Source organism: Flavobacterium sp. 140616W15, from assembly GCF_003668995.1.
Taxonomy (GTDB): domain Bacteria; phylum Bacteroidota; class Bacteroidia; order Flavobacteriales; family Flavobacteriaceae; genus Flavobacterium.
The window spans coordinates 2,825,897-2,883,567 of sequence record NZ_CP033068.1 but is presented as its reverse complement, the minus strand read 5'-3'; the positions used below and the strand labels follow the sequence as shown (position 1 = coordinate 2,883,567).

General features: G+C 31.5%; 54 protein-coding genes (1 of these 54 cut by a window edge). 15 read left to right on the top strand and 39 right to left on the bottom strand.

Features of this window, described 5'->3' with window-relative positions; translation table 11 throughout:
• The first annotated feature begins 48 nt into the window (after positions 1 to 48).
• The gene (locus tag EAG11_RS12320; RefSeq protein WP_129539444.1) at positions 49 to 1,101 is read left to right on the top strand and encodes a hypothetical protein; all 1,053 of its coding nucleotides are present in this window, start codon (positions 49 to 51) and stop codon (positions 1,099 to 1,101) included.
• A gap of 17 nt (positions 1,102 to 1,118) precedes the next feature.
• A complete protein-coding gene (locus EAG11_RS12315; RefSeq protein ID WP_129539443.1) occupies positions 1,119 to 1,979 on the top strand; it encodes an SdiA-regulated domain-containing protein in 861 nt (286 codons plus the stop codon).
• On the opposite strand, the gene EAG11_RS12310 is transcribed toward EAG11_RS12315, so the two are convergent.
• A complete protein-coding gene (locus EAG11_RS12310; protein WP_129539442.1) occupies positions 1,980 to 5,714 on the bottom strand; it encodes a metallophosphoesterase in 3,735 nt (1,244 codons plus the stop codon). It abuts the gene before it with no gap.
• Positions 5,715 to 5,739: 25 nt separating this feature from the next.
• Here EAG11_RS12310 and EAG11_RS12305 point away from each other — a divergent pair, with 25 nt between their 5' ends.
• Both EAG11_RS12305 and EAG11_RS22855 read left to right on the top strand, forming a co-directional pair.
• On the top strand, positions 5,740 to 6,687 hold the full coding sequence (locus EAG11_RS12305) for an HD domain-containing protein (RefSeq protein WP_371414586.1): 948 nt from the start codon (positions 5,740 to 5,742) through the stop codon (positions 6,685 to 6,687).
• Positions 6,688 to 6,716: 29 nt separating this feature from the next.
• Positions 6,717 to 6,920 (top strand): Pycsar system effector family protein, encoded by a 204-nt coding sequence (locus EAG11_RS22855; protein ID WP_371414585.1) that lies wholly within the window; start codon positions 6,717 to 6,719, stop codon positions 6,918 to 6,920.
• A 2-nt stretch (positions 6,921 to 6,922) separates the two neighbouring features.
• Here the strand turns inward: EAG11_RS22855 and EAG11_RS12300 are convergent, their stop codons facing one another.
• From EAG11_RS12300 to EAG11_RS12170, 27 genes are all read right to left on the bottom strand, one after another.
• Positions 6,923 to 9,292, bottom strand: a complete 2,370-nt coding sequence (locus tag EAG11_RS12300; RefSeq protein ID WP_129539441.1) for a GAF domain-containing protein — start codon at positions 9,290 to 9,292, stop codon at positions 6,923 to 6,925.
• A 143-nt stretch (positions 9,293 to 9,435) separates the two neighbouring features.
• Positions 9,436 to 10,494, bottom strand: coding sequence for a nucleoid-associated protein (locus tag EAG11_RS12295; RefSeq protein WP_129539440.1), 1,059 nt, complete (start codon positions 10,492 to 10,494; stop codon positions 9,436 to 9,438).
• 61 nt (positions 10,495 to 10,555) lie between these two features.
• The gene (locus EAG11_RS12290; protein WP_129539439.1) at positions 10,556 to 10,915 is read right to left on the bottom strand and encodes a four helix bundle protein; all 360 of its coding nucleotides are present in this window, start codon (positions 10,913 to 10,915) and stop codon (positions 10,556 to 10,558) included.
• A gap of 123 nt (positions 10,916 to 11,038) precedes the next feature.
• Positions 11,039 to 11,578 carry a hypothetical protein gene (locus tag EAG11_RS12285; protein ID WP_129539438.1) on the bottom strand — a complete coding sequence of 180 codons (540 nt, stop codon included), beginning with the start codon at positions 11,576 to 11,578 and terminating at the stop codon, positions 11,039 to 11,041.
• A gap of 273 nt (positions 11,579 to 11,851) precedes the next feature.
• The gene (locus tag EAG11_RS12280) at positions 11,852 to 13,432 is read right to left on the bottom strand and encodes an MDR family MFS transporter (RefSeq protein ID WP_129539437.1); all 1,581 of its coding nucleotides are present in this window, start codon (positions 13,430 to 13,432) and stop codon (positions 11,852 to 11,854) included.
• Between the two features lie 83 nt (positions 13,433 to 13,515).
• Positions 13,516 to 14,595: an HlyD family secretion protein gene (locus EAG11_RS12275; RefSeq protein ID WP_129539436.1), complete on the bottom strand. Its 1,080-nt coding sequence runs from the start codon at positions 14,593 to 14,595 to the stop codon at positions 13,516 to 13,518.
• Positions 14,596 to 14,607: 12 nt separating this feature from the next.
• Positions 14,608 to 15,933, bottom strand: coding sequence for a TolC family protein (locus tag EAG11_RS12270; RefSeq protein ID WP_129539435.1), 1,326 nt, complete (start codon positions 15,931 to 15,933; stop codon positions 14,608 to 14,610).
• A complete protein-coding gene (locus EAG11_RS12265) occupies positions 15,923 to 16,552 on the bottom strand; it encodes a TetR/AcrR family transcriptional regulator (protein WP_129539434.1) in 630 nt (209 codons plus the stop codon). The genes EAG11_RS12270 and EAG11_RS12265 overlap by 11 nt, the downstream gene beginning before the upstream one ends.
• Positions 16,553 to 16,736: 184 nt before the next feature.
• On the bottom strand, positions 16,737 to 17,420 hold the full coding sequence (locus EAG11_RS12260) for a 2'-5' RNA ligase family protein (RefSeq protein WP_129539433.1): 684 nt from the start codon (positions 17,418 to 17,420) through the stop codon (positions 16,737 to 16,739).
• Between the two features lie 24 nt (positions 17,421 to 17,444).
• A complete protein-coding gene (trpA, locus tag EAG11_RS12255; protein WP_129539432.1) occupies positions 17,445 to 18,206 on the bottom strand; it encodes a tryptophan synthase subunit alpha in 762 nt (253 codons plus the stop codon).
• 172 nt (positions 18,207 to 18,378) lie between these two features.
• Positions 18,379 to 19,116, bottom strand: coding sequence for a carbon-nitrogen hydrolase family protein (locus EAG11_RS12250; protein ID WP_129539431.1), 738 nt, complete (start codon positions 19,114 to 19,116; stop codon positions 18,379 to 18,381).
• Positions 19,117 to 19,283: 167 nt separating this feature from the next.
• A complete protein-coding gene (trpB, locus tag EAG11_RS12245; protein WP_129539430.1) occupies positions 19,284 to 20,465 on the bottom strand; it encodes a tryptophan synthase subunit beta in 1,182 nt (393 codons plus the stop codon).
• 11 nt (positions 20,466 to 20,476) lie between these two features.
• Positions 20,477 to 21,109, bottom strand: a complete 633-nt coding sequence (locus EAG11_RS12240; RefSeq protein WP_129539429.1) for a phosphoribosylanthranilate isomerase — start codon at positions 21,107 to 21,109, stop codon at positions 20,477 to 20,479.
• Between the two features lie 120 nt (positions 21,110 to 21,229).
• On the bottom strand, positions 21,230 to 22,009 hold the full coding sequence (gene trpC, locus EAG11_RS12235; RefSeq protein ID WP_129539428.1) for an indole-3-glycerol phosphate synthase TrpC: 780 nt from the start codon (positions 22,007 to 22,009) through the stop codon (positions 21,230 to 21,232).
• Positions 22,010 to 22,069: 60 nt separating this feature from the next.
• Positions 22,070 to 22,438, bottom strand: coding sequence for a four helix bundle protein (locus EAG11_RS12230; protein ID WP_129539427.1), 369 nt, complete (start codon positions 22,436 to 22,438; stop codon positions 22,070 to 22,072).
• A 101-nt stretch (positions 22,439 to 22,539) separates the two neighbouring features.
• Complete coding sequence (gene trpD, locus EAG11_RS12225) at positions 22,540 to 23,532, bottom strand: anthranilate phosphoribosyltransferase (protein WP_129539426.1); 993 nt, start codon at positions 23,530 to 23,532, stop codon at positions 22,540 to 22,542.
• A 169-nt stretch (positions 23,533 to 23,701) separates the two neighbouring features.
• The gene (locus EAG11_RS12220; RefSeq protein ID WP_129539425.1) at positions 23,702 to 24,109 is read right to left on the bottom strand and encodes a GNAT family N-acetyltransferase; all 408 of its coding nucleotides are present in this window, start codon (positions 24,107 to 24,109) and stop codon (positions 23,702 to 23,704) included.
• An 82-nt stretch (positions 24,110 to 24,191) separates the two neighbouring features.
• The gene (locus EAG11_RS12215) at positions 24,192 to 24,749 is read right to left on the bottom strand and encodes an aminodeoxychorismate/anthranilate synthase component II (protein ID WP_129539424.1); all 558 of its coding nucleotides are present in this window, start codon (positions 24,747 to 24,749) and stop codon (positions 24,192 to 24,194) included.
• A gap of 101 nt (positions 24,750 to 24,850) precedes the next feature.
• On the bottom strand, positions 24,851 to 25,309 hold the full coding sequence (locus tag EAG11_RS12210; protein WP_129539423.1) for a hypothetical protein: 459 nt from the start codon (positions 25,307 to 25,309) through the stop codon (positions 24,851 to 24,853).
• 81 nt (positions 25,310 to 25,390) lie between these two features.
• The gene (locus EAG11_RS12205) at positions 25,391 to 26,791 is read right to left on the bottom strand and encodes an anthranilate synthase component I family protein (RefSeq protein WP_129539422.1); all 1,401 of its coding nucleotides are present in this window, start codon (positions 26,789 to 26,791) and stop codon (positions 25,391 to 25,393) included.
• Positions 26,792 to 27,093: 302 nt separating this feature from the next.
• On the bottom strand, positions 27,094 to 28,371 hold the full coding sequence (locus EAG11_RS12200) for a hypothetical protein (RefSeq protein WP_129539421.1): 1,278 nt from the start codon (positions 28,369 to 28,371) through the stop codon (positions 27,094 to 27,096).
• A gap of 258 nt (positions 28,372 to 28,629) precedes the next feature.
• Positions 28,630 to 29,196 (bottom strand): YceI family protein, encoded by a 567-nt coding sequence (locus EAG11_RS12195; protein WP_129539420.1) that lies wholly within the window; start codon positions 29,194 to 29,196, stop codon positions 28,630 to 28,632.
• Positions 29,197 to 29,228: 32 nt separating this feature from the next.
• The gene (locus EAG11_RS12190) at positions 29,229 to 29,861 is read right to left on the bottom strand and encodes an NAD(P)H-dependent oxidoreductase (RefSeq protein ID WP_129539419.1); all 633 of its coding nucleotides are present in this window, start codon (positions 29,859 to 29,861) and stop codon (positions 29,229 to 29,231) included.
• A 14-nt stretch (positions 29,862 to 29,875) separates the two neighbouring features.
• On the bottom strand, positions 29,876 to 30,337 hold the full coding sequence (locus EAG11_RS12185) for a MarR family winged helix-turn-helix transcriptional regulator (protein ID WP_129541095.1): 462 nt from the start codon (positions 30,335 to 30,337) through the stop codon (positions 29,876 to 29,878).
• 534 nt (positions 30,338 to 30,871) lie between these two features.
• Positions 30,872 to 31,288, bottom strand: coding sequence for a DUF6691 family protein (locus EAG11_RS12180; protein ID WP_129539418.1), 417 nt, complete (start codon positions 31,286 to 31,288; stop codon positions 30,872 to 30,874).
• Positions 31,289 to 31,298: 10 nt separating this feature from the next.
• A complete protein-coding gene (locus EAG11_RS12175; RefSeq protein WP_129539417.1) occupies positions 31,299 to 31,868 on the bottom strand; it encodes a YeeE/YedE family protein in 570 nt (189 codons plus the stop codon).
• 211 nt (positions 31,869 to 32,079) lie between these two features.
• Positions 32,080 to 33,495, bottom strand: coding sequence for a rhodanese-like domain-containing protein (locus EAG11_RS12170; protein WP_129539416.1), 1,416 nt, complete (start codon positions 33,493 to 33,495; stop codon positions 32,080 to 32,082).
• Between the two features lie 318 nt (positions 33,496 to 33,813).
• Between EAG11_RS12170 and EAG11_RS12165 the strand changes: the two genes are divergently transcribed.
• From EAG11_RS12165 to EAG11_RS12155, 3 genes are read left to right on the top strand one after another with little or no spacing between them, the layout of a single operon-like run.
• A complete protein-coding gene (locus EAG11_RS12165; protein ID WP_129541094.1) occupies positions 33,814 to 35,145 on the top strand; it encodes a cytochrome ubiquinol oxidase subunit I in 1,332 nt (443 codons plus the stop codon).
• Between the two features lie 2 nt (positions 35,146 to 35,147).
• A complete protein-coding gene (cydB, locus tag EAG11_RS12160) occupies positions 35,148 to 36,224 on the top strand; it encodes a cytochrome d ubiquinol oxidase subunit II (protein WP_129539415.1) in 1,077 nt (358 codons plus the stop codon).
• A gap of 48 nt (positions 36,225 to 36,272) precedes the next feature.
• Entirely contained in the window at positions 36,273 to 37,262 is a 990-nt protein-coding gene (locus EAG11_RS12155; RefSeq protein WP_129539414.1) for a DUF6438 domain-containing protein, read from the top strand.
• Between the two features lie 255 nt (positions 37,263 to 37,517).
• On the opposite strand, the gene EAG11_RS12150 is transcribed toward EAG11_RS12155, so the two are convergent.
• From EAG11_RS12150 to EAG11_RS12135, 4 genes are all read right to left on the bottom strand, one after another.
• Positions 37,518 to 37,934, bottom strand: a complete 417-nt coding sequence (locus tag EAG11_RS12150; protein WP_129539413.1) for a helix-turn-helix domain-containing protein — start codon at positions 37,932 to 37,934, stop codon at positions 37,518 to 37,520.
• Positions 37,935 to 38,213: 279 nt separating this feature from the next.
• Positions 38,214 to 39,251, bottom strand: coding sequence for an SMI1/KNR4 family protein (locus tag EAG11_RS12145; RefSeq protein ID WP_129539412.1), 1,038 nt, complete (start codon positions 39,249 to 39,251; stop codon positions 38,214 to 38,216).
• A 204-nt stretch (positions 39,252 to 39,455) separates the two neighbouring features.
• On the bottom strand, positions 39,456 to 40,241 hold the full coding sequence (locus EAG11_RS12140) for a sulfite exporter TauE/SafE family protein (protein ID WP_129539411.1): 786 nt from the start codon (positions 40,239 to 40,241) through the stop codon (positions 39,456 to 39,458).
• A 264-nt stretch (positions 40,242 to 40,505) separates the two neighbouring features.
• Complete coding sequence (locus EAG11_RS12135; RefSeq protein WP_129539410.1) at positions 40,506 to 41,132, bottom strand: Crp/Fnr family transcriptional regulator; 627 nt, start codon at positions 41,130 to 41,132, stop codon at positions 40,506 to 40,508.
• 473 nt (positions 41,133 to 41,605) lie between these two features.
• Between EAG11_RS12135 and EAG11_RS12130 the strand changes: the two genes are divergently transcribed.
• The 3 genes from EAG11_RS12130 (at position 41,606) to EAG11_RS12120 (ending at position 45,673) form a co-directional block, all read left to right on the top strand.
• Positions 41,606 to 41,917 carry a rhodanese-like domain-containing protein gene (locus tag EAG11_RS12130; protein WP_129539409.1) on the top strand — a complete coding sequence of 104 codons (312 nt, stop codon included), beginning with the start codon at positions 41,606 to 41,608 and terminating at the stop codon, positions 41,915 to 41,917.
• Between the two features lie 70 nt (positions 41,918 to 41,987).
• Entirely contained in the window at positions 41,988 to 43,568 is a 1,581-nt protein-coding gene (locus EAG11_RS12125; protein WP_129539408.1) for an NADP-dependent glyceraldehyde-3-phosphate dehydrogenase, read from the top strand.
• Positions 43,569 to 43,789: 221 nt separating this feature from the next.
• Complete coding sequence (locus EAG11_RS12120) at positions 43,790 to 45,673, top strand: M1 family metallopeptidase (RefSeq protein ID WP_129539407.1); 1,884 nt, start codon at positions 43,790 to 43,792, stop codon at positions 45,671 to 45,673.
• A 79-nt stretch (positions 45,674 to 45,752) separates the two neighbouring features.
• Here the strand turns inward: EAG11_RS12120 and yaaA are convergent, their stop codons facing one another.
• Positions 45,753 to 46,511, bottom strand: a complete 759-nt coding sequence (gene yaaA, locus EAG11_RS12115) for a peroxide stress protein YaaA (RefSeq protein WP_129539406.1) — start codon at positions 46,509 to 46,511, stop codon at positions 45,753 to 45,755.
• A 318-nt stretch (positions 46,512 to 46,829) separates the two neighbouring features.
• Between yaaA and EAG11_RS12110 the strand changes: the two genes are divergently transcribed.
• The 3 genes from EAG11_RS12110 to EAG11_RS12100 all read left to right on the top strand — a co-directional run bounded on the left by EAG11_RS12110 (position 46,830) and on the right by EAG11_RS12100 (position 50,309).
• Positions 46,830 to 48,254 carry a CCA tRNA nucleotidyltransferase gene (locus tag EAG11_RS12110; protein WP_129541093.1) on the top strand — a complete coding sequence of 475 codons (1,425 nt, stop codon included), beginning with the start codon at positions 46,830 to 46,832 and terminating at the stop codon, positions 48,252 to 48,254.
• Between the two features lie 182 nt (positions 48,255 to 48,436).
• Complete coding sequence (locus EAG11_RS12105) at positions 48,437 to 49,465, top strand: COX15/CtaA family protein (RefSeq protein ID WP_129539405.1); 1,029 nt, start codon at positions 48,437 to 48,439, stop codon at positions 49,463 to 49,465.
• Positions 49,466 to 49,532: 67 nt separating this feature from the next.
• Positions 49,533 to 50,309: a CDP-alcohol phosphatidyltransferase family protein gene (locus tag EAG11_RS12100; protein ID WP_129539404.1), complete on the top strand. Its 777-nt coding sequence runs from the start codon at positions 49,533 to 49,535 to the stop codon at positions 50,307 to 50,309.
• Positions 50,310 to 50,502: 193 nt separating this feature from the next.
• On the opposite strand, the gene EAG11_RS12095 is transcribed toward EAG11_RS12100, so the two are convergent.
• The 6 genes from EAG11_RS12095 to EAG11_RS12070 form a co-directional block, all read right to left on the bottom strand.
• Complete coding sequence (locus EAG11_RS12095) at positions 50,503 to 51,270, bottom strand: LytTR family DNA-binding domain-containing protein (protein WP_129539403.1); 768 nt, start codon at positions 51,268 to 51,270, stop codon at positions 50,503 to 50,505.
• Between the two features lie 96 nt (positions 51,271 to 51,366).
• A complete protein-coding gene (locus EAG11_RS12090; protein WP_129539402.1) occupies positions 51,367 to 51,726 on the bottom strand; it encodes a 2TM domain-containing protein in 360 nt (119 codons plus the stop codon).
• Between the two features lie 23 nt (positions 51,727 to 51,749).
• Positions 51,750 to 52,385, bottom strand: a complete 636-nt coding sequence (locus EAG11_RS22850; RefSeq protein ID WP_371414584.1) for a 2TM domain-containing protein — start codon at positions 52,383 to 52,385, stop codon at positions 51,750 to 51,752.
• A 2-nt stretch (positions 52,386 to 52,387) separates the two neighbouring features.
• On the bottom strand, positions 52,388 to 53,722 hold the full coding sequence (locus EAG11_RS12080; RefSeq protein WP_129539401.1) for a 2TM domain-containing protein: 1,335 nt from the start codon (positions 53,720 to 53,722) through the stop codon (positions 52,388 to 52,390).
• Between the two features lie 35 nt (positions 53,723 to 53,757).
• A complete protein-coding gene (locus EAG11_RS12075) occupies positions 53,758 to 54,378 on the bottom strand; it encodes a hypothetical protein (RefSeq protein WP_129539400.1) in 621 nt (206 codons plus the stop codon).
• Between the two features lie 312 nt (positions 54,379 to 54,690).
• Positions 54,691 to 56,898, bottom strand: coding sequence for a TonB-dependent receptor (locus tag EAG11_RS12070; RefSeq protein ID WP_129539399.1), 2,208 nt, complete (start codon positions 56,896 to 56,898; stop codon positions 54,691 to 54,693).
• A 138-nt stretch (positions 56,899 to 57,036) separates the two neighbouring features.
• Between EAG11_RS12070 and EAG11_RS12065 the strand changes: the two genes are divergently transcribed.
• The gene (locus EAG11_RS12065) at positions 57,037 to 57,495 is read left to right on the top strand and encodes a DinB family protein (RefSeq protein ID WP_129539398.1); all 459 of its coding nucleotides are present in this window, start codon (positions 57,037 to 57,039) and stop codon (positions 57,493 to 57,495) included.
• Positions 57,496 to 57,550: 55 nt separating this feature from the next.
• Positions 57,551 to 57,671 carry the 5' portion of a sugar O-acetyltransferase gene (locus EAG11_RS12060; protein WP_129539397.1) on the top strand. It continues 449 nt past the right edge of the window, so 121 of the gene's 570 nt are visible here — the first part of the coding sequence; the start codon lies at positions 57,551 to 57,553; its stop codon lies beyond the right edge, outside the window.

Genomic DNA, 57,671 nt, shown 5'->3' with positions numbered 1-57,671 from the left:
TACTGAATGGTTTATATTTAATATAAATTTGTATCAAATATATTTAAAATGAGTGAACCTTTGATGTTTTTTAAAAAGCCATCGTATCCATTAACAAATCCATTGTTAGATTACTTGGAGCGTTATGAACGAATCTCAAAAGTTTCGGTTTTTTATGATGATTTATTGCGTTTTTCAGGTGCTATAAATGTATATGATAAAAATGATAAAGACACCTTATGGATTCGAGTTTATTATAGTGAATTTGAAAGAAATGAAATTGATTTGAATCTGAAAAAAATCTATTCACTTTTGCATTCGGATGGTAACACTGATATTATTCAATTCTTGAATGTTGATGCAATTGATTATTGTACGTTTGGAAATTCTAAGCCTTTTAGAATAAAAGTTCGAAATATTTTAAATGACAATTATGTTCATTTTTATATTAAAAAGGCTGATGCTTCTCGAATTTATGGTCTTGAATTAGAGGAAATATTATCTCCTGATAAAATTAACTTTTTGGTATATAAGGATACTTTAATCGAAGAGCACATAATTGGTATTCCAGGGGATATTTTTATGAGTACGTTACTTAAAAATTGTACTGAAACGGAGAAATCTCAAATTGCTAAAGAATTTGTAAAGTTTAATGAACGCTGTATGATTAGGCTTTTGGGTGATATGCGAGCGTATAATTATGTAATTGTTCCGATTCACGATTTTGATCAGGTAGTATATAAAATTCGCCCAATCGATTTTGATCAGCAATGTTATGAGGGGAATTTTAAAGTGTACCGACCGCAGTTTTTTAAAGAAAATTACCCAATGATTGAATTGGTTAAGGATAAACTAGAAGATCGATCCATTGTGCAGTACAAAGATGAGGAACGTGCAATTTTAGCAAAACGTATTCATTCTGCTGATAACAGAATTAAAAAGTTATTGCACATTATGAGTGAGGACTCTATTTCGCCAGAAGCAAATTTAAATCAACTAAAAATGGAATTATATCGTTATACTAATGATTTGAATTTTAAAAACGCAAAATCAATGGGGCATGTTATGTCAGCGGCATTTGGTTTTATTACTAGAAATTTAAAAAACACAAATCTAATATAGAATCTTAAATTTATAATATGAAAAATTATATCGCTCTTATTGTTGCATTTATTTTGTTGGCTTGTCAGCAAGATTCCAGTGTATTGAAAACGTTATACCCATTACCTAAAAAACTTAAAGAAGTTTCTGGAATTACTTATTTCCCCGAAACGGGTATGCTTTGGGCATTAGAAGATAGTGGTAATGCTAATAAAATCTATGGGTTAAATGCTCAAGGCGAAATTGCTAAAACAATTACAATTGCAAATGCTACGAATATCGATTGGGAAGATATTACTAAGGATAAAGCAGGTAATTTATACATTGGCGATTTCGGAAACAATGATAATATCCGTAAAGATTTATGTATTTATAGAATTGATAAATCGGCTTTAGGGAAAGAAAATGCAGTTTCAAGCTATAAAATTTCATTTGCATATCCTGAACAAAAAGATTTCCCTCCTAAGAAAACACAAATGTTTTATGATGTTGAGGGATTCTTTGAGTTTAAAAATAATTTCTATTTATTTACAAAAAACAGAAGCAAGAATTTTGATGGTACGGCATCTATTTATAAAATACCAAATGCTGCAGGAACACAAAAAGCTACTTTAATAGGAACTTTTAAAACATGTAGTAATTACAATCATTGTGCAATTACTAGTGCTACAATTAGCCCAGATATGAAAAAAGTGGTTGTTTTATGTCACGATAAATTAGTCCTTTTTCAAGGATTTAAAGGAGATAATTTCCATAAAGGAACACAAACGGAGATTGATTTAGACCATTTTTCTCAAAAAGAAGCTGTTGCTTTTAAAGATAATAAGACATTGTTAATAGCCGATGAAAAGACAAAAAAAGTTGGAGGTAAGGTATATGAATTTACTTTTAAAAAATAATTAAAAACCAAATCCTATACCAAACGCAATTCTCGCTTCTTCGTCAACGCTTTTGAAATAAGTTAGTCTAGCAGTGATTACATCCAATCCGTTGAGCCATAAACCTCCGCCTACGGATTGGTGCCATTTGTTTGAGTTTTCTCCTGTTGCCCAAACGCGGCCATAATCAAATCCTCCAAGAATCCCGTAAGACATTGGTAAGATACTTTTTCTTATTTTTCCTAAACTCCATCGAACATCGCTACTTTGATAAAAAGATTGGTTTCCTAAGAAACGTTGATTTCTATACCCCCTTAAATCATAATCACCACCCAAAGTTGCTCCTTGGAAAAAATCGAAATTATTATTAAAGAGTATTTTTGATTTGATTATAGTTGCAAAAACAAACTTACCATTTGAATCAATTTTGTGATTGAAATTAATTTTGCTTTCTAATGATGGGAAATTTTGCTTGTTGTCATCCAGATTGATTTTCCAGTTTCCAGCTACTGAAAATCCAAATCCCATAGATGGGAATGATGGTAAATCGTAGTTCTCATAACTGTATTTTACTGTTGCTCCAGCGTATTGCTGACTTTTAAATACATCAGGATTAGCTACTCCTGGCGTATTTATGAATCTGCCTGAGGTTTCTTCGATTCTAATTTTTTCAAAAGATGTGGCAAAATTAAGCTCACTTCCATATTTACCTACTTTCTTAATAGATGGAGTTACTCTTATAGCACGCATACGCACACGGTTATAATTCATGCCTAAATCTTCATCATTGTTTACAGTCTCATTACCATAACCAAAATAATTTATCGTAAAATTTGGGCTGGTTAAAATTGATTGCACATCAAAATCCCATTTACCTAACACTTTAGGGAAATGTCCGTCGTAAATAAGTTCATATCCATTGGTTGCAAAAAAGTAATTGGCTTTTAAAATGTGTTTTTGTGTATACGGATTTTGATTGAATTTGTTTACTGTATAATTAGCAACGATACCTAATTTTGCACCATCGTCAGGATTATAACCACCATTTGGGAGGCCTGAGAAAGCGTTATATTTTGGTTTTTCATAGTCGTATAGATTCGTTTGGTAATCATCAGTAAGTGCTGTTTTGGTTTTAGAATCTATATCGTAAGTGTTATTTTTTGATTTGAAATCATAAATTTTCACTCTTTTTCCGTTGGAAACCATATAGGTGTCATTGTTTTGACCACCTATCAAGCGAATACTTATTCGAGAATTAAAGTCTCCTTTTACTTCAAAAACATCATCGTCATCTAATCCATAAACCCAAAGATTTTTGGTTTTGCCAGCTGTGAAATTTTTCGTGTAAATTAATTCTTCACCATTTTTCTTAATGCGATATACTTCTACATCAAGTTTGTTTTTTGCTTTATGTGTAATTATAAATTTATCTTTTTTATCAGTTCCAACTATTAAAACTGTTTTTTGTAGTACTCTATAATATTCGGTAGCATATTTTTGCAACTCCTTTTTTCTTAGTTTTAGTTTACGTTTAATATCCTTGATAGTTTCATCTTGCACTTCTTTTGGTAAATTATTAAAAGAAGCATCTATATCAGCATCGGTTAGATTTTCTTGTATAAATTTGGCTTGTTCTATCCAATCATTTTCATGAGCAGTTTTTAAGAAAGCAATATCTTGAGGATAAGGTTCACGATTAAACCATTTTACGTTTCTAATATCATCTTTAAAGGATTGCATATGACGAAGAGCTGGCATTTGCATTAAAAGAGAAAGTAATGCGCCATCGTATTTTGTAAAAGCTTGATCTCTATCTCTAGGAATTGGTTTGTAAATAATTTTATTTCCTTCGTTGTATTCACCCCAACGCCATTGGTCACTGTGTCTGTCCCAATCACCAATAAGCATGTCAAATAATCGGGCTTTTATGTATTCTTTTTCGTCAATGGTATATTTTTCATCTTTATGGAGATTTTTCATCACATCATCAGTACTGATTATATTCAGCGGTTTTCCAAAAGTTTTTAAACTTATTTGACTGCTAGATGGACGTTCTTCTACCATATATAATTCATCTCCGAAATTATAATTATATCCTTTAAGGATTTCTTGTTTAGGAATATAATATAAGACAGGGTTAGTGTGAGATAGTCCGATTTTGTCTGCTAAATTGCCGACAGCAAATGGTGTGTAAGGGTGAGAAGTTGTATAGAAGTCTAGTAAAAAGTTCTCGGCATAGGTATTATCAAATTGATCTTGTACAAATTGATCCTTAAAAGCTACAGATTGAAGAAATCGTGAAGCACTTTTTTTCAAAGCACGCATCACATATTCTTTACCGTCTTTATCTACAATTCGTAATGATTTTGATTGATGTCCTCCGCCTTCTCTTTTTGGTGTAATACCGCCAAAAAGAGTGTCTAAAGAAACTGTTTTGGCTTCAATAGGCATGCTGTAATATTTTCTGTAATGTTTACCGAATAAAAAATTATGGAAAATGCTTTTCTTAGTCATTTCACTTGAGTAGATAGATGCCTTTGTTATTGCATTAAACTTGGCTGGTAAGTTTTCATGATATACAGTGTCTTTTACTGTGATAATATTTTGATCAAATAACAGTTTTTCTTTTTTGTTTTCATTACTGTAAAAAGCAAGTCTGGCATCTCCGTTTTTATAAAGAGTTAATGAAGCATATCCATTGCCACCATATGAAAAATCATTTGGATATACTGCCTTTGCTGCTTCAGATTTTGAACCAGCACCACTTATAATTTGTTTTATATTATCCTTGTTGATGTATTGTAAATTATGATCATGACCAGAAATAACAATAACATTATCTTGGCTTTGTAAAAGGGTTTTTACTCTTTTTACAAACTGTGTGTAGACTTTGTTTTGTATGTCTTGTGGGCTTACTCCAGAAGTTTTACGAAGTAAATTTATTACTGAACCAATAACAGGTAGTGGAATTTTTTGCTCTAAAGGGAATAATTGCTTTTCTAAGGAAAATTGACCTCCATGTGTACCATTACTCATTAAAGGATGGTGGACAGCTATAAGAACAGTTTTTTCTCTATTCTTATTTAAAATACTTTCTAATTCTTCAAAGAATGCTTCACGGGTTTTAATATCGCAATTATCATTCATTGTAGGATTGTCGTCCCAGTCTTCTAGAAACCACTGACTGTCTATAACTATTAAAGTAGTTTGTTTGTTTATTTTTAACTGTTCGATGGCACAGCTTTTTTGTGGTAAGAATGCTTTTTTATTATTTAAGTATGTCGTTACAAATTTTGATTGACGTTCGATTCCTTCAATTCCGCTATACCAGTCATGATTACCCGGGATAAAAATTGTTTTACCGTTGAAACCTTTAGTTAATTCTAACTGATTTGTTAGTTTTTTTTCTGCAAGAGCAGTAGCATCTATGTCTTTTGGATTAGGAAATCCGTAAGGGTAAATGTTATCTCCTAAAAATAAAAGTGTCGAGTTTTTATCTGAACTTTGTAACCTTTTGTGCAAAAGTTCAAGAGTTTGTTGTGCTTGTTCTTCGTCGGCATTTCCTGCGTCTCCAACTAAATATAAAGTATGGGCAATTTTTGTAGTATCTAATGCGTTTTGTGAAATAGGATTTTCTACGTCTTTCCCAAACTGAGCATGATGTGTTGCACAAGATTGAGTCAAAAAGAAGCTTAAAATTCCAATTAAATATGTGTTAATCTTATTTGTAAAATGATTATCCGAAAACAATTTCATAATTTAGTCGTATAAAAATATGTTTATGAACCTATTAGAGCAGTCCGAAGATTTTGTTTATAACTTACTCAAAGATAAACTTTCTATTCTATATTCGTACCATAATTTTTGCCACACCACGAGTGTTGTAAATGCCGTTAAAGAGTTGTGTGCTAATGAAAATATTGAGAGTGACGACGAAGAAAAACTTTTGATTGCTGCATGGTTTCATGATACAGGGTATATAAAAGGTTATGAAAATCATGAGATAGAAAGTGTGCGAATTGTTACCGAATTTTTAAGTGATAAGAATAAGTCTCCTGATTATATAGAAAATATTTCTAAATTAATTGCAGCTACAGCAAAATTTCATGAGCCTCTGACGCATTTAGAAAAAATAATAAAAGATGCTGATTATATTCATCTTACAACTAGAGAATATGCTACCAGTTGTGAACTTTTAAGAACGGAATGGGAGAATACGGAGCATAAAATATTTTCGAATGAAGAGTGGGCGACAGTAAATTTAAATTTTTTAGAAAACATACATCGATTTTATACCGATTATGCTAAAGAAAAATGGCAGCCTTTAAAAGAAAAAAACTTAAAACGGATTCATAAAAAAATGGAGAAGCAAGAATCAAAAAACACCAACGAATTTGGTGAAGTTACCAAGAAAAAGAAAGATAAGATAGAAAAACCAGATCGAGGGATTGATACTCTTTTTAGAGTAACATTAGGAAATCATACGCGATTAAGTGGAATTGCTGATAGTAAAGCTAATATCTTGTTGTCTGTAAATGCGATAATTATTTCTATAGCACTTTCCACAATTATCCCAAAATTAGATAGTCCTAAGAACGCGCATTTAATTATTCCTACTTTTATAATGTTGATTTCTAGTGTTATTACTATTGTTTTTGCTATACTTTCGACTAGACCAAAAGTTACCACTGGAGTGTTTACACGCGAAGATATTGAAGCAAAAAAATAAATTTATTGTTCTTTGGAAATTTTTATAAAATGCCTTTACACGAGTATGAGTGGGCAATGAATGAAATGATGAAAGACAAAGATTACTTATATGGTACTATGATTAAAGATTTATATTTTTTAGGGATTGTACTCGAAAGAAAATATCGCTTGTTAAGGGTTGCTTACAATCTTTTTATGATTGGTATCATCATAACAGTACTGGCATTTATAATAGCATTTAGAAGTCTTTAAAACTAGTTTAATTCATCTAATAAATCCTGATATGTTATTTTTTTAGCTGTTAGCGTGTTGTTTACGACTTTTACTCGAATGGCTTTTAATCCGGATACACCTTGTAAATCTTCTACTTCAAATTGTTCTATTTGAGGATCTAGTATTTTCTTAAATTGTAAATATTTTATATATTTTAAATATTCGGCTTCTTCACTAGCATGTGAATATACGATTGTGATTTTTTCTTTTTCTGTGATGCGCTCTATAGAATTTTTGATATGAGCCTTATCGATACGTTTTTTTACAACTTCATATCGTGCATTGTAGGTTCCATCTACATCAAAACGTTTTTCATCCATTCTAAAACGGATAGAAATAGGGGAGCTAAATACTAAAATTAAAGATGTTACATCAAGCTCATACGGCAACGAAGCTTTAAGCTGATGGTGTGCTAATTCCATTTCGCATAATGTTTGTAATTGCCATAATCTTAAATTGTGGAGATACATTACATCAAATGGTTTTGTAGGCGCAATAGAGGCTCCTATGTATAAATTATGTTCTACACCATCTGTTTTAAAACGTTCGTAATAATGAGGATATATTTGTTGCGCTTCGATTTGATTTTTGTCAAGTATAACAGCTAGTTTTTTATTGATAATAGACATTGCATTATCAAATTTTTTTCTTTCCTGATAAAATAAACCTGTTTTTTCGTCTAAACCTTTAAAGTATTTTTGTTCTAGTTTTTCTGCTTCAGAATTACTTTTAGTATTTTTTAAAATAGGATGAATTTCCTCTTCGATGTAACGTTGTATATGTTGTTCTGAATCTGCTTTTAAAGGCGAATCAAGTTCTTCAAGAAGTGATTGTAATTCAAACTTACGTTGCTCTAAAAGAATTAAATTTGTATTTTCTTTTTGACTTGCAAAAATTTGCAATAACATCTTTAGCTGATTTTTTAGATCGGTTTTTACAGTTTCATTTCGATGTTCCGATGAGCCTTTAATATCAATTTGTCCGTATAATGGAAATACTTCTTTAAAGACAATTTCTTTAAAAATATAATCTTTCGTGTGATTGCTATTCTGAAAATATTTTTCGGATTCTTCTCTAAATTTCCAATAAACACTCGGATGGATTGTAGTATATTCTCTCTGAATTACTGCTTCTATCTGATGTTGCATGTCATTATTGTATCTCTCGATTGTGTCTACTAGATACGGTAGAACTAGATCTAATTTTTTTGCATTTATTGTGTTAAGTGCCCTTGGAGTTGCAGAAACCAATTCGACAACGCCTAATAATTTATTGTCTTTTATAACTGGAGCAAAAACACAACTGTTTATATTTTGACCACGTAAAAGTTCTCCAAGTTTTATATTCTCATTTTGTTCTATGAATTTTTCAACATTCGAAATTATCAGTGGTTCTTTGTGTTCTAGTAAGTTTTCAAAGGAGCAACCGAATACGGCATTTTTACAATCCATTTCATGGTTAAATGGGAGTAAGAAGCTGGATAATTCACTATCTTTTTCTAGCTGTGGAGGTTTTATAAATTTTTCCTGCTCTGGGTTGTAAATTAAAAAACCAACTTTAAGATTTGGAATTTTAAAAATAGATCTAAATATACTTTCAATATTTTTACTCTCAGTTGCTTTTTTTGTATCTGATTTTAATAAATTAGTTTTTAGATTAGAAATAGCATTTTCTGTAGTGGCATCAAATAAAATAATAATACCAAATCCTTTTAGAATCCAACTTTCAATAGGGAATTTTTCTTTCCATAAAGCAATATCATCATAATTGTCAATCAATAAATCGATATCTTCTTGTGTCAACTTTGGTGCATTTTCAGAAGGAATTATTTCCATGAAATCAGCATTATATAAAATACGGTAGTGATTTATGATTCCATTAGAATCTGGAATATCATAAAAAAAAGGTTTATTGAAATCTATGTTTTGTTTGTAGTAAGTACCAAGAATTAAACAACAATTAGCAATATAGAATTGTTGTTCGTCGAAATCACGAATGGATACATCAAAGTTTGTACCTGCATCTTTGAGTATTTTTTTAAATCTCTCGGTGTAATTAAATGTGAAGTTTTGAAACGGTATAGTAACAGCTTTAATTTCGTTATTTGTTAATGCTGTAGGGAATAAATCGGCTAATAAATGATTGATAATAGTTTCATGTTTTTTTATCACAGAAAAATCTTCAATCCCTGTTTGTAATTCAGGAATGCTCTCTACTTCCTTCAAAAGTGCTTTGGCATAATTAGAGCGATAATCAATATCTGATTGTGCAATTTTCTCTAAAGCTTCAATAAGTTTATGAAATGATATTAGAGTTTTAAAAGGGCTTTCGTCGAATAAATGATATTTCATGGCACTATTATTTATTAGTATACAAAATTACTAATATACGCAATTTAAGCCTTGCTTTTCAGGGTTTATTTTATAAAAAAAGCCTCAACTGATGTAGTTGAGGCCCTGATTTTAAGTAAAATTGAAATTGAAAAGAATAAATACTAGCTTTTCTCTTCTTTATTGAAATAAACTAAATAGTAATACATTTGTTTTTCTTCATCCCAACCTTTTTCTACAAATTTTTCAGCACTTTCTGGATTAATAAAATCCATCTTTATTTGTATATGAGTATCTAGGTTGATAACGTTTTTGATTGATTTTCTTGCATCAGAAACTGCAGCGTTGGCAATAGGGAAAGTAGTAACATCTTCGATACTGTATTTTTCACCTTTATCAACTTTGTAGTTTTTAAATTCAGGAATTAAATCAGGATTATCTAATACTTCATTAAGGAAGTTCGTTTCTTCAAACTGGTCGTTCTTTGCAAAATAATTCACAGAACGGTTCATAAACATTACCTCTTCTTTTTTGTCTTCTGCTGGTAATACTACATCTTTAGCGAAGCTCTGACAGAATTTTAAGTATTTTTTTGTAATGAAGTTTTCATCTTCAAATGCATCAACTGATAAGAAATGCTCTAACCAGTAACGAGCATCGTAACGGTTGCTATCAACAGTTAGAATTTTATACCCTTCTTCTTTTTTATAATTAAAAATCAAACATCCCTTATCTAGTTTGTTAAGGTTGATTCCTTGTTGTAAAATCATTTCAAGGTTGCTGTCTTTTTCTTCAAATTGTAAAAAGTCAGCTTGTAATTCGCTTTTAAAAATACCAATTGCATCAACAACATTATTATCGATACTTAAATTGGTTAAATATGTTACATAAACCTCTCCGTTTTTAATATGTGGGTGGTTTGACTGCTCATATAAATGTGTCGTAATTCTTTTTGAAACTTCCTGTAAATTCCCTGGATTGTCAAAAATCTCAGTAGCATATTTAAACATGTCGTTATAATCCAAATCGACTTCGTGTGCAAACTGGTAATAGTTTTCTTCTTTCTCTCTAAAAGGCTTGAAAAAGTATTCTTTTATCAAAGGAACGATTTCGTCATTTAAATTAAATGGCTGATCTGATAAAAAAATTGCTTCGTTTCTGCTCTTGTTTCCTACGCGGTGAATCGCAAGCGTGTCGATGTGGGTGTTGAAAAGGTTTATCATATGTTTTTAAGGTGCTTATTTTTGAGGTTCAGAGTTGCAAAGGTTCAAAGGAACAAAGGTTTTAGCTTCGTTGTTTTATTTTTCGGATAAAAGCACTTAACATTCGCTCTATTTCTCTGCTCTCTTCATTTATTTTATTAAACTGAACTTCGTTTATGTATTTTAGATTGAAAGAAATTTCAAGCTGAGTCTGCATTTCGAATAATGATGAAATAGAAATGTTTAAAAAACGTAAATAATCATTATTTCCATCTCTATCGTATCCCTCAGCGATGTTGCTTGGTATTGATATTGAACTTCTACGAATTTGTGAAGTTAGGCTATATATTTCTTCTTTGGGAAATGAATTTGTTAGTTGATAGATTTCGGTAACTAAAGTCATTGATTTTTGCCAAATCAAAAGGTCTCTAAAAGTATTCATATGTTTTATATTTAAAAATATAAACATAAGTAAATTCTTTCTTTTTTAAATCATAAGATTTAAAATAAAACCTCAGAGCCTATGAACCTTTGTAACTTTGAACCTATAAATCTTTTTAAGAAACTAATTCCAATTCTCTTCAAATCCATAATCTTCGAAACTATCGTCTCCTTCAAACATATCTAAATCGTCTTCGTCTAGATCATCTTCAAATTCACCATAGATGTCGTCATGCATATCTGCTTCGAAATTTTTCTCGCCTGAATCATCTGGCATTTCTCCGTGAGAGAAAAGAGTTTCTGGGTAAGTATTTCCAATAGCTTGATCTTCTATTGCAGCTAATTCAACCAAAAATGTCCACATATGTATAAAATCGTAGACGTAAATGATTTTAGTATTCTCTTTGTCTAATATATCAGATAAAGTGTAGTCACTCATTGTTTTTTGTTCACCAGGAACATCTCCAGTATCAAAAAGGGGAATTTCATCTTCTTGATTCCAAGTTTCATCGCAGGTATAAAACGAAGCTACTTCCATTCCGTCAAAACCAAAAGAATTGAAAATGGCATTGTGTAAATCTTCTAAAGTATCTTCTTCAAGAATTGCTATATCTCTAAAAATATCTTCTTCTGCATCTAGAATTACTCTAAATTTATAAACCATAACTTAACTATTTTTTTGTTTTTTATTGCTGTTGAAATGCAAGTGCAAATATACTCTATAAATATTATTTCGCAATGAAATAAATCTTTATTGTGTTTCTGAATGCTCCATAATTTTTCATTATAGGGGGTAAATATTATATGATTCGTTTTCAATAATAAAGGTGATTTTTGCCTTAAATTATGTATGTGAAAATAAAAAAACCATTGTAAAAAAAACTTTCACAATGGTTAAATATATAGACTTATCCTATTTTATTCGATGATTTATATACTAATGCATCGCATCTGCAGGATTAATTTTGTTTTTCCCTTTTTTAATTAAAAATATAATTGGAATACACAGTAAGAACATGATACCTAGATATAAAAATATATCCATATATGCCAAAACGGTACTTTGTTTCATTACCGAATAATCGATTACTTGGTAGGCTTTATTCAACGCTTCGTTACTACTAAAACCTTTTGACATGAATCCTTTTTGAAGTAATTCTATTCTTTGTTGTACTTCGAATTTAGTTGTATCCAGGTGTGCTACCAAATCAACACGATGTTTCTGACTGAATCTCGTGATAAAGGTGGTGATAATTGCAATACCAAACGAACCTCCTAATTGTCGCATCATTCCTGTAAAAGCAGCTCCTTCACCAATATTTTTTCCTTGTAAGGTAGAAAGCGATAATGTTGTTATAGGTACAAAAAGCAATCCTAAACCAATACCTCTTAAAATTAATGGCCAGTATAAATGTTCTACACCAGTATCAGGTGTCATATTATTATACATCATAAAGGTGAAGAAAAAGAAAATTAAGAATCCAACGCCTACCATATATCCTTGAGGAACTCCTCGCTGAATTAATTTACCAATAATTGGCATCATAAAAGCAGTGGTTATAGATCCCGGAATAAGTAATAATCCAGCATCAGTTGCTGTCCATCCTAGGATAGATTGTGTGTAAATTGGAATAATTAATGTTGATCCATAAAGTCCGAAACCAAGGATGAAACACATTATAGTACCAATTCGTAAGTTTCCATCTTTAAGAACACTTAAATTTACAATTGGATGTTTATAGGTGAGTTCTCGCCATATAAATAATATTAGACCAAGAACTGTTACAACACTTAATGTTACAATCAATGAATCATTAAACCAATCGTCTTGTTGTCCATGTTCTAATACAAATTGTAAAGAACCAATAAACGAGGCTAGGAAAAATATTCCCCACCAATCGACTTGATTGGCTTTTAGTTTCTCGCCATATTTTGGGCTTCTTACGAAAGAAATAGCCAAAATTGTTGCAATAATACCAAGTGGAATATTGATATAAAAAATGTAAGGCCAAGAATAATTATCTACTAGATACCCTCCTAAAGGCGGACCTAAAGTTGGACCTACAATAACTCCCATTCCGTAAATTGCCTGTGCCATTCCTCGTTTTGCAATAGGATAACTCTCGGTTATAATGGTTTGTGCCGTAACTAATAAGGCTCCTCCACCAAGTCCTTGAATAAATCGAAATGCAATAAGTTCCCATATATTTGTAGCATTACCACACAAAAAAGAAGAAATGGTGAAAATTATAATCGATGTTACAAAATAATTTCGTCTTCCAAATTGTTGTGACAACCAACTTGTCATCGGTATTACTATGACATTTGCAATAGCATAAGCAGTAATTACCCATGCAACATCTGTTAATGTGGCACCAAGGCTTCCTCTCATGTCTGTCAATGCTACGTTTACGATGGTTGTATCTACAATTTCCAACAGTGCGCAAAGCACTGCTGTTATCGTAATTAAAACTCGTCTGTAGCCATATTCTACTAAATCATCTTGTGCTTGTACCATTTTGTTCTATTAGAATGCTTTTCAAAAATGAATGAATGTATAATTCTTGTTACAGGAAAATAATTTCCTAATAAGTGTAATTTCTATTTTAAATGTACATCTACATCCACGTTCATTCCTGGTCTCAATAATTTTATTTTTTCAACATCATTACTTGCGTCCAAGTTGATTTTTACAGGTAATCGTTGAATTGTTTTTACAAAGTTTCCAGTTGCATTATCAGGAGGAAGTAATGAAAAACGTGCTCCTGTTGCTGGTGAAAAAGAAGTAATAGTTCCTTGAAAATCATAATTAGGATATGCATCTACTTTAAGAGTTACCTTTTGACCAATAACCATTTTGTCAAGTTGCGTTTCTTTAAAGTTAGCAACCACCCAAGCTTCTGAGTTATTGATGATATAAAATAAAGATTGCCCTGGTTGTACCAATTGTCCTGGTTGAATGTCAACTTTAGAAACCTGACCATCAATTGCTGCAGTGATTACAGTATAAGATAAATTTAAATTAGCAACATCTAGTAATGTTTTTGCTTTTTTGATATTTGCAGCAGCTACTTCTGTTTGTTTGTCTGTAGCTTTAGATTTTGCCTGAATAACCGATTTTTGATATGAACTTGCTTTTTCTTGTTGTTGCAAAACACGTACTTGGCTTTCAGCTTCTTCTTTTGCTGTTAATGCTTTCTCGTATTGTTGTTTTGTAATTGTATGGCTTTTGTACAAGTTGTTGTAACGATTGTAATCATTTGTTATCTGTACTAATCTAATTTTTGCACTTTCGATGTTTCCACTTGCAGATCTTACATTTGCATCCGAAACTGAGATATTTGCAAGAGCACTTCCGATGTCTGCTTTTGCGGCTTCATACGAACCTTCTGCACCTAATAAGGCTGCATTTGCTTCGTCAATTTTTAATTGATAATCTCTTTTATCTATTGTAAATAAAGTATCTCCTTTTTTTACAAAGTCATTATCTTTTACATAAACCTTACTTACATATCCTGATACTCTTGGAATAATTGGGTTCATTTTTTTCTCTATTTGTGCATCATCTGTTTGTTCGTGAGCAAGAGAGTGCATGTATTTGTAGATTCCGTAAGATCCTCCAACCAGAACCAAAATAACTAGTATAATTGTAAATTTGGTATTTGTTTTTTTCTTTTCCATGTGGGCTATCGATTATATTTTTGTAAGATTGAATGATTGTGATAATTGTCCTGTTGCTGAAAGCATTTCGTAATATCTTTGAATTATATCGGCTTTAGACGTAGCTGTGTTTACTTTAGCACTAAGTTGTTCTACATCTGCCTCAAGTAAATCATTGGTATCAGCAAGGCCGTTGTCGAATTTATCTTTTAAGATTCTATAATTTTCTGATGCTTGTTCTAACGCTAAGTCGTAAACCGAACTTTGTTTTAAAGCTAAGTTATAGTTCTCTATTGCTTGTTGTACTTCGACTTTAATGTAATTAGTTAAAATTTCTTCTGAGCTTTTTACTTCATCTGCTTTGCTTTGAGCATGTTTTATGTCAGCTCCTTTTTTTAATATTCCGCTAAGATCGTATGAAACGCCAACTCCAAAATTCATTGCATTTTGCACCGTAAGAATATTTCTAACATCAACAGCGGCATAGCCACCTAATAAAGAAACAGTAGGGTAGTAAGCACTTTTTGCCATTTTTATACTAGATTCACTAGCTTTTTCCTGATAACGCAATGCTTCTAAATCTTTACGGTTTTCTAAAGCAGGCTGCTCATTTGAAGGGATATTATCTGTTTTATAATTAATAAAATCATTTTCCCCGACAGTTATTTTAGTTGAAGAATCTAATTTAAGTAATGTTATTAAATGATAATTCAGAATGTTTAAATTCTTATTAGCTTCGTCTATTGAGAGTTGTATTTTTGAAACTAATAATTGAGATTTTAATAAATCATTTCTCGGGATTATTCCGTTTTTCTCTAATTCAATAAAATCTGTTACACGCTGTTTCGCTTGTTTTTGATTTTCATTTAAAAGTTCAATTGTTTTTTGAGTTTTGTATAAATTAGAATAATTATTTACAACTCTTAATGCAATGTCTTCTTTAGTTTTTAGTGAAGTTGCAAGTTCGGCTTGGTATAAATTTTCAGATAGCTTAATGCTATTTTGAATTTTAAAACCTGCAAATATTGGTAAGCTTGCACTAAGTTGTCCCAACATTAACTGATCAACATTTGGAGCTGACCCAGAACCACTTTCTTGATTCATTTTTAGATTTACATCTGCACCAGCCAATCTCTGAAATTGTCCAGAAGCTTTTAAATCTGGATATTGATTGTTTTTAGTAGATCTAAGTTCGTACTTTTTAGTGTTGACTTTTGTGTTAGCCAACGTGACTTCGTCACTCTTCTCCCATGCCATTTTTACGGCATCATCTAGGGTAAGACTCGTTTTTTCTTGAGCTTCTAATGAGGATATTCCGATTAGGAAAACCCCAAAGAGCATAATTGGATTAATTTTCATAAACAAGTAAGGCTTTTATAGTTTGTTGAATGTGTTTTGTTAAATGTGTTTTTATGTAATCTGTATATAAAGCTTCAGTACTTAAATTCAATACTTTCTGAAAGAAGATTTTGTTCATGTGGAAATGAAAAAAAGTTCCGAGAATAGTAGGGGTTATTAAAGGGATAATGACGTCTTTTCGGAAAACACCTTTCTCCTGACCTTCATTGATAATACTTTCTAATGATTTGAGATTTCCTTTCTTTAATTCTGTAAAGTGATTTAAAGTTTTTTCTCTTTTTTTAGATGTCAATTCAAAATGCATAATTCTGAAAATTCCTCCGTTGCAGTTAATCTTATTGATATAAAGTTCGATTAACTTATTTACTTTATCGATAGGTTCTAAATTTTCTTGCAGTAAATTTTCTAATTGCAATTTAAGATCCGATGTTCTGTATATAATTAACGATTCGAGTAATCGTTCTTTGGAACCAAAATAATACGATACCATAGCAATGTTGATTTTTGCTTCTTTGGCAATATTTCGTATCGAAGTTCCTTCAAATCCTTTGTCAGAAAAAAGCTTTTCTGCAACCTGGAGAATTTGAATCTTTTTCTCGTTTAATTCGATGTGTGACATGAGTGAGTTTCTAATCGGGTACAAAATTAAACAAGTGTTTAATTTAAACAGCTGTTTAGTTTTTATTTAACATAATATTAACTAAAATAATGCTTTGTAAGTGAATGTTCGTTTTGTTATAATATTCTGATTTTTAATGATTTGAATCGATTATAACGATGTAGTTAATTTTGGGTTTAAGGAATTATTTGATATTGAAGTCAAATAAATGTTTAACGAGATTGACTCTTTGGTACCAATCATTGTGGACTAATTCTAATTTTTTTATTTCAAATTTTCCGAAGTTATAATCACGGTATTTGTGTAATAATTTTAGAAATAAATCCTTGTTATTTATAGGGTTTTTGAACCGTAAAACGGTTAAATGGGTTGTGAATAACGAATAGCGTTGATCGATACTTTGTTCGAGTGTAGTTTGTTTAAACGCAGTGCGAAGATTGTCACGTAAGTCGTTTATACTTGTATCGCTTGGAAATCCTTGAATCATAATTGCCGAAGGTGAGGCAGTAATTCCTTGTAACTTAATTACTGATTTGTTTAAACCAGTAATGCATTTATTTATTACAGCAATATAATCTTGTAACGTGATGTTGGTTATATCAAATCCTTCATAACAAGATATAATAGACATTACTGTAATGTGAATATCCGAATTGGGGTAATAATATTGAGAAGCATCAACTTTTTTTAATTCATTTAAAAAAAGTTGAATGCTATTTTTAATCTCTTCTGTAGGTCGAATTAATAATGTAATTCCTAAACGGTTATCGTTCAAATTATCTATTTGTGTATCTATAACATAATTGTCATTTGATATCTTCTCACAGGATTCTGTGAACAAATTAGTATAATGTGAGGCTAAATCCATTTTACATTAGGTTAAAAAATGGGATTATTTAATTGCTTTCACAAAATCGTCAATATGTTGTGTTCCCTTTTCAGATAAGTGCTTTATAAAAGCGCTTCCAATGATTGCTCCTTTTGCAAATTTAGTAGCCTGATTGAACGTTTCTTTATTCGAAATTCCAAATCCAATTACCTGTGGGCTTTTAAGATTCATGTTTGCAATTCTTTCAAAATAACTTTCTTCGGTATTACCAAAACCAGATTGAGAACCAGTAACGCTAGCTGAACTTACCATGTATATAAAACCGTTTGAAACACTATCAATAAACTTAATGCGCTCATCAGAAGTTTGTGGTGTGATCAGGAATACATTTATAATTCCGTATTTTTCGAAGGTAGTTTTGTATTGTTCTGCATAAACATCTACAGGAAGGTCAGGGATGATTAATCCGTCGATACCAATTGCAGCACATTTTTTGCAAAACTCTTCAACTCCGTATTGTAATATAGGATTAAAATAGCCCATTATTATCAATGGAATTTTTACGCTTTCGCGAATATTTTCCAGTTGGTCAAATAAAACCTGAGTTGTCATACCGTTATGTAATGCCTGAGTAGAACTTGCCTGAATTGTTGGCCCATCAGCCAAAGGATCGCTAAACGGTAATCCGATTTCGATCATATCGATTCCGCTTTTTTCTAAATCCTGAATGATTTGTACAGTGTCATTAAGATTAGGATATCCTGCAGAAAAATAGATAGATAGTATCTTTTTATCTTCTTGTAGTTTTTGATTTATTCTGTTCATCTTTTTATTTTTTATCCTAACAGGTTTCAAAAACCGATTAGGTATATTATTAATTTTCTCTGCCACTCTCGATAGCTATCGGGATAAAAGCTTCATCTTTGATTTCTGCAGTAAATTTATTTCACTTTTCTTTAATCTGTGAAAATCATTTTAATCTGTGGCATTATTTTTTTTAATCTATTACAATTTCACTAGTCCAAATGTCATTATGATTTTGAACCAATAACAATCCTGAATCTGAATCGTTCATTTGAGCAATTAATTCTCCTTTGTTATTCCAAAAAGCACTTTTTCCACCAGATGGACTTCCCCATGATTCTCCACTAAAATTAGACATAAGCACATTCATATCATAGGTGCTAGCATAATTTTGCAACGCTTTGTAAGCTCCAGGGATTCCGTTTGGACTAAAGAAAATGCTAGCAATATAAATTGCAGTTTTATTTTCGCTTGCCTTTTTTGGATGTAACGGATTATCAATATCGGCACAAATAGCAAAAGAGATTTTTTTATTCTCTAATTCGATTGTTGGATTATAATCAAATGACGATTGATAGTATACATCTTCGCCTTCATGAAGAAATTGTTTGGTATAAATAGAAACCGAATCATCGGGCGAAATAATAAATTCTCCAATAAATAACTGGTCTTTAATTTTTATAGGTGCTCCAGCAACAATTACAATTTTATTTTCGACAGCTAATTTTTTTAAATGATTTAGACGTGAATCATTTTCTGAGAAAGTAAGTTCAATTGCATTTTCTCTTTCATAACCTGTAATCGATAGTTCTGGAAATACGATTAAATCGGCATTTTTTGTCACTGCCAATTCTATAAGGCGATAATGATCTAATAAATTAGAATCGATATTTCCTCGTTTTGGTTTAGTCTGAGCTGCAGCTAATATCATTTTAATAATTTTTTGTTGTTTTTCTGGGCGATTTCTTATTGATTATGTGAGTTTGCGTTAGGGTATAAAAGCGACATCCTTTTTTATGCTTTTTTTAGCTTTAAAAAGATATAGCGTTCCGATAGTTATCGGGAAGCCCGACCGTTTTTTTGACAGTAACGCCCTAACTATAATTTAAAATAATCGATATATGTATTTAAATCTTTATCACCACGACCTGATAAATTGATAACTACAATTTCGTCGGGACCAAATTTCTTTTGTTCCAGAACGGCAAAGGCATGTGCACTTTCGATTGCTGGAATAATACCTTCGGTTTTGGATAATTGCAAACCAAATTGCATGGCTTCATCATCGGTAATCGAAATAAATTCAGCTCTGCCAGTTGCGAATAAGTGGGCATGCATTGGTCCAACTCCTGGGTAATCTAAACCTGCCGAGATAGAATAAGGTTCGGTAATTTGTCCGTCGGGAGTTTGCATTAATAATGTTTTACTTCCGTGAATGATTCCGATTTTTCCTAAAGCCGAGGTTGCAGCGCTTTCGCCAGAGTCAACTCCTAAACCAGCAGCTTCGACAGCAATAATATTTACGTCTTTTTCGTCTAAGAAATGGTAAAAAGCTCCAGCAGCATTACTTCCTCCACCTACACAAGCGATAACGTGATCTGGGTTTTCACGGCCTTCTTTTTCTAATAATTGTGTTTTTATTTCGGCAGAAATTACACTCTGAAAACGGGCTACCATATCAGGATAAGGATGTGGACCAACCACAGAACCGATGATATAATAGGTATCGACAGGATTATTAATCCAATCACGGATGGCTTCGTTTGTAGCATCTTTTAAGGTTTTAGAACCCGAAAGTGCCGGACGAACTTCTGCACCTAACATTTTCATACGAGCCACATTTGGTGCTTGACGCTTAATATCGATTTCACCCATATACACGATGCATTGCAATCCCATTAAAGCACAAACAGTAGCAGTAGCAACACCGTGTTGACCTGCACCAGTTTCGGCAATAATTCGGTTTTTACCAAGGCGTTTTGCAAGTAAAATTTGCCCGATTGTATTGTTTACTTTATGCGCACCAGTATGGCATAAATCTTCTCTCTTTAAATAAATTTTAGTATTGTATTTTTTCGAAAGTCTTTCGGCAAAATATAATGGAGTAGGGCGGCCTACATAATCTCTTAATAGTGCATCGAACTCAGCTTGGAAGCTTGGGTCAGCAGTAATTTTTAGATAGTTTTGGCGTAGTTCTTCTACGTTTGGATATAACATTTCTGGAATGTAGGCTCCTCCAAATTCTCCATAATAGCCTTTTTCGTTGACGTGAAAACTCATTTGTTTAAAGTTTAAATGTTTAAAGTTGCAAGGTTTTGCTTGAAACTATATAATATGTTTTTATCTTTTAATCCTGCTTCGATTTCAAATTTACTGTTTACATCAATGGCATAAATAGGTAAATTGGTTTTCGAAATTTCTTTTATTGTTTCTATTTCTTCAAGCCCGATTCCGCCACTAAGGAAGAATGGTTTTGTAGAATTGTATTGGTTTAATATTCTCCAATCGAAAGTGGTTCCGTTGCCGCCAGGTAATTTTCCTTTGGTATCAAAAAGAAAATAATCACAAACTGATTCGTATGATTTTACTACTTCGAAATCAAAATTTTCATCGGCAGAAAATACTTTGATAAGTTCGATTTTAAGATCAATTTTATTTTTTAGTTCCTGACAAAACTCAACCGATTCATGACCGTGTAATTGTATGGCTTGCAAATCGTATTTTGAAATTTTGCTTAGAATCTCTTCCTGACTTTGATTTACAAAAACCCCAACTTTCTTGATTGACTTTGGTAAATCGGGAATGATTCCGTCAAAATACCGAGCCGATTTTTCCCAGAATATAAATCCCATATAATCAGGTAGGAGCGAACCTACTTCAGTTATATTTTCGGGATATTTCATACCGCAGATTTTGAGTTTCATTTTGTTGTGTTTTTTACCGCAAAGGGCGCAAAGAGTTTTTATATTCTATGTCATTAAAACGCTAAGTTCGCAAAGTTTTGGGCTAAATTTGTATGCGTTTTTATGTCTATTGCTTACTACCTATAGCTTCTTAATAAATTCAGTTGCTGCTTGTCCTGCGTTATCTGTTTTCATGAAATTTTCACCAATTAGGAATCCTTTGTAACCGTATGGTTTTAATTCGTTAATAGCTTCGATAGATGAGATTCCGCTTTCGGAAACTTTTACAAAATTATCAGGAATTTGTGCTGCCAGTTGTTTGCTGAAATCCAAGCTAACTTCGAATGTTTTTAGGTTTCGATTATTAACTCCTATCATATCTAGTGTTGGCATTATCGATTTTTCTAATTCTTCCTGATTATGAACTTCTAGTAAAACTTCTAATCCTAAACTTTTTGCAAATTCAGATAATGACTTGATTTCTTCTCTTGTTAGAACAGCAGCAATAAGCAAAATTAAATCAGCTCCAAAAGCTTTAGCTTCTAATATCTGGTATTCATCAACAATAAATTCTTTTCGCAATAACGGAATATTTACAGATGCTCTTGCTAATAGTAAATCATCAAGTGAACCTCCAAAATATTTTCCATCTGTTAAAACAGAAATTCCGCAAGCACCTGCGTTTTCATACCCTTTTACCACTTCTTCAACAGTAAAGCTTTGGTTTATAATCGATTTTGATGGAGAACGACGTTTGTGTTCAGCAATGATTCCTGTAGAACTTGCTTTTAGTTTTTGACTTAAAGAAATAGTTTTTCTATCGAAGAAAACAGAGGCTTCTAGTTGTGAAACTGGAATTATTGATTTCTTGAGAATGACCTCTCTTTTTTTGTCAACTATTATTTTATCGAGGATGTTCATTTTATTTTATATTTAAAAATTGAAAGATTTAATGATTGAAAAATTCTGTGTGTTTTCGAATTAATCTTTAATTTTAGTACTTAGATACTTTATGAAATTTGATAAGTTTTGAGATATTTCTATACTTATTTGATAGCTTTCTTGGATTTCTACTTGATTACAAAATCCAAGCTCTCGAGATAATATTAACATACTTCTAACTTCAGCACAACTTCCTTTTGAAATTTTTAAATACCGAATTAATTGTTTGTTATTGTTATACTCAGAACCTTCAGCAATGTTGTTTGTAATAGAAATTACGGCTCGCTTTATTTGGTCTTTGAAACCAAATTCTTTTTCAAACGGTTTATTGTTTAATAATTGAAAAATTAATTTTGCTAATTGAATTCCCTTTTTATAAACTTCGAATTCTTCGAAAGATTTTGTCATGATTTTATTTTTATTTTAAAACTGTAAAATTCTGTAGGGTTTGATTCTTTTAATAGTTTTAAATTTCAATGATTTTATCCCGTCTTACAATCTTTAAATCTTTAAATCTTTAAATTTTTTAATTTATTCAAAGCTACTAATCCTTTTCCAGAAGACAAGCTTTCTTTTGCCAGTTCGAAACCTTCTTGCGGAGTACACTTTGTAACCGTTGCAATTGCCATTGCCGCATTGGCGCAAACTACATTGTTCTGAGCTTCGGTTCCTTTTCCTGAAAGGATATTGATAAACATATCAGCAGATTCTTCGATTGTTTTTCCACCTTCGATTTCGCTTTGTGCTAAAAGGCGAACGCCGAAATCACTTGGATTCAATATACCTTCCATTGTACTGGTAATAATTTTTGTTGGACCAGTTAAAGAAACCTCGTCATAACCGTCAAGCGAATGTAGGATTGTAAAATTTACATCTGTATTTTGATATAAATAGGCATACATTCTTGCCAGTTCCAGATTGAAGACTCCCACTAATTGGTTCTTAGGAAATGATGGGTTTACCATTGGGCCCAACATATTAAAGAACGTTTTTACCGCCAATTCTTTTCTTATTGTTCCTACGTTTTTCATCGCAGGGTGAAATAATGGCGCGTGTAGTACACAAATTCCAGCTTTATCGATACATTTTTCTATGAAATCGGCATCATTAGTAAATTTGATTCCCATTTTTTCCATTACGTTGCTAGAACCTGAAATAGACGAAACGCCGTAATTACCGTGTTTAGCAACTTTTATTCCAGCTCCAGCAGCAATGAATGATGCTAGAGTCGAAATATTGAAAGTATCTTTTCCGTCACCGCCAGTTCCGCATAAATCGATAGTATTATAAGCTGATAAATCGATGCGGATGCATAAATCTAGTAAGGCTTCACGGAAACCTGCTAACTCATCGATGCTGATACTTCGCATCATAAATATGGTAAGGAATGCCGATATCTGACTTGGGTTATAATCCCCATTTGATATATTAATCAATACATTTTTTGCCTCCTCTTTAGTAAGGATTTCATGATTGATTAATTTGTTTAATATATTTTTCATTCTTTTTAAGGTTCTAAGTTTTTTGTTTTTTATCTCAGGTTAAAAGTTTTCTCTTTGTGTGGCTTCAACTTCGCTCAGCTTGTCAGTGAAAATAATTATCATTTTGAGTGAAGTCGAAGGATTTTTTAGGTTCCAACAACTTGAAATAAAGAAAACGTGAAACTATTTTTTAATGTTCATCTCCTTGATAAATCCACATTGGTTCTGTTTTTCCTGCTCTTTCAAATCCATTTTTTTTATAAAAATCTATTGATTTTCCATCAGCGGTTAACATTTGCATATGAAAATCTCGATATCTTTCTTGCATTTTTTCACAAATCATTTTACCGATTCCTTTTCCCTGATATTCTGGAAGTATTAACAAATGGGGATAATAAACAGTTAAATAACCATCGGAAATTGCATTTCCCAGCCCAACCAGTTTTGTATCATCCCAAGCAGTAATTAAAGTTTCAGAATTTAAAAGACCTTTATATAATAAATCTGGTTTTTCAGCTGAACTCCATTCATTTGCTTTGTACAATATAATTATATCTTCAATTTTAATTTCTTTGGTTTCTAAAATTCTAATACTCATTTTTTTTAAGTTGCTAAGGTTTGAAATGTTTTTTTGTTTCAAGTTTCAACTGTTATTGTTAACTGCTACTGAAAATTGAAAACTATTTTTTAACCCAATTCTCTAACATTTTTTTTCCGTTTGGAGTTAATACACTTTCAGGATGAAATTGAACTCCGCGTACATCATAGGTTCTGTGTCTTAATGACATTACTTGTCCGTTTTCGTCGTAAGATGTAGCTTCAAGAACATCGGGTAAACTTGCATCTACAACCCATGAATGATAACGACCTACTTCAAATTCTTTACCTAATCCTTCGAACAAAATTTCATCATCGACCACTGTTTTTACATTGGTAGCTACACCATGATATACTTTATCAAGATTTGATAATGTTCCTCCAAAAACTTCTCCTATAGCTTGTTGTCCTAAACAAACTCCAAGAATACTTTTGGTAGGAGCATATTTTTGAATAACAGCTTTTAGCAAACCAGCTTCGTCTGGAATTCCTGGCCCTGGTGAAAGTAATATTTTGTCGAAACTTGCAATTTCATCAATATCAAACTCATCATTTCTGTATACGGTTACTTCACAATCTAAATCTTCTAGATAATGTACAAGGTTATAAGTGAAGCTATCGTAGTTATCTATTACTAATATTTTTTCATTTTGTCTTTTTTTGTTTCAAGTTTCAGGTTTCAAGTTTCATGTTCCAACAACTTGAAACCTGAAACAAAGAAAACTTGAAACTAATTTTTTGTTTATTTTTCTCGAACGTATTTTTCGACAATTATTCTGTCTATTCCAAGTTTTTCAAGTTTCTCAATTCCTTTTTGAATTAAGGTATCATTTTTAATTTTTACAGTAAACTCAAATTTGCTGTTTTCCCAATCTCTATTGTTGAAATATTCTAAATTCTCTGTGTATGTACTATCTTTTAAAGTATATTTTCCTCCACCTCCGAAGAAAAGAGCGCCCTCTTTTTTACCATTATTTAAATCATGGTTGAAGAATGCAAAGTGGGAGTCATTTATAATTTTGATCATTTTGGTTTTTGGATCGAATGTTGAAAAAGTAGAATCTTTTTCGGTTGTCTCAGCTGATATAAGTCGCCAGGTTCCTTCGATATCCTTTTTAGCAGTTGTAGATTCTTGCTTATTTTTATCATTACAAGAGCTTAAAAATGTCATAACCAATAATAATGCGATAGTGTTTTTCATAGTTTTTAGGTTTTTTGAGTTTAGTTTTTAGGTTTATTAAATATTTTGTTTCCTTTCAAGTTTGTAAATAGTGACTGAATATTAAATTTTCTCTGCCATTTCTAAGGCAGTATTTAATGCTCTTAATTTATTGTACACTTCTTGCATTTCGCTTTCTTCGTCTGAACTTGCTACAATTCCGGCTCCAGCCTGGCAATGTAATTGGTGGTTTTTGCTCAGGAAAGTTCGAATCATAATGGCGTGGTTAAAGTTGCCTTCAAAATCCATAACACCAATTGCACCACCATAAAAATTACGATTGGTTTTTTCGTATTCTTCTATAAGCTGCATAGCTCTGTGTTTTGGAGCTCCGCTTAGAGTTCCAGCAGGGAATGTATCGGCAACAACTTGCATTGTAGTTGCTTTTTCGTGTAAATGACCAGTAACTTTTGATACTAAGTGAATCACATGGGAGAAAAACTGAACTTCACGATATTTCTCTACGTTTACATCATGTCCGTTACGGCTTAAGTCATTTCTTGCTAAATCGACTAACATAACGTGTTCGCTATTTTCTTTTTTATCTTCCGATAATTGTTTCGCTAGAATTGCATCTTGTTCATCGTTTCCTGTTCTTTTAAAAGTTCCAGCAATAGGATGAATTTCAGCTTTACGATCTTTTACAATGATTTGAGCTTCAGGAGAAGAACCGAATATCTTGAAGTCTCCATAATCAAAAAAGAATAAATAGGGTGAAGGGTTGATGCTTCTTAATGCTCTGTACACATTAAATTCATCTCCTTTAAATCCTTGTGTAAATCGGCGTGATAAAACCAATTGGAATACATCGCCACGGAAACAATGTTTTTTTGCTAAAGCAACATTATGTTTAAATTCTTCATCAGTTAAATTAGAGAATCCTTCGCCTTCTTTAGTGAATTGATATGAAGCTATATTTCTTGATTGTAGTAATTGCTCTATTTCCGAAATATTGTTTCTTCCATCCACGCTATGGCAAAAAATGTATGCTTCATTTTTGAAGTGATTTATAGCAATGATGTTTTGATAAACTGCATAATACACATCTGGAATAGAAATACTATTATCTTTCTTGGCAATTGCTACTTTTTCAAAATAACGAACTGCATCGTATGAAATGTATCCGAATAATCCGTTGTTGATGAATTTAAAATCGTTTTTCTCTGATTTGAATTGCCCTGAAAATTCCTGAATAATCTCTGGGATGTTTGTAGAGCTATCAACAACTGTTTTTTCTGAAGTTCCATCAGGATACATTTTAGAAATAGTTTCGTTCTCGATTTTAATGCTTGCAATAGGATTACAGCAGATATATGAGAAACTATTATCATTTCCGTGATAATCGCTACTTTCTAAAAGCAAGCTATTAGGGAATTTGTCTCTAATTTTGAAATAAATGCTCACAGGTGTTACTGTGTCAGCAAGGATTTGTTTGTAGTGTGTGTTGAGTATAAAAGGTTTCAATGTGTTGTTTTTTAAGTTTTAGAATATTGTTTTTTAAAAAAGTTTAGTCCAAAAAAAAAGGCTTGTCGTGATGACAAGCCTTTTATATTTATAGTTCGAATAATACTATAGGAAGCTTCGTTCACGACGTCTGACGTAAATTGTTCCACCACCAAGTATTATTTGTAATTGTTTTCATAAACTTTTTTTGTTGGTACAAATATATAAATGTAATTTGAGTATTCGTATATATTATTTTAAAAAAAATAACTGCTTTTTTGAGTTTTTTGTTAAATTAAATTTAAATGAAGGGTTTTAAAGGCTTAATTACCACTAGCTAAAGTATTATTTACGTTCATTCTAAAATCTGGATTTGCTTTAATATTTGGTTCTGTAAATAATGCGACATTTCTTATAGATGTATATTCTAAACCAAAATCAGGGTTCTGATACCAATTTTTAATACCTAAATCAAAGTTTGAATTTTCACTTAAAATGGCACCTTGACAGTTATTAATTATTAATCCGTTAAGTTTAATTTTTTCAAGATTTACCAGCCCATCTCCAATTTTATTTTGAAGAATCATAAATGGTGTAAAGTCTGAAATTACACTATTATTTAATGCAAAATAACTATTTTCTCCTATATGTGCCGCTTCTCGAACTAGTCCTTGATTGCTTTCTTCAAGATTTATTAATGTAATGTTACTAGCGGTTATTTTTGTTAGTTTTTTGCTTGGGTCGCTATTCTCAATTTTGTCGTAAGAATCAATTTCAAAGCATCTTGAGCCTGAAATATCAGAAGAGTAAGGGTGACGAATAGCTATACTATTATTGATTGTGCATTGTACTCCTTGTGTAAAGTCAAAATCATCATCGGTGGCTCGATATGAAATTAAGTTGTTCATAATGACATCGCCACCGTAGGCTTCAAATGAATCATCGTTTGAATAGCTTATTTGTATGTGTTCAAGTTTGGTTTTACGACCAACTCCCGCCAATGATAATCCGTTAATTTCTTTCAGAGCATTTAATTTTCTACCAGAATATTCTATTCTAACGTATTTTAAAATACCTGAGTTATCCTCTGCATCTTGTCCTCCGTAATGATTGACAATAGGGTCTAGATTAAAGTCCAGAAAACTTACTCCACCCATTTTATTTATGGGAGCTTTTCCAAGAAGGATTATTCCGCCCCAATCACCCGGCTTTCTTTCAGCAACATTCTTATTAGATGTAAAGATGATTGGATCTGTTTCTAAACCTTCGGCTATTATCTTAGAGCCATTTGTTATTACTAGAGTACCGCAAGTTTTATCATCTCCTCTAATTACAGTTCCTGGTTCTATTGTTAAAACGGCATTGTTTGTTACATAAACGACACCAACTAATTGGTAGGTATTTCGTTTGTATAATTTAGTATCCTTATCAATAGTTCCAGCGAGAATGTTTGTCGCTTCATCGTATTCTGTTGAAGCAGGTTTAAAATTGGTCCATTTATTCATCCAGTTTGATGCACCAACAATACCTTTTTGTTGCTGTGCATTGACTATTATGCTACTTATTAAACAAATAATTACAAGGTGTAATTTTTTTTTCATAGTACTGTCTTTAGCAAAATTTGATTTTTTTGGATAAAAGCTTTCTATTTAAAAACAAAAACTTTTTTTATTGAGCCAAAATTAGATGAGGTTTGTTAATCAAAGAATGATAAGATATTATGAAAGTGTTATTTTAACTTTATGAACGTTATCTTATTTGTATATGGAACGTTTTTTTTTGGGGTTAAATTAAAAGCATAAAAAAATCCCATCTGTCATATGACAGATGGGATTTTCTGAATTAGTAAGTCTGTGATATTAGAACTTTAAAGATACAGTTAATTCAAAATCATCATTGATAGTTTTGTCTCCTAAGTTTTCAAAGAAGTTTCCTGAGTTATATTTGATATCATATTTAGTTCTATCAACTTTAAATGCAGTTGTAGCAGTGTTACCTTTTACAGTAATATCAAAAGTTACAGGTTTAGTAATTCCTTTGATAGTTAAATCTGCAGTTACAGTATATACATCAGTTGCTTTTGCTCCGATAGTTTTGAAAACTAATTTTGCAGTTGGGAATTTTTCAGTTCCGAAGAAATCATCAGCTTTTAAGTGACCGTTTAATTTTCCTTGGTATTCACCAGTAAGGTCAGTAGCGTTGATAGATGTCATATCTACAGTGAAAGTTCCACCAGCTAATTTTTTACCTTTAAATACTAATGCACCATCTTTTAGGTTTACAGTTCCAGAGTGTTCTCCAGTTACTTTTTTACCTACCCATTTAACCGTACTTGATTTAACGTCAACTTTTTTAGTTTGAGCGTTGATTGAAACTGATGATAAAGCTACCACTAGGGCTAAAGCAATTGTTTTTAAATTTTTCATTTTGTTTGATTTTAATAAATTTGGATTAATAATTATAGTGTGATAAATAATTCTTCTTGAGATTTTCTTACTTTTTTATGATGTTGAGTTGCATCGTCATCATGTCTGTATCCTACAGTAGCAATTACTGCAGCATTTAAATGTAAGGCATCTAGACCAAGGATTTCATTAAATGCAGCTGGATCAAAACCTTCCATTGGCGTAACGTCAATTTTTAATTCTGCAGCAGCGTTTAGTAAATTTCCTAATGCTAAATAAGTTTGTTTAGATGTCCAAATGTTTTTTGCATCTGGAGAAAGAGTTGTGATTTTAGATTTCATAAAATCGCTATATCCAGATAATGATTCAGCTGGAATTCCTCTTGTTTCGCTAATATTTTTGATAAAGCCATCAATCGCTGTATCACCAATATTAGTGTCATTTGCAAAAACTACCAAATGAGAAGCTTCTACAATTTGAGATTGTCCCCAGGCTACTGGTTGTAATTTTGCTCTTAATTCTGGTGATTCAACAAAAATCACTTTATAAGGTTGTAATCCGTATGAAGATGAACTTAAGCGTATTGCTTCTTTTAATGTATTTAGATCTTCAGCAGATATTTTTTTGGTCGCATCAAATTTTTTGGTTGCGTATCTCCAATTTTGATTTTCTAGGAAAGTATTCATTTTATTTGTTTGTATTAATTTTTTTGATTTCTAAATTTTTCTAATAAGTCATTTAATAATTCTAATTCTTCTGTAGTCAAATTTTCAGAAAAAACATTTTCATGCTCAATTACTTTTGGGTCCAATTCAGTTAAAACGCCTAATCCTTTTTCTGTAATTGATACTTCTATTTTTCTTCTGTTATTTGGACATACATTTCTGGTAACAAAATCCTTCAGCAATAATTTATCAACCAATCGAGTTGTATTACTTGTTTTTGCAAGCATACGATCTTGTATGACACACATATTAGCTGGATTCCCCTTTTGGCCTCTTAATATACGCAACACATTATATTGTTCTCCTGATAAATCATAAGGTTTTAATACCTCATTAAATTTGTCTTGAAGTACATTTTGTGTGTACATGATATTCAGAATAACTCTTTTTGGATTATCCATCTTAACGGTACTTTTTATTACATCTTCAATTGTCATAGTCGTCAGTGTATAATTTGTATATACAAATGTAGGCATGTTTTATATTTGTATATACAAATGTATCGTTAAATTTTCGTTAATATTATTTAAGGAAGTTTTCTGTGGTTGGAAATTAAGGTTAAAATTAAGAAAATTTAATTTATAATTTGTGCTTAAGCTATTGATTAATTGAAGTTTAATTGTAGGTTCAGGTTGTGTGAATCTTTGGAGTTTGGCAAAAGAATTTACCGCAAAAAGCGCAAAGGATTACATTAAATCACTAAAATCATTGTCATTTCGAAGAATGAGAAATCTCCGAAAGAAACTGACACATAGTTTTTTTTCTTAAATTGTCGAGCTACTCGTGGAGATTTCTCATTCTTCGAAATGACAAAATGGGCAGACTAACTTTAAACCTGAGTTTTATCAAAGTTCTTTAACTCATAGATTAAGCTTTGTCAAAGATTTTAAGAAAGAATATAAAAAGAAACCCGACAGGTTTTAAAATCTGTCGGGTTTATAGTAATTGTAGAGAAATAGTATTTGTTACTTTTAATGAGGCAAGTTATCTTTAAAATAACCATAAACCCAAGTTCCGAATATCGCACTTACTAATGTTACTGCAACTACAGTAACTCCAGTTCCTATTTGTGCAAATAGGGGACCAGGGCAAGCTCCTGTAATAGCCCAACCAAATCCAAATAATAATCCACCATAGATCTGACCTTTACTAAATGTTTTAGGTTCAATTTTGATTTCTTCTCCTTGAATAGTTTTTACTTTGAATTTTTTTATCAAAAAAACGGATAGCATTCCTACTGCTACTGCGCTTCCGATTACGCCATACATAAAGAAAGATTGTAAACGGAACATTTCCTGAATACGATACCAGCTAATGATTTCGGCTTTTACGAATACTATGCCGAATACAATTCCGACAAGCATATATTTTAAGTTTGAAATTTTCATTTTTAAGAATTTAAAGTGAAAGTATGTAAGGAAGAATCAGGTTTGCCATAACAAATCCGCCAATCATGAAGCAAATTGTCGCTACTAATGATGGCCATTGTAAATTAGAAATTCCCATGATTGAATGTCCGCTTGTACATCCGCCAGCATAACGCGTTCCGAAACCTACAAGAAAACCACCAACTACAATCATTATAAATCCACGTAATGTTAATAAACTTTCCCATGAAAAAAGCTGTGCAGGCATTAATCCTGAATTATCGGTAATACCATAAGTAGCTAATTCTGTAGTAAGTTTTGAGTTTATTTCGATTGCATTAGGATTTGATAAGAAAGCAGTCGCAATGACTCCGCCTAAGAATATTCCGAATACAAAAAATAAATTCCAACTTTCTTTTTTCCAATCGTATTTAAAGAATGAAATGTTTGCAGGAATACACATGGCACATATATGGCGTAAAGACGAACTAATACCAAATGCTTTGTTGCCAAAAATTAGTAAAATAGGAACTGTCAATCCTATTAACGGACCTGAAACGTACCAAGGCCATGGTTCTTTTATGATTTCGATTAAATTCATTTTTTGTTTTTTTATTTAGGTTCAAAGTGGCAAAGGTTCAGAGGTTCAAAGGCTAAAACCTTTGTCGCTTTGTGTTTTTTTATTTAAAATTAAAATTTTTCTAACCATTAAGATATTAAGAGAATTAAGATACAGCAACTTAATAAAGAAAAATTAAGAATAACTTGCTTAATAAACTTAATTTCTTAATGGTGAAATTTATGTTTTCAAATTATTTTAAAATCTTACTTTGGCATACAAAATCAGATTTTGGAATTGTAGTTTTTGCGATAGCATTAAAACCACCTTCAATTTCAGTGAAGTTTCTAAATCCGCGTGCTTGTAATATCGATGCAGCAATCATACTTCTGTACCCACCAGCGCAATGCAAATAAAAATGTTCTTTTGGATCGATGTCTTTTACCCAGTCATTAATATAAGCCAATGGTTTGTTATAAGCATCGTCTATATGTTCGGCACTGTATTCTGTTTCTTTACGAATATCGATTACTTTATTTTCTTCAGGTTTGAATTCGTTTGCAAATTGATCAGGAGTAATTCTGTTTACAGTATCAATTTCGTAACCTGCATTTTTCCATGCATTAAATCCACCTTCAAGATGACCGATAATTGAATCGAAACCTACGCGGCTTAATCGAGTCACAGTTTCTTCTTCTAATCCTATTTCGGTTACTAGTATAATAGGTTGTTTTACATCAGCAATTAAAGTACCTACCCAAGGGGCAAAATCTCCATTAATACCAATATTCACTGATTGTGGGATAAATCCTTTGCTAAAATCGCTGTTGTTTCTGGTGTCCAAAATTAAAGCGCCTGTTTCTTCAACTACAGCTTCAAATTCATCTACTTTAATAGCTTTCATTCCATTGTGCAAAACAGATTCAAAACTTTCGTAGCCACTTTTGTTCATAGCCACATTCATGCTAAAATAAGCAGGAGGAGGCAATAATCCATCAGTTACTTCAGTAATAAATTCTGCTTCAGTCATATTAGCACGTAAAGCATAATTGGTTGCTTTTTGGTTTCCAATAGTCGATACTGTTTCTTTGCTCATATTTTTACCACAAGCACTTCCTGCACCATGAGCCGGATATACAATAACATCATCTGCCAAAGTCATTATTTTTGTTCGTAACGAATTAAATAATATGGCAGCTAATTGATCTTGTGTCATTCCAGCAGCTTTTTGAGCTAAATCAGGGCGACCAACATCTCCTATAAATAAAGTATCTCCAGAAAAAAGAGCATAATCTTTTCCGCTTTCATCGATTAACAAATAGGAAGTACTCTCCATAGTATGCCCTGGAGTATGTAATGCTTTTATAGTTATGTTTCCCAGTTTAAATTCTTGACCGTCAGTTGCAGAAACACAATCATATCCACATTCAGCATTTGGGCCATATATAATTGGTGCACCAGTTTCTTTGCTTAAATCAACATGTCCAGAAACAAAATCGGCATGGAAATGAGTTTCAAAAATGTATTTTAGTTTTACCTGATCACGATTTAAACGATCTAAGTAGGGCTGTATTTCTCTGAGCGGATCTATAATAGCAGCTTCTCCATTACAGGTAATGTAGTATGCTCCTTGTGCTAAACATCCAGTATAAATTTGTTCAATTTTCATTGTAGTGTAATCTTAAATAATGTTTAGCAAAGGTAACTTTGTTTTTTTGGAAAATAAGTGACTAATGTTACAGATTTTTTTTTGAGCTAAAAAAAAGAAAAATTCAACACATAAGCGATGTAAGTTCATTTATGTTTCATGTTGATTAGTTGAGCTTATGTTTACTTACATCGTTTTAAGATAATTAGCTGTTTAGTTATTTTTGAAGTAGCTAAAAATTTTAACAATGGCAAGGTGATAAAGTTTTTTTTATGACATTAAATGTTAGTTTTAATAGGTAAATTTGCGAGACCTCATAATAAAATAATATACGCTAGTATGGAAGAAATGCTTTTTTATGACCGAATGCAGTTTGCATTTACAATAACTTTTCACTACCTCTTTCCGCAACTTACAATGGGACTTTCATTAATCATTGTATATTTTAAATGGAAATACCTTCGAACAAAAAACGAACAATACAATCACGCAACTCATTTTTGGATGAGAATCTTTGCATTGAATTTTGCAATGGGTGTGGTTACGGGAATACCAATGGAATTTCAGTTCGGAACCAATTGGGCTAAGTTTTCGGAATTAACAGGCGGAATTATTGGACAGACTCTTGCCATGGAAGGGATGTTTTCCTTTTTCTTAGAATCATCATTTCTTGGGATATTTTTATTTGGAGAAAAACTTCTCGGACATAAATGGCATTTTGTCACGGGATTACTTATATGTATTGGTTCGTGGGCAAGTGGCTATTTAATTATTGCGACACATTCCTGGATGCAAAATCCAGTAGGATATGAAATTCTTGAAAACGGAAGGTTTGTATTAACCAATTTTAAAGCCTTATTCCTTAATCCTTGGTTGTGGCCTTCTTATTTGCATAATCAAGCTGCGTCTATGGTAACGAGTTCATTTGTTGTTTCTGGAATTGGAGCTTTTTATGTTTTAAGTAAAAAGAATCTTGATTATGGGAAGCTATTCTTAAAGACGGGTGTTGTTTTCGGATTGATCTCTTGTGTAATTGTAGCTGTTCCAACGGGTGATTTATTAGCGAAAAATGTTGTAAAATACCAGCCTGTAACTTTTGCTGCTATGGAAGGAATTTTTCATACTGAGAAAAAAGGATCTGAAATTGTTCTTATAGGGCAACCTGATGTGAAAGATAAAAAATTAGATAATAAAATAGCTGTACCTAATATTTTGAGTTTCTTAACCTACGGAAGTTGGCATGAAGAAATTAAAGGATTAGATCAGTTTGATGAAAGTGTTCACCCAACTAATATCTCTGGATTGTATTATGCCTATCATATTATGGTAGGATTGGGAACAATATTTATTGGATTGATGGCTTTTGCTGTTTTTCAGCTTTGCAGGAAAAAATTATTCGAAACCAAATGGATTTTATGGTCGCTGCTTTTTATGCTTCCATTTCCATATATCGCTAATACAGCTGGATGGTACACTGCCGAATTGGGGCGTCAGCCTTGGTTGGTTTATAATTTATTGCGTACTGCCGAAGGTGGCTCTCCAACAGTTTCCTCAGGGAATACATTGTTTACATTGTTAGGATTTATAGGATTATATCTTTTATTGGGCATGTTGTTTTTGCTTTTGGTTGGAAAAATCATCAATAAAGGACCTCACACAGAAAAAATATAATTATGGAATTTTTTTGGTACGTAGTTTTAATGGGAATTCTAGCCGTGTACATTGTATTAGATGGTTATGATTTTGGAGCAGGAATTATTCATTTATTTTTTGCTAAAACAGAAAAAGATAAAAAAGCAATAACCAATGCAATTGGCCCTTTTTGGGATGCTAACGAAGTATGGATTATTGCTGCAGGAGGAGTTTTGTTTTTTGCTTTTCCGATATTATATGCTTCTTCATTCAGTGGATTTTATTTGCCATTGATTATGATTTTATGGTTGCTTATTTTTAGAGCAATTGGACTCGAAATGCGAGGACAAATTCATCACCCCATGTGGGAAGTAGTTTGGGATAAAGCATTCGGAATTGCGAGCTTATTACTAGCTTTATTCTTTGGAATCGCTTTAGGTAACATTGTTCGCGGTGTAAATCTAGGTATGGTTGTAAATGGAGTTTCTACTCAGGAAGCTCATTTCTTCTTTTTGCCGTTGTGGAATCCTACCTTTAGTCCGCAAGCCAATGAATTAGGAATTATTGATTGGTTTACTCTATTTCTTGGAATTGTGAGTGTAGTTGCGCTTACAATTCATGGAGCCAATTGGATTATCTTTAAAACCAATTCTTCATTAAATGAAAAACTTAAAAATGTAGTTTTTAAACTTAATATCGTATTGCTGATTTTGGTTTTTATATCCTTGCAAATCTGGCATTTTATTGAGCCAAAACCATTTCATAATTTTATTGAAACGCCGATTTTATGGGTATTTCCTTTGATTACTTTTATTGGAATTATTGGATTGTTTAAAGTACGCACCTATAAAAAAGATGGTTCTGGATTTGTATTCTCAACACTGTTTCTTGTAGGAGGATTTGCTTCAACTGCTGTTTCAATTTTCCCGAATGTATTGCCATCAACAAATAATGTCAATCCTTCTTTAACGATTTACAATGCAGCAGCTCATGAATATGGTTTATCTGTAGGGATGAGTTGGTTTTTTATCGCTTTGGCATTGGTAATTGTATATTTCGTAATTCAATATAAAGTGTTCAGTGGTAAAATGGACGATATTGGGTATGGGGAGCATTAAGGGTTTTTAGCCACGAATTAACGAATTCTTATTTGAAAACTTAAATAAATGAAAAAAGCACTTTTCATAATAATATACTTTTTTGTCGTTAATTGTTATTCTCAAAATAAAGGACTGGAATTGCCCCAAAGTGATTTCTTAAGAACAAAATTAGAAATTGAAAAATCTGTTCATGCAAATAGTGAAAGATTTAAAAAGTTTGAGCTAAAAAAAATACATGATTTTACTCCTGAAAATTCTGCAGAAGATTCAATCTGCAGAAGAATTGGAGATTCTTTAAAAATCAATAAAGACTATTATAAAGTAGATTTTGATAATAATGGTTTAATAGATATTCTAATGATAGGAGACGATTATAATTGTGAAGAATCTAGAGCTATATCTTGTAATTTCAGTTCTTTAGTTATGATGAGTTTTCCCAAAGATTCAGTGAGAATTTATAATGTTAATATAAGTTCAGGATGTCTTATTCCTAAAATTATTGAGAAAAATAATCAAATTTTATTAGAAGTTTATAACAGGAAAAAGGGGATTTTGAGTGTGAAAGGAGATAATGTTGAACAACATACATTAATTTACAAATATGATGGTTTTATTGATTATAATGAAATGCCAGTAAAACATTCTATAGAGAAGATTGAATTTTCTACTTCAGGCTGTTATGGAACTTGTCCAGTTTTTGCATTAGAGATTGATAGTCAAAGGAATTCGACTTTTTTTGCTGAACGCTTTAACTTTGGAACTGATGAAGAGAATATGGAAAAAATGTTATCTTACAATAGAGAAGGTACTTTCAGAGGTATAATAAAGGAAGAAAATTATAATCAAATTTTAGAATTATTAGAATACATGAACTTTATGAGTTTGAATGATGAATATTATGAAGCTCAGGATGATAATCAAAGTTCAATACTGAAGATTACATACGATAGTGGTAAAGTGAAAACTATTAATGATTATGGTTTAATAGGAACCTATAGTTTGAAAAAGTTGTATCAAATGTTATTTGAATTAAGAGTAAATCAGAAATGGAAATAAACTTATTAATAAAGTCTTGAAAATCCGCACTATTTTTGTGTTGAAAGTTGATTTTTTAAAGTTTTATAAGGTCAAAAAAATATTATCTCAATGGTTGTGTTAGGGATAGTTGCGTTATCCTTTTTATTTTTTTTTCTAATAAAAAGATATGGCATCTCTATAGCTATCGGGAAACCCGACCGAAGGGAACGTCCAGAATATAAAAATCCGTTTACTCTAAGGAATAAACGGATTTTTATTTTATCTATTTTGAGATTATTTCTCTTTTAGTAATTTTTCTAAATATTCAATTTTATCTTTTTCAGCTTGTAACAAACGTTCGTAAAGTTTTTTGTTTTCATCGTAAGATTCAACCAGTTTATCCAAAGGATTGAATGTGCATTGAGTAGGGTTAAATATTCCATTTCCGCCACTACTATTGTCATAAAAATTATTGAAATAATTAATGACATTTTCTTCCGAAAAGTTTTTGATAGCTTCTACACTTACACCAAGAGCTTTTGCAACTTCTCTAAGTTTTTCTTCGTCTATGGTTTCGCTATTCTCTATAGCCGATATAGCCTGCTGATTTGTTCCTAAAGCTTGTGCTAAAGCTTCTTGTTTCATGTCTTTTAGTTCACGAATACGGCTAATTTTTCGCCCTATATGATTTGGTTTTGTTGCTATGCTCATAATTCAAAGGTATTTAAAAATTCTTTCACAAAATAGTTTTTGGTAAAAAACAGGTTGTTTTTGATAAGATACTACTTGATTTTTTAGTTTTCATCTTTGTCAGAATTCTTTTTACCAAGACTGTAAGGAACTTTGGTTTTACGCAAAATAATCCCAAACTTATCATTTCGACGAAGGAGAAATCCCCACGAGTGGCTTGACAATTTTAAGAAAAAAACTGTGAGTTTTATCAAAGCTCCACACCCTTGATTCTTTTTACTTTGACAAAGATTGAAGACATTATTCTACGATGTCTTTTAAAAAATCAACAAATGAATCGGTGTATTTTTCGAATTCCCATTCTCCATTTCCATGCATACTTGTGTAAATTGGCGCATCGTTGTTTGTGATAGCTGCGATGTCAATGCAATATGGGTCAGCGCCAGCATCGGCAATTACAATATAATTGGGTGGCCAATCACTAAGAATTTCAGATGTCATTGAGTTAAATGAATAGCCATTTTGAGATTTGATTAAATCATCTGCGCCATATAAATTCAATCCTTGAAAGAATTTTTCATCGTCAATAAACACGTTGATTGGAGAATAGTTTTTAAGAAATAACAGATAATTTTCGGGTAGTTTCCATTTTTGTTCTATGGCAGCAATTCTGCTTTCGTCAGCAATAGCAAGCCAATCTGAAGGATTTGATAAATCTTGTTGCTTACTTCTTTCTATTTCTAATTTGGCATCTAGTTTAGAAACTGCTTTTTCTAACTCTGTTTTCGGATTTTTTAACGTCGGATGAATCTTCGGTTTGCTATAACCAGCCCCTTGTTTGTATTCTCTATTTTGCCAATCTAATAATTCATTGATTCTAAAATCTTCAATTTTCCAATAACCAGGGTCTTTTGGTAGATCACGGTCAAATGGCTGGTTACTATGAATTGCAATACTTTTGATGGCTTTTGCGCGAACTTCAGTTGGTAAGCTTTCGTTTTGAGCTAATTCAATGAGCGGTTCATATGCTTTTGCTCCTTTTGTTTTTATAAGTCCATCGATTCCCCAATAAGTGAGTTCGGGTTTTGTAATTGTAAATTCAAAGAAGTCAATATAATTTGTTTCGTCTTTTTTTATAAGGTCAATAATATCAGTCAGTAAGAAATTCCTCCAATGTAGCATTTTGCCATTTTTAGAATATTGGATGAAAATTTCGATAACTTTCTCTCTATCTGTAGAAGAGAAGCTTTTTATTAGTTTGTCTTTTATTTTAGAGAATTTACTTCCATCATCTTCTGTAAATAAACTTTCTTCGAATTGTGTGATTGTTTTAGCCATAAGGTTGATTCGTAATATCAGTATCAAGTTAAATGTACTGAAAAAAGTTTCCTTAACCTTACTTTTATTCAACGATTTTTTTAATACGCATTTCTAAATATAGGCCTAAAAAAGGGCGTTTTTCATCTTTGTCAAAGTTTAAAACTTTGACAAAGACTACTCAACAAGTAAAACTAAAAAAAACTATCGACTTGGAGCTAATTCTTAAAAGAAGACTTCTTTAGTAATAATATAAAATCCCATTACAAGTACAAACCAACCAAAGATTGGTTTCAATTTAGCACCATCAATTCTTTTGGAAAGTTGTGTTCCTATGAGCATCCCTAAAAGTGCAATACCAGAAATTTCTAATAGGAAGGTATAATCTACGGGAGTTCCGATATATAAATCTCCTCCAAAACCAATAGAAGAATTTATGAAAATAATAAGAAGTGAAGTTCCTACGGCTTGCTTCATCGGTAGATTAGCAAAGAATATTAAGGCAGGAATGATTAAAAAGCCTCCACCAGCACCCAGAAAACCAGTTACAATTCCAACTATAAATCCGATTATACTTAGTTGGGTATAATTTGTTGTAGTCGTTTTTAATTCGGGTTTGTTTTTTCGGATCATCGAGATGGCTGCTGTTATCATTAATATGGAAAAAATCAACATGATTAAAAAATCCTTAGAAACAGTATAGGAAGCAATAGAAAATAATGTTGCTGCGATATGAGGGAAGATTACTTCTCGTATAATCAATATGGAAATAACGGATGGGATAGCAAAATAAAGTGCCGATTTTAGTTTGAGATTTCCCATTTTATAATGGCTGTAACTCCCAAATAAAGCTGTTAAACCAACAATAAATAAAGAATAGGTAGTTGCTTGCCCTGGATTTATCTTGAACAAATAAACTAAAATTGGAATAGTAAGTATAGATCCTCCACCGCCAATTAAGCCTAATGATATTCCTATGATAATTGAAGCAAAATAACCTAAATATTCCATTGATGTTTGTTTTGATACAAAGGTTGTTTCTTAAAATGTAAGGCACAGTAACATTTATCACATAAGAAGTTTTATTATTTAGCCACAGATTTCACAGATTAAAAGGATTTTTGTTGTTTGATTTTGCAAGAGATGGAGCAAAGACGTAAAACTTCTTTTTATTTGAATCTACTCTAGCTTTCAATTGCGTTAATTTAGATTTAGCGAGCCCATTTTTGCTAAAAAAATAATCATTAAAAATCTTTTAATCTGTGGCAAATAAACTTATTTCAAAAGTTCAATTTGGTTTCGGTTCAGTTTTACCAAACCGCGTTGTTCCATTTTTTTTAATAAGCGTGAGATTACTTCTCTTGATGTATTTAGTTCAGTAGCAATTTCCTGATGAGATGCTTTTAATTCGTTACAGCCACAAGAATCTTTATGGCGCTTGAGATAAAATTCTAAGCGTTCATCCATAGATCGAAAAGCGATACTATCTACAACTTCTAGAACTTCTTCAAATCGGTTTCTGTATGTTTCTATTACAAACTCGTACCAGCTTCTGTGTTCCATCATCCATTTATCCATTAAGTTTAGTGGAATCATGACTACTGAAACATCTTCGACTACTTTAGCCATAATTTGACTTTTTTCGCTTTTGGTAGCACAAATCATAGATATAGCACAAGCTTGACCTGGTTGTAAGTAGTACATAAAAAACTCACCGCCATCTTCGCCTTCACGATATATTTTGATTTTGCCTTTAGTTATTAAAACGGTATTTTTTATGTATTGTCCAGTTCGCATTAAAATTGTTCCAGCTTCTGAATCCTGCATAGTAGCATTGCTTTCGATAGCAGAAATTAATTCATTAGAGAAATTTGGAAAAATATTTTTTAAAGGGTTTTGCATGAGTTGATTTTTTAAACACTAAGAAGAGTTTTTACCATTAAGATATTAAGAAAAATTAAGACTACTGCTTAATAAAGCTTAACCTCTTAATAGTGAAATTTTAAAAACTCTATATATTGAGATTTTATTTTTTTTGCCACAAATTTCACTAATTAATTTGTTTTGATTTATGAAACTTGATTTGTATTTTTTTATGAAATTGACTTTTAAAACTATAATTTATTACAAATATAGCCGATTATTATGGTATTAATTAGATGAAGATTATGTTTAACAGCCAATTTTTGCAAATAATAATATCCTATTTTCTATGGGTTTTGTAGACTATATTTTTGAAAATAATTTGTAGAAGCTAGAATTCATTGATTATTATATGTTTGCTAAAACGTTTTCTATGAATTATAATATAATTTGCAAATACAGGGTTTATTGTTTGCTAAAAACGTTGTAATTTTACCTAAAAATACGATATCATGAATTTATCACAAGAAGATTGGGTAGCTCAATTTGAAGCTGACGAAAATGCAGTTATACTTGATGTAAGAACTGAAGACGAATATAATGATGGCTATATAGAGAATGCTCTTAATATTGATATCAATAAAGGACAGGCTTTTATATATGAGCTAGAAGAATTAGATAAAAATAAAAACTATTATGTGTATTGCCGTTCTGGAGCCAGAAGTGCTAAAGCATGTCAAATAATGAATGAAATGGGGTTTGATAACGCCTACAATTTATTAGGAGGGATACTGGCCTGGGAAGGAGATACTGTAACACCATAAACAAAAAAGAGGCGCGTGCCTCTTTTTTGTTTTATAAAAACTAATAACCAAAAACTAAAATAACCAAATAATGAATTTTATACCAGAGGAATACCAAATAAATACTCCATTGGTACAGGATACCTATCTTGTAAATGGAGAATTAAAAAAATGGAAAGGGCAAACCACACCTGTATTTTCTACAATTTCTTCTACAGAAAAATATACACCAACCTTATTGGGATCTATTCCTTTTATGGGAGAACACGAAGCTATGGAAGTTGTTGAGTCAGCAACTGAAGCTTACAACAAAGGACAAGGTTTATGGCCTACAATGAAAGTTGTGGATCGAATAAAATGCATGGAGAATTTTGTTTCTCAAATGAAAACTACCCGTGCCGAAGTTGTGAAACTATTGATGTGGGAAATCGGAAAATCATTAGGAGATTCTGAGAAAGAATTTGATAGAACGGTAGAGTATATTTACGATACTATCGAAAGTTATAAAGAGTTAAATACACGTGGAGCAAGTTTCTCTAAAGTACAAGGTATAAATGCCATGGTGCGAAGAGGACCATTAGGAGTTGTATTGTGTCTTGGACCTTATAATTACCCATTAAATGAAACATTCTCATTACTTATTCCGGCATTGATTATGGGGAATCCTGTAATCTTTAAACCAGCAAAGCATGGTGTTTTATTGTTGTCACCTTTATTAGAAGCTTTTAGAAGCAGTTTCCCAAAAGGAGTAATCAATATTGTATATGGTAGGGGCAGAGAGGTGGCATCACCAATTATGAAATCTGGTAAAGTTGATATTCTGGCTTTAATCGGAAATAGTAAATCGGCTATTGCATTGCAGGATCAACATCCGAATAAAAACAGACTACGTTTAGTATTAGGACTAGAAGCCAAAAATCCTGCGATAATTTTACCTGATGCCGATTTAGATTTGGCAATTCAGGAATGTATAACAGGAACATTGTCGTTTAACGGACAACGTTGTACAGCCTTGAAGATTTTATATGTACACGAATCTATAGCTGAAGAATTTAATAAACGCTTTGCAGCAAAAGTAGATGCTTTGGTTTTTGGGAATCCGTGGGATAAATCGGTTTCACTGACGCCACTTCCAGAGCCAGAAAAACCACATTATATACAGGAATTAATTCATGACGCAACACATAAGGGAGCAAAAATAATTAATGAAAAAGGAGGATTGCATACAGAGAATTATATATTCCCTGCTGTTTTATTTCCTATAAATAAAAAAATGCGTGTATATCACGAAGAACAATTTGGACCAGTTGTACCAATCTTAACTTTTAAGGATATTCAAGAACCTTTAAACGATATGGCTGAGTCTAATTATGGACAACAAGTAAGTTTGTTTGGTAAAGACATCAAAACGATTGCACCACTTATTGATACATTGGTAAATTTAGTATGCAGAGTAAACCTGAATAGTTCTTGCCAAAGAGGACCAGATGTTTTTCCGTTTACAGGTCGTAAAGATTCGGCTGTAGGAACCTTAAGTATTCACGATGCACTGCGTTCGTTCTCTATTAGAACCTTCGTAGCATCAAAAGATAATGATTACAATAATGCCATTTTGCAAGAATTATTAAATAGTAAAGAATCGAATTTTATAAATACCGATTATATCTTGTAGTAGCTATTTTTTAATGTTTAAAAGCCGTCTTGACCCTTTTGGGAATAAGGCGGTTTTTTTTGTTTAATTTAGTAAGTGATTCTGTTTGTGTGATCAAGTTGTTCATTTGGATAGAAATATAAAATAAGAGGATAAATTTGATGAATAGTTGTAACAATGTAATCACATTCAGAACTAATATTAAGAATGCGATTTATAATTATTAAAACCAATTACCAATTATGAAAAGAAAAATATCTCAATTGTTATTATTTGCATCTCTATGCATAGCGCAATATAGTTTTGCTCAAGAATTATATATGCCAAGAAATATAAAAGAAGCCTATGCAAAGGGAACCCGGTCTATGGATGGGAAACCTGGGAAAAACTATTGGCAGAATCATGGTAAATACACGATAGATTTGACTGTTAATCCAGATACTAAAATTGTAAGCGGAACAGAAACTATTATTTATGAAAACAATAGTAACGATACGTTAAGATATTTACCAATTCGATTTGTAAATAATCTTCATAAGCCCTCTTCACCAAGAGGAGGAAATGTTAGTGATGATTTTTTGAGCGATGGATTAACGATTACATCTTTAAAAATTGAAGGAGAAAGTTATAAAGAAGATGGTAGAAGTTGGGAAACAATAGGGCGTGTAAAAATGAATAAAGCAATGCTTCCACATTCTAAAATCACAATTAACATTGATTGGTATTATCCATTATCTAAAGAAAGTGGAAGAGAAGGACAAATAGATAACACAACATTCTTTGTAGCTTATAGTTATCCACGTGTTACAGTTTTAGATGATTATAACGGATGGGATATGTTGCCACATACAGACCGCCAAGAGTTTTATAATGATTTCAATGATTATGTATATTCTGTAAAGGCACCTAAAAATTATGTGGTTTATGGAACAGGAGATTTATTGAACCCAGATGAGGTTTTACAACCAGAATTTTCAGCACGATTAAAGCAATCATATATTACTGATGCTATTTTGCATATAGCAAATGAGCAAGAAATGACAAGTGGTATCGTTACTAAGCAGAACGATTGGAATATTTGGAAATTTGAAGCTAAAAACATTTCAGATGTTTGTTTTGGATTAAGTGATCATTATTTATGGGATGCAAGTAGTGTTGTTGTAGATAATAAAACAAATCGCCGTGCAAGTGTTCAGGCCGCTTATGATATAAAAGGAACTGATTTTGTTGTTTCTGTAAAAAATAACAGATATGCATTAGATTGGTTTTCTAATAATTGGCCAGGAATCCCTTATCCATTTTCTAAAATGACTGCTTTTCAGGGTTTTGCCGATATGGAATACCCAATGATGTGCAACGATTCTCAAATGGGAGATCCCGTTTTTGCACAATTGGTTCAGGATCATGAAGTAGCACATTCTTATTTCCCTTTTTATATGGGAACAAACGAAACACGTTATGCATTTATGGATGAAGGCTGGGCTACTACATTCGAATATTTAATTGGTATATCGCAACGAGGCAAAGAAGCTGCAGATGAGTTTTATAAAAAATTCAGAGTAAATAAATACATCAATGATCCATCTACAGAACAAGATCAGCCAATAATATCAATGTCAACACAAGTTTCAGGTGCTGGATATAGCAATAATTCCTATAGTAAATCATCATTGTCTTATTTGGCTTTAAAAGATTTACTTGGTGACGATCTTTTCAAAAAATCATTGCATGCTTATATGGATAATTGGAACGGTAAACATCCAATTCCGTGGGATTATTTTAATTCATTTAATAGTGCGTCTGGGAAAAACCTGAACTGGTTTTTTAATAATTGGTTTTTTACGAATAACTATATTGATATTGTTTTAGATAAAGTAGATACTAAAGCCAAGAAAACTATTGTAACGATTAATAATAAAGGCGGATTTGCAATTCCTTTTGATGTAAATGTTGTTTATACAGACAATACAAAAGAGTCATTTCACCAAACACCTGCAATATGGGAAACTAACCAAAAAAATGCTAAAGTTACTTTTAATGCCGCTAAAAAAATCAAATCGATTACTGTCGATGGAGGGATATTTGTAGATGCAACACCAAGTAATAATACATGGATAGCTAAATAATAATTTTAGATTTATATAAATAAAAACCGTCTGATTCTATAAAGAAAGAGACGGTTTTTGTTTTATAATAGGCTTTATTTTATCGTGTAAAAACCAAATGATTGCCTTTTGAAAGATTTGCATCAAAATGATATCCTTCATAGTTAAAACCTTTTAAATCATCAATAGTTTCGGCATCAGTATCTATAATGTAGCGCACCATCATTCCTCTTGCTTTCTTGGCGAAGAAACTAATTATTTTAAGCTTTCCATCTTTATAATCTTTAAAGTCGGGAGTGATTACAGGAACTTTTAATGCCTTAACATCTACAGCCGAGAAATACTCATTACTCGCAAGATTTACAAACAACTCATCTTTTTTGAGTTCTTTGTTTAATGTTTTTGTAACAGTTTCTTTCCAATATTCATATAGGTTTTTTGCTTCACCAATGGGTAATTTAGTTCCCATTTCTAGTCGGTAAGCCTGAATTAAATCCAATGGTTTTAAAATGCCATATAAGCCAGATAATATGCGTAGTTTATCTTGTAGAACATCTAGTTTTTCTACAGGAATTGTATAAGCATCTAAGCCAGTATATACATCACCATCAAAAGTAAATATTGCCGGACGGGCATTTTCGGGAGTAAAAGGAGTTTTCCATTCCTGATTACGTTCCCAGTTTAGTTGAGCCAATTTATCTGAAATATGCATTAATTCAGATAATTCGGAAGGATTTTTTTGTTTTAAAACTTTATGAACTTGTCTGGCTTCTTTTAGTAAGCTAGCTTCAGTATATTGAGAAGTTGGTAATTCTTTTTCGAAATTTAAAGACTTTGCAGGCGATATAACAATTTTCATTTTCTACTTTTTTGTACAGTCTCAAAAGTACAAATAGAAATCAAAAAAATAACGGATATAGATTGATTTGTTTGATACTAATATAGATCTATTATATCAATGAATATAAAACAGGTAGAAACAATTTTATTTATATCTGTTTTTTTTATAAAAATTACTTTTTAATGAAATTATATAGCTGGAAATGCTAAAAAACAAAAAAAGTGTGCTTTAGATTATAAAAGGCGTATAGTATGTTGTAAATTTGCGCATGGTAAAATTATCTATATATTATTTTACTGTTATTTTATAAAAATTAGAGAATTCGTGGCTAAAAAAATAAATTATAAAGGGGCTCTTCAAAATAAAATCTTCGAAATTATTTCGCAAGCTTCTCAAGAACTTAATGTAGAAAGTTACGTAATTGGAGGGTTTGTAAGAGACTTGCTTTTAAATCGGGATTCCAAAAAAGACATTGATATAGTTGCTGTAGGAAGTGGAATAGAATTGGCATTAAAAGTTTCAGAATTATTACCTAAACAGCCAAAAGTACAGGTTTTTAAAACATATGGAACAGCAATGTTACGTTTTGAAGATACTGAAATTGAATTTGTTGGTGCACGAAAAGAATCCTATCATTTTGAAAGCCGTAATCCTGTTGTAGAGAATGGGACGCTTCAGGACGACCAAAACCGTCGTGATTTGACTATAAATGCATTAGCATTATCTTTGAATAAAGATACTTTCGGAGATTTATCAGATCCTTTTGATGGATTAACCGATTTAGAAAATAAAATTATCAAAACTCCTCTGGATCCAGACATTACTTTTTCTGATGATCCCTTACGTATGTTGAGAGCTATTCGATTTGCAAATCAGCTTGGATTTGAAATTGAAGAAAATTCATTGAAATCAATTACTAAAAATGCTGAGCGAATCAAGATCATTTCGGGTGAGCGAATTGTCGATGAATTAAATAAAATCCTTTCTACAGATAAACCTTCAATTGGATTTTTACTATTATTCCAAACAGGACTTCTTGATATTATTTTACCTGAATTAACAGCTTTGAATCAGGTAGAGGAAATAGAAGGGCACACACATAAAAATAACTTTTATCATTCACTTGAGGTTGTCGATAATATTTGTCCAAATACTGATGATGTTTGGTTGCGTTGGTCAGCTTTATTACATGATATTGGAAAAGCACCAACGAAACGTTTTAACAAAAAACAAGGCTGGACGTTTCATGGGCATGAGTTTTTAGGTGGTAAAATGGTCAAAAAGATATTTGAGCGTTTGCATATGCCATTGAATAACAAAATGAAATTTGTGCAAAAAATGGTTATCATGAGTTCGCGACCAATTGTATTATCACAAGATATTGTGACAGATAGTGCAGTGCGTCGTTTAGTTTTTGATGCTGGTGAAGATGTAGAGAATTTAATGACTTTATGTGAAGCTGATATAACAACTAAAAATCCTGGTAAATTCAAGAAATACCATAAAAACTTTGAAGTTGTACGAAGGAAAATTGTTGAGGTTGAAGAACGCGATCATGTTCGCAAATTTCAACCACCAATTTCTGGAGAAGAGATTATGGAAATCTATAATTTAAAGCCCTCTAAAGAAATTGGAATGCTAAAAGAAGCCATAAAAGAAGCTATTCTAGAAGGTGAAATTCCAAATGAATACGAAGCAGCATATGAATTTATGCTGAAAAAAGGAGAAAAGCTTGGATTGGTTAAAGTTGCAAAGGAATAAAGATTCAAAGGCGCACAGCATTAAGTTTTTGTAAAAAAAAAACAAAGAATTTAGTGTTTTAAAACCTTAGAACTTTAATTAAAATATATTAGAGAACTTAAATATAAAAAGTTCATTTATTAACCCAAAATAGGAGACTCTGTAACTTTGCAGCTTTGCAATTTTGCATCTCAAAGAAAAAAATGAAAAGAGAAAATAAATCAGTAATCATTTGGCTTTTGTCAGGATGTTTTTTATTGTTTTTAATGGTTGTTGTAGGGGGGATTACCCGATTAACAAACTCAGGATTATCAATGACCGATTGGCACTTGGTAACAGATACTTTTCCGCCTATGAGTGAGGCAAAGTGGAATGAGGCTTTTGAGCAATATAAAAAGTTTCCAGAATATCAAAAGATAAATATTCATAATGATTTTCAGCTTTCAGATTATAAAATGATTTATTTCTGGGAATGGTTTCACCGTTTTATCGGACGTATCATTGGACTGGTTTTCTTTATTCCTTTTATTTATTTTTTAATCAAGAAAAAATTAGACAGTTCTACAATAAAAAAATGTATTGTTCTTCTGGCAATGGGTGGTTTCCAAGGTTTCTTGGGATGGTTTATGGTACGAAGCGGCTTAATTGATAATCCAGATGTAAGTCATTTTAGACTTTCACTGCATTTAACTTTTGCTTTTGTAACTTTTGCCTACACATTATGGGTGGCGCTGGATTTAATTTATCCTGAAAGAAATAAAATTACCATTAATGTCACTCTTCGTAATATTGCTAGGATAGCTTTAGTTTTTCTTTTGATACAAATAATTTATGGAGGATTTGTAGCTGGGTTGAATGCTGGATTAATTCACAATCATTGGCCATTAATGAGCGATGGAGAATTTATTCATGACTCTGTTTTCATTGAGCAACCTACACTTATCAAAAATTTGATAGAAGGTAAAAGTGGTGTACAGTTTGTACATAGAACATTTGCTTATGTTGTTGTGGCTATAATTCTTTTCTTATACTTTAAAAGCACACAATTTGCTCTTAATAAGACGCAATCTACAGGAATTAAAATATTAGTTGTTTTTGTGTTTTTGCAGTTTATTTTAGGTGTTTTTACACTTTTATATCATGTGCCACTTGCATTAGGTTTAATTCACCAAATTATGGCGTTTTTCCTTTTAAGTGCAATGACATATACATTGCACAGATTGAGTAAATAAGTATTAATTTTATTCGTAAATTACAACTGACTATATTGTCGCAACTCTTTTGTTTATAAAAACATAGATGTCTAAACTTGCAGCACAAGATAAATTTTATGATTTATCAGATTATGGAAGACCTTTAGGGAGGTTTTTTGCAAAAAAGTTACAAAACACACGATTTACACCTATTGATGTAACATTGCTTTTTGGAATTTCGGGGTTGATTGCGATTTATTGTATTCTGGAAAAGTATTTTTATTGGGCAGGTTTTTTTATAATATTAAAATCTATTATTGATGCTGCTGATGGAGAATTGGCACGTATAAAAAACACACCATCTTATACAGGAAGATATCTCGATAGCATATTTGATATTATTTTGAATTTCTGGTTTTTAATAAGTATCTGTTACGTTTCTAAAACGACTCTGCCTATTACAATTCTTGCTTTTTTGTGTATACAACTGCAAGGGACATTATACAATTATTACTATGTGATTCTGCGAAATAAATCAGTAGGAGGAGATAGAACCAGTAAGATTTTTGAAGATAAAATTCCTAAAGCTTTACCAGGAGAAAACCAAAAATCAGTTATTTTTTTGCATCAAGTTTATACAATTGTGTATGGTCTTTTTGATAAAATAATCCACACACTTGATAGTGATGCATATAAGGTTAAAACATTTCCGAACTGGTTTATGACTTTCGTTTCTTTATACGGTTTAGGGTTTCAGTTATTGCTTATTGCACTCATGTTAGCAATGAATGGGATTGAGTATATAGCTCCTTTTTTTATTGGTTACTCTGTCTTGATCTTTGTAATGATAGGAATTAGAAAGTATTTTTACCCTGTAGTATAGTAATTTAACCACAAAGAGCGCAAATTTTTACGCAATGTTCGCAAAGTTTTACCCTTTGAACCTTTGTAGCTATGAACCTCTGTACCTTCTTTAAATTAACCGCAAAGTTCACAAAAGGATACGCAAGGTTTTAAAATCTATTTAATTCTTTTATCCCGATAGCTATCGGGAGTGGTAAAAAAAACTATTATAATTAGCCAATCCAGTTTTTAAAATCAGAAACTTTCTCACGACTTACAATTACCTCATCCTCTTTATAAGTAGGTAAGATTATTTTTAAACGAGAATTACTGTACAATACAATTTCTTTGATAGCAGGAAGTGGAACGATAAATTTTCGACTCACACGATAAAAATCTTTTGGATCAAGTTCTTGCTCTAAAATTTCTAAGGTTGTATCTATCAAGTAATTTCGATTATCGTAAGTGTGTAAATAAGTTCCTTTGTTTTCGCTAAAAAAACATTCTATCTCATCCGTTCCAATAACTTTTAAATGTTGTCCAACTTTAACGGTGAATCTTTTTTTATAAACTTTTTCAAGTGGATTTGAAAGCATCTTTTTGATCTGTGCAAAATCAATTTCAATGTTTTGAGTAATGTTTTCTGTTTTTGGTAAACGAGATTTAAATTTAGTAACTGCCACATCTAAATCATCCTCGTCTATTGGTTTTAGGAGATAATCGATACTGTTGAGCTTAAAAGCTTTTAAGGCATACTCATCATAAGCAGTTGTAAAAATCACAGCACTTTTAATATCTATTTTTTCAAAAATTTCAAACGATAATCCGTCAGATAATTGAATATCAAGAAAAATTAAATCAGGATGTTCATTTTTAGAAAACCAATCAATGGCTTCAACAACAGAGTGAAGCATTACAGTTACGGAAACTTCTATTTTATCAAGTTTGCGTTGTAATAACCGAGCGGCTGGTTTTTCGTCTTCTATGATTATTGTTTTCATTTTGGTTTGGCAATAGTTTTGGTTGGTTAAAAGTAGTAGTAAAAATTTAATTGGAAATGAATTTTAATCTTTTTGTTTAGTTACAAATGTGATAAATTATTCCCATTTTTTGTTGGCTTCTTTTTCCATGTATTCTTTTATTTTTCTGTCTTCCCAGTTTACACTAAAAAAAAGATCTTTTCCAAATACCGATAATGCATGTATAGCAAGACCAATTCCCCAAAATAGAGTTGTTGAGAAGTTTTCCCATCTCCAGAATTCTTCATTCCCAAAGATTCCTTGGTTTGTGTCAGGAATCAGAATAAATATGTTTACCAGAATATATACGGTTAAGTGTGTGTAGAAACCTTTTATTCTTTTTACTCTTCTGTAAACTATGTTGTAACGTTCGTTATTTGTTGTGCTCTCATTATAATTGCTATAATTGTCAAATAGCTGTCTTCTAAATCGTCCCATTTTATTTTATTTAATTTAAAAAATTATTGCCATTTCTCATTTCTAGATTTCTCCTTATCCATTAATTCTTTTATCTTTTTTTCCTGCCAGTCTTTTGCAAAAACAGGAAAGACACTAAAGACTTTTAATCCATGAATTACGACTCCTAATCCCCACCACATTAAAGGCCAGTAAAACCATAAATGCTCAGGAGAATAAACCAAGTTAATGATGAGTAAAAAAATGTTTACTACAATATAAGAGATGAGGTTGCCGTAAAATCCTTTGATATTTTCTACAGTCTTTTTAGCTTCAAGATAACAGTCATCATATTTATTATGATATGTATCTGCTGTCTTTATATTTTTTATCGACTGCTTTTTTTCTAGAATAGCATTCAATTTTTGTTCTTCCCAATTTCTTCCAAACATTCTATAAGTAAGAAATAAATCAACTGTCAATGATAGAAATACTATTGTCCATACTGTCATTACAAAACTATTGAAGTATTTTAAAGGGAAAAAATCAAATCGTATTCCGGCATATACTTTCAATAGGTAAATTATAAGACCGAGAGCGTAAAAGAATAAATGCAGATAAAACCCTTTAATTTTTTTTACTTTTTTACGTGCCAGTTCTCGTAACTCATTTTTGTCAAGTTCATTTCGATTTGTCTCCATGATTATTTCCAATTTTGTTTGTTCTCTTCTTTTCTTAGGATTTCCTGAATTTTTCTTTCTTCCCAATTTGAGCTATATCCAAATACTTTAAGAGCATGCATTGCTAATCCAAATCCCCATCCTAAAGCAGAGAACCAAAACCATTGAAATCCTGGAGAGAATTTTAAATTGATAAAAACTAAAAACGGTATTACACAACAATAAGAAATTAAATTTCCATAAAAACCTTTAAGTTCTTCAACTCGTTTTTTTGCTCTATAATAAGCATTGTTTTCATTATAATCAGTTGTTGTTTCCATGAAACTAATTTGTTTAGTTAAAATAGGTATTTTGACAGTAAATGTTGTTGTATTTTGTTCAATCAACACTTTTCTATTGGTAATAATACCATAACGATTTACTATATTTTGCAATCCTACACCTTGGCGGTCTTGCAAAACTTCCTTTTTCTGAAAATCATTTTGAATGACTAAATAATCCTTTTCGATAAATATTCGAATATGTAATGGTTTTTGTTCGCTTACTACATTATGTTTTACGGTATTTTCTAGTAAAAGTTGTAATGATAGGGGAACTACTTTTGCATCTGGATTAATACCTTCAGTAGGTAATTCGTAGAACAAGCTATTCTCGAAGCGCATTTTTAATAAATTCATGTATGTTTTAGCAAAGGCTAATTCATCTTCTACCGATACAAGTTCTTTGTCTTTTTGTTCTAAAACGTAACGATAAATTTTCGACAGTGAGGTTGTAAAACGTTGAGCATTCTCTGGATTTTCTTCTATCAATGAGCTTAATACATTTAAACTATTAAAGAGAAAATGTGGATCAATCTGGTTTTTTAAAGTTTCAAATTTTGCAGAAGCAGTACCGGCAATTATTTTTTGTTCCTTAACTCGGTTCTCATTATATATTTTGTAAAAGTGTAAGGCATGAAAAACGACTAATACAATAAAAGTAATAATAGAAGACTCTATATAATTTGCTAAATCTTCATTAACTAAAAACTCAGTTATTGAATGTTTATCTATGATAACTTTCAAAAAAATGCGGAGAACAAATATGGCTAATAATGAACAGAAAAAAGAACTGATAAAGCCAATAATTATACGTTTTAAAGAATAAGGATTGGCTTTGAATACCTTGTCTAAAAAAGCAAATAATGATGCGTTAACGATGTATAATACAGTGCTATATAGCATGCAATATAAAAAAGCAGTAAATAAATAAGGAGTAAAGACTTCGGTTCCAAATGAGATGAATTTGATTAAGAAGGATACTATAAAAATTGTTACACCAATAAATAAAGCTTTAATTATGTGCGGTTTTAAATGCATTATTTGTTTTTTAGAGATTATTTGTTTTTAATTATTTATTTGCAAGTCTTTTGAACTTCAAGTGCTCTGTCTAAACCCCATTTTGGAGAAAAAGGAGTTTCAGGTTTAAAAGTAGCAAAAAGACTAATAGCTTTGTCAACTTGTGCGCACAAAGGTTTGGTGTCAATTCCTGTCCATTTTGCGCCACCCAATTGAAAATCGGCTTTCCCAAAAACAACTCTAGGATTCTCAGGAGCCAATGCTTCTGCTTTATCATACATTTCCATAGTCTTAGCAGAATATTTCATTCCGTTGGTCATAGGATCAGCTACAACCCAAGCAGTATAAATTAAAGCTTGCAAAACATAGAGTTCAGCATTATTAGAGTCTTTTGTTAGTTCAACATTTAATGCATTTTGTGCTTTAGTAAGTAATAAGTCTATTTGTGTTTTGTCTTGCGTTTTAAATGCTGATGTTGTATTTACTAATGCTACATAATAATTGGGTAACCAGCTTGCTTTCTCGGCGGCAGCAATTCTTTCGAATAAATCAGATGCCTCTGTGTTTTTTCCTTCTTTCCAAAGCCCAAATGCTTTACCCATTCCTTGTTCAAATTGTGTTTGAGCAGTTAAAATGTTGCAAATGAATAATGTAATCGCTATGATTAATTTTGTCATGATTTCTGGTTTTAAAGATTAGTTATTTTTGATGATTGAAACACTTGTTAGTTTATACTTCAAAAGTATTGTAGATTTTATTTTCTTTAAATTTAATGTTACTGAGTTGTTGAATTTTAGGGATGAGTTGTTTAAGGAAGGTTCAAAGGTTTAAATAGGAGGTTCAAAGGGGCAAAGGTTTTTTTTAAGTTTCTAAGTTTTTTAGGTTCTGAGATACTTAGTTTCTCAGAATCTTTTCCTCACAATATTGGTGAAACCTTTGTCCCTTTGAACCTTCTCAGCACAATACTAGGAAAACCTTTGGACCTCTTTCTATAAATTCTTCAACTGATTTTCATTTTTATTTTGGCTAATAGTCCAAAAGAAGCCAATAAAGAAAAAACGATCTGCAGTAGGTGTAATGGCTTGTCTGTTGTATGTTCCAGTCGCATCTGGATTTTTTGCATAATCATAACCAAATACATTTTGAGTGCCTAAAACATTCGAAACAGAGAAGTATAAAATCTTTTGAGTAGTCAATAAATAAGCCCAGCTAAGACTCAAACTATTATATGATTTTGTTTTTCCGTTCATAAATTTTGTTTCATTTGGATTATTGTATGGTCTTCCAGTACTAAAACTATTTGTTAAACTAATTTGAGATTTCCAATCTGTAACAAAATATTTGGTCACAACAGATAACGTTTGGTCAGCAACAAAATCTGGAGTTGCACTTGTTGGAAAATTTTTATAATCTCTTTTGGTGTCAATGTAAGAGTAGGAAATCCAGTATTCTAGATTTTTATATAATTTGCTATCTCTCCAAAAGATATCCAATCCTTTAGCATAACCAGTACCATCATTACTAAAAACAGAGTTGTATTGAATGGTTTGTGTGTCGTATTTTACAAGATTGCTGTAATCCTTGTAATAAGCTTCGGCTCTAAAAGTACGCCCTGTTTTATTGTACTGAAAGTTTAAAATATAGTGAGCTGCTTTTTCACTTTCAAACTGATGGTATTTAGAGTACTTGATATAATCTACAACAGGAGTTTGTGTAAAGTCTCCATAAGCAAGTGAGAACTGGCTGTTTTTTGCTACTTTGTATCCCAATGAAATTCTTGGTGCTAATGCTGTTTCATCGAGTAAACTGTTATTAGAGGCTCTAAGTCCAACTTTTGCAGCTAGTTTACTAGAAAAAGAAACTTCGGTTTCTGCATAAATAGCAGCAATATTCGAGTCGTATTCATTAGTAATTGTAGGTGGTAAATTATCCTGAAAATCTTCGCTGTATTTAGTAATAAAATAATCGGCACCAAATGATAGTTTTACTCGGTTTGAAAGACTCTTTCTTAGTTTTAATTTAAGGTGAGCTGCGTTTTCATCATCATTGATGTGAGCTAGATCAATGTCTTTTTTATTGTTGCTATAGCCATAACTTAATCCTGAAGTAATTTGCCAGTTACTGCCAAATGTTCCATTATAAACCGTGTTTAAGTAAAAATTATTATTAACTAAATTCACTCGAATAGGATTTTCAAAATTTATGTTTTTCTGGTTAAGGTCAATTTTAGAAGTATCAAAAGCGGTATATAATTTAAAAATTCCGTTTTTAAAATGATAGCGATAGACACTCTCTCCAGATAGCGATTGATACGGTCTATTCCAATCTACATCTTGCTTTACTGCAGCTTGATAAGGTGCTAGATTAATGTAATTTACATTTACGCTCAAAGAACTTTTTTTCCATTTCTGGGTATTTCCAACTCCTAATCCTACAGTCATCATGGCGATGTCTGTTTTATTTTGATCAGGTTCGTCCTGAGTATTCAATAACAATACACTAGATAGCGCTTCTCCATATTCTGCGGAATAACCTCCTGTAGAAAAAGCAATCCCGCTAAATAGGAATGGAGAGAAACGACCACGGGTTGGTAAATTTTGTACTGATGCTCCATAAGGTTGAGAAACTCTAACGCCATCAACAAATGTTTGTGTTTCACTTGCTTCTCCACCACGAACAAATAAGCGACCATCTTCGCCTACACTTTGAGTTCCTGGCAAGGTTTGTAAAGCAGCAATAATATTTCCAGCAGATCCAGCAGTGGTAACAATATCCAGAGGTTTTAAAACAGAAACTCTAGCTTTATCTCCAGATTCCATTGTTCCTGCAGTGATAATAACAGCGTCTAATGAATTTACGTTTTCTTTTAGCTTTATGGTTTGATTTTTATAATTGGCAACATCTATTGATGTGGTTGAAGTTTCGTAAATTAAAAAACTTACTATTAATATTTGATTTCCTTTAGTTTCAGTAGTAAAAGAGAATTCTCCGTTTTCTGCACTCGTAGCTCCATCATAAGTGCCATCTATATAGATGTTAGCACCTGTAATTGGTTTTCCTTTTGCATCTACTACTTTTCCAGAAAGAGTATTTTGAGCAAATAGTATCGAGCTTATTAGTAAAAATGCTATTGTAAAAAGCGATTGGTTTTTTGATAATAGTTCATTTTTATTTAATTTTTGAAACTTGGTTTTCATTTTTTTTGATTTTGATAAAGCAAATGTATTTTACCAGTTTTAGTTAAAAAATTTTAAATAACCCAATTGTGGAAATTCAAGGATGAGTTGTAAATTACTTATTTGTATATTCGCTTATGTGTTTTAAAATGATTTATTATGTCAGAAAACAGAAGAATTTCGAATCTATATCAGTCCATTTATAATGGCAATCCGTGGCTAGAAGTCACTTTGGTAGATACTTTAAAAAATGTGCGTGCAGAGCAGGCTTACAGGAAAATAAATCCTAATTTAAATACGATTTGGGAAATTGTCAATCATCTTATACAATGGAGGAGAAACATTTTAAGACGTGTTCAGGGAGAAACTGTCATTACTCCTGATCATAATTATTTTGTGACAATTTTGGATTCTTCTGAGGCGGCTTGGGAGCAATCACTTCAAAGTCTGGAAAAATCACAAGAATTATGGAATTCATTTTTAGAAGATTTTGATGACTCTGATTTAGATAAAATATATCCAAGTAACGGACATACCTATTATGAGCACATTCATGGAATTATCCAACACGATGTGTATCATTTGGGGCAAATAGTTATTCTTAAAAAGTTACTTTAAGATTTAAGAAATATTTTATATAAAAAAATAATAAGAAAAAAATATAGTACTATTAATGAAAACTGAAAAGGAAAAAATGATTGCAGGAGATTACTATTTAGCGGGAGATCCGATTTTAGTAAAAGAACGCAGAAAAGCTAAAAATTTATTACATCGTTTGAATGTAACCGAATACT

Excerpts from the sequence above, each read along its gene's own strand:
- EAG11_RS12320 (WP_129539444.1), top strand. The coding sequence starts at position 49 with ATGAGTGAACCTTTGATGTTTTTTAAAAAGCCATCGTATCCATTAACA.
- EAG11_RS12315 (WP_129539443.1), top strand. The coding sequence starts at position 1,119 with ATGAAAAATTATATCGCTCTTATTGTTGCATTTATTTTGTTGGCTTGT.
- EAG11_RS12310 (WP_129539442.1), bottom strand. The coding sequence starts at position 5,714 with ATGAAATTGTTTTCGGATAATCATTTTACAAATAAGATTAACACATAT.
- EAG11_RS12305 (WP_371414586.1), top strand. The coding sequence starts at position 5,740 with ATGAACCTATTAGAGCAGTCCGAAGATTTTGTTTATAACTTACTCAAA.
- EAG11_RS22855 (WP_371414585.1), top strand. The coding sequence starts at position 6,717 with ATGCCTTTACACGAGTATGAGTGGGCAATGAATGAAATGATGAAAGAC.
- EAG11_RS12300 (WP_129539441.1), bottom strand. The coding sequence starts at position 9,292 with ATGAAATATCATTTATTCGACGAAAGCCCTTTTAAAACTCTAATATCA.
- EAG11_RS12295 (WP_129539440.1), bottom strand. The coding sequence starts at position 10,494 with ATGATAAACCTTTTCAACACCCACATCGACACGCTTGCGATTCACCGC.
- EAG11_RS12290 (WP_129539439.1), bottom strand. The coding sequence starts at position 10,915 with ATGAATACTTTTAGAGACCTTTTGATTTGGCAAAAATCAATGACTTTA.
- EAG11_RS12285 (WP_129539438.1), bottom strand. The coding sequence starts at position 11,578 with ATGGTTTATAAATTTAGAGTAATTCTAGATGCAGAAGAAGATATTTTT.
- EAG11_RS12280 (WP_129539437.1), bottom strand. The coding sequence starts at position 13,432 with ATGGTACAAGCACAAGATGATTTAGTAGAATATGGCTACAGACGAGTT.
- EAG11_RS12275 (WP_129539436.1), bottom strand. The coding sequence starts at position 14,595 with ATGGAAAAGAAAAAAACAAATACCAAATTTACAATTATACTAGTTATT.
- EAG11_RS12270 (WP_129539435.1), bottom strand. The coding sequence starts at position 15,933 with ATGAAAATTAATCCAATTATGCTCTTTGGGGTTTTCCTAATCGGAATA.
- EAG11_RS12265 (WP_129539434.1), bottom strand. The coding sequence starts at position 16,552 with ATGTCACACATCGAATTAAACGAGAAAAAGATTCAAATTCTCCAGGTT.
- EAG11_RS12260 (WP_129539433.1), bottom strand. The coding sequence starts at position 17,420 with ATGGATTTAGCCTCACATTATACTAATTTGTTCACAGAATCCTGTGAG.
- trpA (WP_129539432.1), bottom strand. The coding sequence starts at position 18,206 with ATGAACAGAATAAATCAAAAACTACAAGAAGATAAAAAGATACTATCT.
- EAG11_RS12250 (WP_129539431.1), bottom strand. The coding sequence starts at position 19,116 with ATGATATTAGCTGCAGCTCAGACTAAACCAAAACGAGGAAATATCGAT.
- trpB (WP_129539430.1), bottom strand. The coding sequence starts at position 20,465 with ATGAGTTTTCACGTCAACGAAAAAGGCTATTATGGAGAATTTGGAGGA.
- EAG11_RS12240 (WP_129539429.1), bottom strand. The coding sequence starts at position 21,109 with ATGAAACTCAAAATCTGCGGTATGAAATATCCCGAAAATATAACTGAA.
- trpC (WP_129539428.1), bottom strand. The coding sequence starts at position 22,009 with ATGAACATCCTCGATAAAATAATAGTTGACAAAAAAAGAGAGGTCATT.
- EAG11_RS12230 (WP_129539427.1), bottom strand. The coding sequence starts at position 22,438 with ATGACAAAATCTTTCGAAGAATTCGAAGTTTATAAAAAGGGAATTCAA.
- trpD (WP_129539426.1), bottom strand. The coding sequence starts at position 23,532 with ATGAAAAATATATTAAACAAATTAATCAATCATGAAATCCTTACTAAA.
- EAG11_RS12220 (WP_129539425.1), bottom strand. The coding sequence starts at position 24,109 with ATGAGTATTAGAATTTTAGAAACCAAAGAAATTAAAATTGAAGATATA.
- EAG11_RS12210 (WP_129539423.1), bottom strand. The coding sequence starts at position 25,309 with ATGAAAAACACTATCGCATTATTATTGGTTATGACATTTTTAAGCTCT.
- EAG11_RS12200 (WP_129539421.1), bottom strand. The coding sequence starts at position 28,371 with ATGAAAAAAAAATTACACCTTGTAATTATTTGTTTAATAAGTAGCATA.
- EAG11_RS12195 (WP_129539420.1), bottom strand. The coding sequence starts at position 29,196 with ATGAAAAATTTAAAAACAATTGCTTTAGCCCTAGTGGTAGCTTTATCA.
- EAG11_RS12190 (WP_129539419.1), bottom strand. The coding sequence starts at position 29,861 with ATGAATACTTTCCTAGAAAATCAAAATTGGAGATACGCAACCAAAAAA.
- EAG11_RS12185 (WP_129541095.1), bottom strand. The coding sequence starts at position 30,337 with ATGACAATTGAAGATGTAATAAAAAGTACCGTTAAGATGGATAATCCA.
- EAG11_RS12180 (WP_129539418.1), bottom strand. The coding sequence starts at position 31,288 with ATGAAAATTTCAAACTTAAAATATATGCTTGTCGGAATTGTATTCGGC.
- EAG11_RS12175 (WP_129539417.1), bottom strand. The coding sequence starts at position 31,868 with ATGAATTTAATCGAAATCATAAAAGAACCATGGCCTTGGTACGTTTCA.
- EAG11_RS12170 (WP_129539416.1), bottom strand. The coding sequence starts at position 33,495 with ATGAAAATTGAACAAATTTATACTGGATGTTTAGCACAAGGAGCATAC.
- EAG11_RS12165 (WP_129541094.1), top strand. The coding sequence starts at position 33,814 with ATGGAAGAAATGCTTTTTTATGACCGAATGCAGTTTGCATTTACAATA.
- cydB (WP_129539415.1), top strand. The coding sequence starts at position 35,148 with ATGGAATTTTTTTGGTACGTAGTTTTAATGGGAATTCTAGCCGTGTAC.
- EAG11_RS12155 (WP_129539414.1), top strand. The coding sequence starts at position 36,273 with ATGAAAAAAGCACTTTTCATAATAATATACTTTTTTGTCGTTAATTGT.
- EAG11_RS12150 (WP_129539413.1), bottom strand. The coding sequence starts at position 37,934 with ATGAGCATAGCAACAAAACCAAATCATATAGGGCGAAAAATTAGCCGT.
- EAG11_RS12145 (WP_129539412.1), bottom strand. The coding sequence starts at position 39,251 with ATGGCTAAAACAATCACACAATTCGAAGAAAGTTTATTTACAGAAGAT.
- EAG11_RS12140 (WP_129539411.1), bottom strand. The coding sequence starts at position 40,241 with ATGGAATATTTAGGTTATTTTGCTTCAATTATCATAGGAATATCATTA.
- EAG11_RS12135 (WP_129539410.1), bottom strand. The coding sequence starts at position 41,132 with ATGCAAAACCCTTTAAAAAATATTTTTCCAAATTTCTCTAATGAATTA.
- EAG11_RS12130 (WP_129539409.1), top strand. The coding sequence starts at position 41,606 with ATGAATTTATCACAAGAAGATTGGGTAGCTCAATTTGAAGCTGACGAA.
- EAG11_RS12125 (WP_129539408.1), top strand. The coding sequence starts at position 41,988 with ATGAATTTTATACCAGAGGAATACCAAATAAATACTCCATTGGTACAG.
- EAG11_RS12120 (WP_129539407.1), top strand. The coding sequence starts at position 43,790 with ATGAAAAGAAAAATATCTCAATTGTTATTATTTGCATCTCTATGCATA.
- yaaA (WP_129539406.1), bottom strand. The coding sequence starts at position 46,511 with ATGAAAATTGTTATATCGCCTGCAAAGTCTTTAAATTTCGAAAAAGAA.
- EAG11_RS12105 (WP_129539405.1), top strand. The coding sequence starts at position 48,437 with ATGAAAAGAGAAAATAAATCAGTAATCATTTGGCTTTTGTCAGGATGT.
- EAG11_RS12100 (WP_129539404.1), top strand. The coding sequence starts at position 49,533 with ATGTCTAAACTTGCAGCACAAGATAAATTTTATGATTTATCAGATTAT.
- EAG11_RS12095 (WP_129539403.1), bottom strand. The coding sequence starts at position 51,270 with ATGAAAACAATAATCATAGAAGACGAAAAACCAGCCGCTCGGTTATTA.
- EAG11_RS12090 (WP_129539402.1), bottom strand. The coding sequence starts at position 51,726 with ATGGGACGATTTAGAAGACAGCTATTTGACAATTATAGCAATTATAAT.
- EAG11_RS22850 (WP_371414584.1), bottom strand. The coding sequence starts at position 52,385 with ATGGAGACAAATCGAAATGAACTTGACAAAAATGAGTTACGAGAACTG.
- EAG11_RS12080 (WP_129539401.1), bottom strand. The coding sequence starts at position 53,722 with ATGCATTTAAAACCGCACATAATTAAAGCTTTATTTATTGGTGTAACA.
- EAG11_RS12075 (WP_129539400.1), bottom strand. The coding sequence starts at position 54,378 with ATGACAAAATTAATCATAGCGATTACATTATTCATTTGCAACATTTTA.
- EAG11_RS12070 (WP_129539399.1), bottom strand. The coding sequence starts at position 56,898 with ATGAAAACCAAGTTTCAAAAATTAAATAAAAATGAACTATTATCAAAA.
- EAG11_RS12065 (WP_129539398.1), top strand. The coding sequence starts at position 57,037 with ATGTCAGAAAACAGAAGAATTTCGAATCTATATCAGTCCATTTATAAT.